Origin of the sequence: Thauera sp., from assembly GCF_047601425.1 — a bacterium.
In the GTDB taxonomy this organism is placed as follows: domain Bacteria; phylum Pseudomonadota; class Gammaproteobacteria; order Burkholderiales; family Rhodocyclaceae; genus Thauera.
Window position 1 is genome coordinate 2,998,527 of record NZ_JASGJL010000001.1, and the last position, 57,671, is coordinate 3,056,197.

At 64.9% G+C, this 57,671-nt stretch carries 48 protein-coding genes, 2 tRNA genes and 3 rRNA genes (1 of these 53 only partly in view); 13 read left to right on the forward strand and 40 right to left on the reverse strand.

Annotated features, from left to right (window positions below; all coding sequences use genetic code 11):
- Positions 1–360: the final stretch of a patatin-like phospholipase family protein gene (locus QM748_RS14585; protein WP_415247636.1), read on the forward strand. It extends 690 nt beyond the left edge of the window; 360 of the gene's 1,050 nt are visible here — the last part of the coding sequence; its start codon lies beyond the left edge, outside the window; it ends in the stop codon at positions 358–360.
- A 52-nt stretch (positions 361–412) separates the two neighbouring features.
- Here QM748_RS14585 and QM748_RS14590 read toward each other — a convergent pair whose 3' ends face one another.
- Entirely contained in the window at positions 413–1,738 is a 1,326-nt protein-coding gene (locus tag QM748_RS14590; protein WP_415247637.1) for a DEAD/DEAH box helicase, read from the reverse strand.
- 578 nt (positions 1,739–2,316) lie between these two features.
- Positions 2,317–2,700, reverse strand: coding sequence for an HU family DNA-binding protein (locus QM748_RS14595; RefSeq protein ID WP_415247638.1), 384 nt, complete (start codon positions 2,698–2,700; stop codon positions 2,317–2,319).
- Between the two features lie 100 nt (positions 2,701–2,800).
- Here QM748_RS14595 and QM748_RS14600 point away from each other — a divergent pair, with 100 nt between their 5' ends.
- Complete coding sequence (locus QM748_RS14600; RefSeq protein WP_415247639.1) at positions 2,801–3,991, forward strand: hypothetical protein; 1,191 nt, start codon at positions 2,801–2,803, stop codon at positions 3,989–3,991.
- Here the strand turns inward: QM748_RS14600 and QM748_RS14605 are convergent.
- Complete coding sequence (locus QM748_RS14605; RefSeq protein WP_415247640.1) at positions 3,970–4,479, reverse strand: flavin reductase family protein; 510 nt, start codon at positions 4,477–4,479, stop codon at positions 3,970–3,972. The genes QM748_RS14600 and QM748_RS14605 overlap by 22 nt on opposite strands.
- 130 nt (positions 4,480–4,609) lie before the next feature.
- Between QM748_RS14605 and mutY the strand changes: the two genes are divergently transcribed.
- Entirely contained in the window at positions 4,610–5,686 is a 1,077-nt protein-coding gene (mutY, locus tag QM748_RS14610) for an A/G-specific adenine glycosylase (protein WP_415247641.1), read from the forward strand.
- Between the two features lie 35 nt (positions 5,687–5,721).
- On the opposite strand, the gene QM748_RS14615 is transcribed toward mutY, so the two are convergent.
- From QM748_RS14615 to QM748_RS14655, 9 genes are all read right to left on the reverse strand, one after another.
- On the reverse strand, positions 5,722–6,330 hold the full coding sequence (locus QM748_RS14615) for an LON peptidase substrate-binding domain-containing protein (RefSeq protein WP_415247642.1): 609 nt from the start codon (positions 6,328–6,330) through the stop codon (positions 5,722–5,724).
- Positions 6,327–6,986: a flavin prenyltransferase UbiX gene (locus tag QM748_RS14620; RefSeq protein ID WP_415247643.1), complete on the reverse strand. Its 660-nt coding sequence runs from the start codon at positions 6,984–6,986 to the stop codon at positions 6,327–6,329. The genes QM748_RS14615 and QM748_RS14620 overlap by 4 nt, the downstream gene beginning before the upstream one ends.
- A gap of 39 nt (positions 6,987–7,025) precedes the next feature.
- The gene (locus QM748_RS14625; RefSeq protein ID WP_415247644.1) at positions 7,026–8,189 is read right to left on the reverse strand and encodes an ABC transporter substrate-binding protein; all 1,164 of its coding nucleotides are present in this window, start codon (positions 8,187–8,189) and stop codon (positions 7,026–7,028) included.
- 277 nt (positions 8,190–8,466) lie between these two features.
- Positions 8,467–9,768 (reverse strand): PD-(D/E)XK nuclease family protein, encoded by a 1,302-nt coding sequence (locus tag QM748_RS14630; RefSeq protein WP_415247645.1) that lies wholly within the window; start codon positions 9,766–9,768, stop codon positions 8,467–8,469.
- Positions 9,765–10,748 (reverse strand): helix-turn-helix transcriptional regulator, encoded by a 984-nt coding sequence (locus QM748_RS14635; protein ID WP_415247646.1) that lies wholly within the window; start codon positions 10,746–10,748, stop codon positions 9,765–9,767. The genes QM748_RS14630 and QM748_RS14635 overlap by 4 nt, the downstream gene beginning before the upstream one ends.
- Positions 10,749–10,759: 11 nt before the next feature.
- A complete protein-coding gene (locus QM748_RS14640) occupies positions 10,760–12,853 on the reverse strand; it encodes an AAA family ATPase (RefSeq protein WP_415247647.1) in 2,094 nt (697 codons plus the stop codon).
- Positions 12,854–12,925: 72 nt separating this feature from the next.
- On the reverse strand, positions 12,926–13,864 hold the full coding sequence (locus tag QM748_RS14645; RefSeq protein ID WP_415247648.1) for a branched-chain amino acid ABC transporter permease: 939 nt from the start codon (positions 13,862–13,864) through the stop codon (positions 12,926–12,928).
- Positions 13,861–14,736, reverse strand: a complete 876-nt coding sequence (locus QM748_RS14650; RefSeq protein ID WP_415247649.1) for a branched-chain amino acid ABC transporter permease — start codon at positions 14,734–14,736, stop codon at positions 13,861–13,863. Before QM748_RS14650 ends, QM748_RS14645 begins: the two co-directional genes overlap by 4 nt.
- 37 nt (positions 14,737–14,773) lie before the next feature.
- A complete protein-coding gene (locus QM748_RS14655) occupies positions 14,774–15,748 on the reverse strand; it encodes an NAD(P)H-dependent flavin oxidoreductase (RefSeq protein ID WP_415247650.1) in 975 nt (324 codons plus the stop codon).
- A gap of 180 nt (positions 15,749–15,928) precedes the next feature.
- Between QM748_RS14655 and QM748_RS14660 the strand changes: the two genes are divergently transcribed.
- Positions 15,929–16,549 carry a trimeric intracellular cation channel family protein gene (locus QM748_RS14660; RefSeq protein WP_415247651.1) on the forward strand — a complete coding sequence of 207 codons (621 nt, stop codon included), beginning with the start codon at positions 15,929–15,931 and terminating at the stop codon, positions 16,547–16,549.
- A gap of 117 nt (positions 16,550–16,666) precedes the next feature.
- Here the strand turns inward: QM748_RS14660 and QM748_RS14665 are convergent, their stop codons facing one another.
- The 4 genes from QM748_RS14665 to QM748_RS14680 all read right to left on the reverse strand — a co-directional run bounded on the left by QM748_RS14665 (position 16,667) and on the right by QM748_RS14680 (position 21,969).
- Positions 16,667–18,913: a hypothetical protein gene (locus tag QM748_RS14665; protein WP_415247652.1), complete on the reverse strand. Its 2,247-nt coding sequence runs from the start codon at positions 18,911–18,913 to the stop codon at positions 16,667–16,669.
- Positions 18,914–19,034: 121 nt separating this feature from the next.
- A complete protein-coding gene (locus tag QM748_RS14670) occupies positions 19,035–19,676 on the reverse strand; it encodes an MBL fold metallo-hydrolase (protein WP_415247653.1) in 642 nt (213 codons plus the stop codon).
- Positions 19,677–19,828: 152 nt separating this feature from the next.
- Positions 19,829–21,172 carry an NADP-specific glutamate dehydrogenase gene (gdhA, locus tag QM748_RS14675; protein ID WP_415247654.1) on the reverse strand — a complete coding sequence of 448 codons (1,344 nt, stop codon included), beginning with the start codon at positions 21,170–21,172 and terminating at the stop codon, positions 19,829–19,831.
- A gap of 311 nt (positions 21,173–21,483) precedes the next feature.
- Positions 21,484–21,969 (reverse strand): OmpA family protein, encoded by a 486-nt coding sequence (locus QM748_RS14680; protein WP_415247655.1) that lies wholly within the window; start codon positions 21,967–21,969, stop codon positions 21,484–21,486.
- 199 nt (positions 21,970–22,168) lie between these two features.
- On the opposite strand from QM748_RS14680, the gene lysM reads away from it, so the two are divergent.
- From lysM to QM748_RS14710, 6 genes are all read left to right on the forward strand, one after another.
- Complete coding sequence (gene lysM / locus QM748_RS14685; protein ID WP_415247656.1) at positions 22,169–22,651, forward strand: peptidoglycan-binding protein LysM; 483 nt, start codon at positions 22,169–22,171, stop codon at positions 22,649–22,651.
- Between the two features lie 99 nt (positions 22,652–22,750).
- Positions 22,751–23,176, forward strand: coding sequence for an acyl-CoA thioesterase (locus QM748_RS14690; protein WP_415247657.1), 426 nt, complete (start codon positions 22,751–22,753; stop codon positions 23,174–23,176).
- A gap of 34 nt (positions 23,177–23,210) precedes the next feature.
- Positions 23,211–24,524, forward strand: a complete 1,314-nt coding sequence (locus QM748_RS14695) for a TIGR03862 family flavoprotein (RefSeq protein ID WP_415247658.1) — start codon at positions 23,211–23,213, stop codon at positions 24,522–24,524.
- Between the two features lie 95 nt (positions 24,525–24,619).
- A complete protein-coding gene (gene yegQ / locus QM748_RS14700) occupies positions 24,620–26,029 on the forward strand; it encodes a tRNA 5-hydroxyuridine modification protein YegQ (RefSeq protein WP_415247659.1) in 1,410 nt (469 codons plus the stop codon).
- Positions 26,030–26,073: 44 nt separating this feature from the next.
- The gene (locus QM748_RS14705) at positions 26,074–26,742 is read left to right on the forward strand and encodes a DsbA family oxidoreductase (protein ID WP_415247660.1); all 669 of its coding nucleotides are present in this window, start codon (positions 26,074–26,076) and stop codon (positions 26,740–26,742) included.
- 82 nt (positions 26,743–26,824) lie between these two features.
- Positions 26,825–27,625, forward strand: coding sequence for an EcsC family protein (locus QM748_RS14710; RefSeq protein ID WP_415247661.1), 801 nt, complete (start codon positions 26,825–26,827; stop codon positions 27,623–27,625).
- A gap of 10 nt (positions 27,626–27,635) precedes the next feature.
- Here the strand turns inward: QM748_RS14710 and QM748_RS14715 are convergent, their stop codons facing one another.
- Positions 27,636–30,269, reverse strand: coding sequence for an EAL domain-containing protein (locus QM748_RS14715; protein WP_415247662.1), 2,634 nt, complete (start codon positions 30,267–30,269; stop codon positions 27,636–27,638).
- A 176-nt stretch (positions 30,270–30,445) separates the two neighbouring features.
- Between QM748_RS14715 and QM748_RS14720 the strand changes: the two genes are divergently transcribed.
- Positions 30,446–30,649, forward strand: coding sequence for a heavy-metal-associated domain-containing protein (locus QM748_RS14720; RefSeq protein WP_415247663.1), 204 nt, complete (start codon positions 30,446–30,448; stop codon positions 30,647–30,649).
- 200 nt (positions 30,650–30,849) lie between these two features.
- On the opposite strand, the gene rrf is transcribed toward QM748_RS14720, so the two are convergent.
- The 8 genes from rrf to QM748_RS14760 form a co-directional block, all read right to left on the reverse strand.
- Positions 30,850–30,963 (reverse strand): 5S ribosomal RNA (gene rrf / locus QM748_RS14725).
- A 111-nt stretch (positions 30,964–31,074) separates the two neighbouring features.
- Positions 31,075–33,959 (reverse strand): 23S ribosomal RNA (locus tag QM748_RS14730).
- Between the two features lie 247 nt (positions 33,960–34,206).
- Positions 34,207–34,282, reverse strand: a tRNA-Ala gene (locus tag QM748_RS14735).
- A gap of 40 nt (positions 34,283–34,322) precedes the next feature.
- Positions 34,323–34,399 (reverse strand) — tRNA-Ile (locus tag QM748_RS14740).
- A 78-nt stretch (positions 34,400–34,477) separates the two neighbouring features.
- A 16S ribosomal RNA gene (locus QM748_RS14745) occupies positions 34,478–36,013 on the reverse strand.
- Together the 16S, 23S and 5S rRNA genes with 2 tRNA genes alongside form the textbook arrangement of a ribosomal RNA operon.
- Before the next feature lie 443 nt (positions 36,014–36,456).
- Positions 36,457–39,522: an efflux RND transporter permease subunit gene (locus tag QM748_RS14750; protein WP_415247664.1), complete on the reverse strand. Its 3,066-nt coding sequence runs from the start codon at positions 39,520–39,522 to the stop codon at positions 36,457–36,459.
- Positions 39,519–40,451: an efflux RND transporter periplasmic adaptor subunit gene (locus tag QM748_RS14755; RefSeq protein ID WP_415247665.1), complete on the reverse strand. Its 933-nt coding sequence runs from the start codon at positions 40,449–40,451 to the stop codon at positions 39,519–39,521. Before QM748_RS14755 ends, QM748_RS14750 begins: the two co-directional genes overlap by 4 nt.
- A gap of 235 nt (positions 40,452–40,686) precedes the next feature.
- Positions 40,687–41,154, reverse strand: a complete 468-nt coding sequence (locus tag QM748_RS14760; protein ID WP_415247666.1) for a winged helix-turn-helix transcriptional regulator — start codon at positions 41,152–41,154, stop codon at positions 40,687–40,689.
- A gap of 132 nt (positions 41,155–41,286) precedes the next feature.
- Here QM748_RS14760 and QM748_RS14765 point away from each other — a divergent pair, with 132 nt between their 5' ends.
- Both QM748_RS14765 and alr read left to right on the forward strand, forming a co-directional pair.
- Positions 41,287–42,597, forward strand: a complete 1,311-nt coding sequence (locus tag QM748_RS14765; RefSeq protein ID WP_415247667.1) for a D-amino acid dehydrogenase — start codon at positions 41,287–41,289, stop codon at positions 42,595–42,597.
- Between the two features lie 88 nt (positions 42,598–42,685).
- Positions 42,686–43,747 (forward strand): alanine racemase, encoded by a 1,062-nt coding sequence (alr, locus tag QM748_RS14770; protein WP_415247668.1) that lies wholly within the window; start codon positions 42,686–42,688, stop codon positions 43,745–43,747.
- Positions 43,748–43,789: 42 nt separating this feature from the next.
- Here the strand turns inward: alr and ccmI are convergent, their stop codons facing one another.
- From ccmI to QM748_RS14845, 15 genes are all read right to left on the reverse strand, one after another.
- Positions 43,790–45,022 (reverse strand): c-type cytochrome biogenesis protein CcmI, encoded by a 1,233-nt coding sequence (gene ccmI / locus QM748_RS14775; protein ID WP_415247669.1) that lies wholly within the window; start codon positions 45,020–45,022, stop codon positions 43,790–43,792.
- The gene (locus QM748_RS14780; RefSeq protein ID WP_415247670.1) at positions 45,019–45,561 is read right to left on the reverse strand and encodes a cytochrome c-type biogenesis protein; all 543 of its coding nucleotides are present in this window, start codon (positions 45,559–45,561) and stop codon (positions 45,019–45,021) included. Before QM748_RS14780 ends, ccmI begins: the two co-directional genes overlap by 4 nt.
- Positions 45,551–46,144 (reverse strand): DsbE family thiol:disulfide interchange protein, encoded by a 594-nt coding sequence (locus QM748_RS14785; protein ID WP_415247671.1) that lies wholly within the window; start codon positions 46,142–46,144, stop codon positions 45,551–45,553. The genes QM748_RS14780 and QM748_RS14785 overlap by 11 nt, the downstream gene beginning before the upstream one ends.
- Before the next feature lie 19 nt (positions 46,145–46,163).
- On the reverse strand, positions 46,164–48,137 hold the full coding sequence (locus QM748_RS14790; protein ID WP_415247672.1) for a heme lyase CcmF/NrfE family subunit: 1,974 nt from the start codon (positions 48,135–48,137) through the stop codon (positions 46,164–46,166).
- Between the two features lies 1 nt (position 48,138).
- Positions 48,139–48,585: a cytochrome c maturation protein CcmE gene (gene ccmE / locus QM748_RS14795; protein WP_415247673.1), complete on the reverse strand. Its 447-nt coding sequence runs from the start codon at positions 48,583–48,585 to the stop codon at positions 48,139–48,141.
- Positions 48,582–48,821 (reverse strand): heme exporter protein CcmD, encoded by a 240-nt coding sequence (gene ccmD / locus QM748_RS14800; protein ID WP_415247674.1) that lies wholly within the window; start codon positions 48,819–48,821, stop codon positions 48,582–48,584. Before ccmD ends, ccmE begins: the two co-directional genes overlap by 4 nt.
- A complete protein-coding gene (gene ccmC / locus QM748_RS14805) occupies positions 48,821–49,591 on the reverse strand; it encodes a heme ABC transporter permease CcmC (RefSeq protein ID WP_415247675.1) in 771 nt (256 codons plus the stop codon). Before ccmC ends, ccmD begins: the two co-directional genes overlap by 1 nt.
- 63 nt (positions 49,592–49,654) lie before the next feature.
- Positions 49,655–50,323, reverse strand: coding sequence for a heme exporter protein CcmB (ccmB, locus tag QM748_RS14810; protein WP_415247676.1), 669 nt, complete (start codon positions 50,321–50,323; stop codon positions 49,655–49,657).
- Complete coding sequence (ccmA, locus tag QM748_RS14815; protein WP_415247677.1) at positions 50,317–50,943, reverse strand: cytochrome c biogenesis heme-transporting ATPase CcmA; 627 nt, start codon at positions 50,941–50,943, stop codon at positions 50,317–50,319. The genes ccmB and ccmA overlap by 7 nt, the downstream gene beginning before the upstream one ends.
- An 89-nt stretch (positions 50,944–51,032) precedes the next feature.
- Positions 51,033–51,737: a c-type cytochrome gene (locus QM748_RS14820; RefSeq protein ID WP_415247678.1), complete on the reverse strand. Its 705-nt coding sequence runs from the start codon at positions 51,735–51,737 to the stop codon at positions 51,033–51,035.
- Positions 51,734–52,360, reverse strand: coding sequence for a c-type cytochrome (locus QM748_RS14825; protein ID WP_415247679.1), 627 nt, complete (start codon positions 52,358–52,360; stop codon positions 51,734–51,736). Before QM748_RS14825 ends, QM748_RS14820 begins: the two co-directional genes overlap by 4 nt.
- Positions 52,361–52,424: 64 nt before the next feature.
- Positions 52,425–55,130, reverse strand: coding sequence for an MtrB/PioB family outer membrane beta-barrel protein (locus QM748_RS14830; RefSeq protein ID WP_415247680.1), 2,706 nt, complete (start codon positions 55,128–55,130; stop codon positions 52,425–52,427).
- Between the two features lie 15 nt (positions 55,131–55,145).
- The gene (locus QM748_RS14835; RefSeq protein WP_415247681.1) at positions 55,146–55,760 is read right to left on the reverse strand and encodes a DmsE family decaheme c-type cytochrome; all 615 of its coding nucleotides are present in this window, start codon (positions 55,758–55,760) and stop codon (positions 55,146–55,148) included.
- Positions 55,693–56,145, reverse strand: coding sequence for a hypothetical protein (locus tag QM748_RS14840; protein ID WP_415247682.1), 453 nt, complete (start codon positions 56,143–56,145; stop codon positions 55,693–55,695). Before QM748_RS14840 ends, QM748_RS14835 begins: the two co-directional genes overlap by 68 nt.
- Positions 56,146–56,356: 211 nt before the next feature.
- Complete coding sequence (locus QM748_RS14845; protein WP_415247683.1) at positions 56,357–57,409, reverse strand: AraC family transcriptional regulator; 1,053 nt, start codon at positions 57,407–57,409, stop codon at positions 56,357–56,359.
- Positions 57,410–57,671: the final 262 nt, after the last annotated feature.

A 57,671-nucleotide genomic window follows, 5' to 3' on the forward strand; every position in this document is an offset into this window, starting at 1 on the left:
GTGCGTGACGCCGCACCGCGCAGTGCGAAGGACATCGGCGCGCGCAGCATGGAGCTGGGTTTCTCGACGACCTTCCTGCGCGAAATGCGGATGATCGCGCACGCTCGCAGCTATGTCGGCGAAACGAGCAGCTGGCTGCCGCAGGGACGGCTGGAGCGCAAGCTGACGCGCCTGCGCTTCCACCTGATCGACGCCAGGGAGCTGGGCGACATCAGCGGCGACAGCAAGCTCAACGCCTCGACCCGCTTCCTGCTGCATCTGCGCGAGCTTGGCCGCGCGCGGACCGATGAGTGGCTGCGCCGCCACCGGCGGGACGTCGGCCGGCGCGAATCCGTGGATCTGGAAGCGCTGTTCGCCTGAAGCGCCGCGCCGGTTCGGCTCACCGGCGCTTCAAGCCAGCTCAAGCGCAGGTTCAGCCGCGCGAACCGCGGTCGAAGCGGCCGCCACCGCCGTGGCTGCGCTCGTTGCGCGAGGCATGGCCGTCGCGGCCATAGCCGCCCGCACTGCGGCGGCTGTCGCCACCCGGACGGCCCTGACCGCCGCCATTGCCGAAACGGCGGCCGCCGTTGCCGCCCGGGCGCGGGCTGGACGGACGGCGCGGGGACGGCTCCATGCCGGGGATGGTGTGAACTTCCAGGCGGCCGCCGGTGAAGCGCTCGATGGCACGGATCAGGCCGGTTTCGCGCGGACCCGACAGCGTGATCGCGACACCGTCGCGGCCGGCACGGCCGGTGCGGCCGATGCGGTGCACATAGTCTTCGGCCTGGCGCGGCGGATCGAAGTTGATGACGTGGCTGATGCCGGCAACGTCGATGCCGCGCGCGGCAACGTCGGTCGCGACCAGCACGCCGATGCGGCCCTGGCGCAGGCGGTCCAGCGTGCGGTTGCGCTGGGTCTGGTGCATGTCGCCGTGCAGCGCGGCGGCGGCGATGCCCTTTTCCTGCAGCGACAGCGACAGTTCGTCGGCGCTCTTCTTGGTGGCGGTGAACACCACCGCCTGCTGCAGGCTGTCGTCACCGAGCAGGGCTTCGAGCAGGCGGCTCTTGTGGCCGATGTCGTCGGCGAACATCAGGCGCTGCTCGATCTGGCCGCGATCTTCCTTGGCGACTTCGATCTCGATGCGCTGCGGATCGCGCGTCATGCGCGCGGCCATGTTGCCGACGACGCCGTCGAGCGTGGCCGAGAACAGCAGGGTCTGGCGCTTGGCCGGGGTGGCGGCGACGATGGCATCGATGTCTTCGGCGAAGCCCATGTCGAGCATGCGGTCGGCTTCGTCGAGGATCAGCACTTCGACGTCGGAGAGCTTGAGCTTGCGGCGGTTCAGGTGATCGAGCAGGCGGCCCGGGGTGGCGACGACGACGTCGCACTGGCGCTGCAGCTGCTTGACCTGGGCGAACATCGGCGCGCCGCCGACGAGGCAGGCGGTCCGCAGCCAGCGCAGCGCCTTGCCGTAGGTCTGCACGGCCTTCTCGACCTGCAGCGCGAGTTCGCGGGTGGGCGTCAGCACCAGCACGCGCGGGCCGCTGCCCTGGGCGGGACGGCGGTCGATGATGCGGTGCAGGGCCGGCAGCGTGAAGGCGGCGGTCTTGCCGCTGCCGGTGTGGCTGGAAACCAGCAGGTCGCGGCCGGCGATGGCCGCCGGGATGGCCTGCATCTGCACCGGGGTCGGGGTGGTGTAACCAGTCTGCTCGACGGCCTGGAGGAGTTCTGCGGCAAGGCCGAGGTCGTGGAAGTTCATGTTCTTGTCCTGTGTCTGGCGTGCCGGCTTCGATCTGACGAAGACCGCACGGATTCTGGCTCCCCGGCAGGGAAGCTCATGGCATCGCGCCGCACCGTGCCAGCCTGGCTGGAACGGGAGCGGAATCGCAAGGGCTACGAACGCGCGATGGGCGTGGCTGGTCCGGACGGCCGAAGGCCGCAAGGACCGCGCATCGGCACCAACCGGTTGTCACGATGCCAGACGATCGGAAGAACGAATGGGGATTCGGCGGGAGGTCGGGGGCGATGGGGCTGTGGTTACAGTCCCTCGGGCCAGGTCGGCGGGCACCCTCGTCCGCACCGAAAAGCTCCATGGCCCTGCTGCTGCATTGCACAACGCGGCGGAGTATAACGCCTTTCTTCACTGCTGTCGCCAAAAAGCAGCAAAAAGACTTGACAGGCAGGCTCTCTCCTCCGTGGCAGCCTGGCTGGACACACCTCGGCAAGGAGCCTCCCCGGCGCTGGATCGGCGTCGCGAAAAAAAACGGGCCTGGCGCGCGGCGCTCAGACCCGTCTCCTGGCGGAGAGTCGCCCCTCCGCAGGGTACGACCCGGTTTCTTACTTGTTGACCGCAGCCTTCAGCGTGGCGCCAGCGGTGAACTTGGGCACGCTGGATGCGGCGATCTCGATCGTCGCGCCGGTCTGCGGGTTGCGGCCGGTACGGGCTGCGCGTTCGGAGACTTCGAACGAGCCAAAGCCGGTGAACGCGACTTTCTCACCCTTGCCGAGCTGCTCGGCGATGATGTCGAGCACGGCGGACAACGCACGATCGGCTTGCGCGCGGGAGACATCCAGACGGTCGGCCAGCGCTTCGACGAATTCACCTTTGTTCATGCTTTTCCTCGATTGGTGTGTGTGTGGAGTTTGGGAAGTCCTATCTACGCGGCGGATTCTAGCACCGTCGCGGCTTGTGGAGCATTTCCCGGCGAACATGCGTGACATGTTCCATAAGCCTTACGCATGCAGCGGCACTTGCACGACTCGGAATGGGGACTTCCGCGCTATCCTTGCGCCTCGAAGGAACACGCGCCCCGAGAGCCTCATGCCGTACGACCCGTTCATCCGCATCATCGCTCACCGCCACGGCGGATGCGTCGTGTCGGCCACGATCACCATGCCGGAACAGACTCCGCTGCACACGCTGGCCATCGGCCTTGCGCCGGAAGCGGCCGTCCAGGCCCTTGCCCAGCATCTCACTCACGGCAAGCGCGCCCATGCCCATGCCATCGGCGCGGCCGCGGCCGCTGCGGCCGGCTCGCCTCCCGCGGATATCGACAGCCTGTTCGCGAGCGAACGCGAGCTTGCCGCCGAAGCGGCCGACGACCACCTGCAGAAGCTGCTGATCGACTGGCCGCTATGCCTGGACATGGATGCCCGGCCAAGCCGGCACGCCGAATTCCATCGCCGGCTGAGCACCCGGACCGACGCTGCGTCCTGCTTCGAACTCGGCGGCGACATACTCGATCTGGTTGCGCGCGAAATGCTGGGCGGCTTCTTCACCAGCATCCGGCTGCCGCACAGTCTGGCCGAATTCGCCGAACGCGCCGGCCGGGGCGGAACCCTCGGCGCCGCGCTGCGCGAGATGATCAATCTCGGCCCGTCCCAGCCCCGGCAGGGCCGCGCGGCCCCGATCCTGGGCAAATTGAGCGCCGCGGCCTGGGTTTCCGCCATCGGCAACTGGCCCGGCGCCGAATTCATCGCCCGTCCGACTTTCGCCGGCGAGCCGGCCGAAACCGGCCCGCTGGCGCGCCACACCGTGTCGCCCCTGGTACGGCTGCTGCTCGACCGTGGCCACCGCGTCTCGGCGCGGCTGTTCGCCAAGGCGATCGACCTGGCCGACTGCGCCAGCCGGCTGCGCTATCCCTTCACCGACGACGTACCGCCGATGCTCGATGCGGCCCAGGTCGCGCCGGGCATCGGCCTGGCGCGCGTGAGTACCGCACGCGGCGTATTGCTGTGCTGGGTGCGCATGAAAGAAGGATTGATCGCCGACTGCGCGATCGTCCCGGCCGAGGCCTGGAACTTTCACCCGCAAGGCGCGTTCTGCCGCGAGGCCTGCATCGAGCTGGAAGAAACGCCCGAGGCCTCGCACCACCGCCTGTCGCTGCTCGCGCTGGCACTCGATCCCGCGGCGCCCTGCCGCATCGAACTGGCGGAAGAAGCGCCGAAAAAGCATGGCCGCAGCGCAAACGCGCCGCGCACCAAAGCTGCTCAGGGCACCAGGCGCCGGTAGTTGCCGCCGAAATACACCAACGGCAGACGCTCGTTGCGATCGAAACCGATCACCTCGCTGATGAAGACGACGTGATCGCCGCCTGCATGGCGCACAGTATTGCGGCAGATGAAACGGGCGCAGCAGTCCTTGAGCAGCGGTACTCCGTCCGGCCCCTCATCGACCTCCAGCCCGGCGAATTTCTCGCCCATGCGGCCGGCGAAGCGCTGCGACAGTTCGGCCTGATCCTCGGCCAGCACATTGATGGCGTAGTATTCGCACCCTTCGAACAGCGCGCGGCTCGGCAGGCTGTTCGACAGGCTCCAGACGACCAGGGGCGGCTCGAGCGACACCGAATTGAAGGAATTCACCGTAAGGCCGATCGGCTCTCCCGCCGCTGTGCGGGTGGTCACCACCGTGATCCCGGTGGCGAACATGCCGAGGGCGTTGCGGAAACGGCGGAAGAAATCCTCGCCGGAATCCGGCTGCGGGACGGTCTGCTGGGTCATGGACGAAACGTCGCGGTGCGATCCGCGCCTGTTGGAATGCTGGCGAAGCCGCGGATTATGGCCGCATGCGGCCGGCGCGTCGAGGGCGGACGCCATGATGCATGACAAGAAACACAGGAAAAACCGTGACATGAACGATTTTGCCGAGCGCCTCATCTCGTGGCAGCGCGAGCACGGCCGCCACGACCTGCCCTGGCAGGGCGGGCACGATCCGTACCGGATCTGGCTGTCCGAAATCATGCTGCAGCAGACCCAGGTCGATACCGTGATTCCCTACTACGCCCGCTTCCTGGCACGTTTTCCCGACGTCGCCAGCCTGGCGGCGGCACCAGTGGAAGAGGTCATGGCGCTGTGGAGCGGCCTGGGCTACTACGCCCGCGCGCGCAACCTGCACCGTGCCGCACAGGCCATCGTCGACGAACACGGCGGCGCGTTCCCACCCAGCGCGGCGGAAATCGCCGAGCTGCCGGGCATCGGCCGTTCAACCGCCGCAGCCATCGCCGCCTTCGCCTACGGCGAACGCGCGGCGATCCTCGACGGCAACGTCAAGCGCGTGCTGTGCCGCATCTTCGGCGTCGAGGGCTTTCCAGGCGACAAGGCGGTGGAGAACCGGCTGTGGGCGCTGGCGGAATCGCTGTTGCCGACGCATGGGATCGGCCGCTACATCCAGGCCCAGATGGACTTGGGCGCCACGCTCTGTACCCGCGGCAAGCCGGCCTGCGAGCGCTGTCCGTTCGCCGGCGACTGCGTCGCGCGGCGCGAGAACCGGGTCGGCGAACTGCCAACGCCACGGCCGAAGAAAACGGTGCCGCGGCGCAGCGCCCGCTATGCGGTGATCCTGCACCAGGACGCCGTGCTGCTGGAGCGCCGCCCGCCGGCGGGGATCTGGGGCGGACTGCTGAGCCTGCCGGAGATTCCTGCCGAAATTCCTGCCAGGCTGGCCGATACCAGCGCCTGGGCACGTTCGCATTTCGGCTTCGATGCCGTCGAGGCCCATGCGCTCGGCGCCTTGACCCACACTTTCACCCACTTCGTGCTGGACATGCAGCCGGTACTGCTGCGGCCCGGCACCGGCACACGTTCCTGTGCCCGGGATGGCGACGCACTGCAGTGGGTGCCACTGTCGGCGCTGGACGAGGCCGCCCTGCCGACGCCGGTACGCAGGATCCTCGATGCGCTGGCGGCTCCGAATCTATTCACGGGCTGAGTCCAGCCGCCGAGCCTGTCCGGCGCCGCCCTCGCTCAGGCCATGCCCGGCAGCAGGCCGCGGTCCAGCAGGAACTGCTGCACGATCTCCAGCCTGCTGATCACATCATCCAGTTCGAGCAGGCGCTGCCTCGCCTGCAGCGGAATCGGCAGCAATTCGGCATAGCGTGCGCCGACCCATGCCGCATCGTCGAAGCGGTGCGGCGGCGGCAGGCGCTCGCCCAGTTCGGCGACGATGCTCTGCAGCAACGGGAGCAGATTCTGCAATTCGGCAGGCACGGGCTCCGAAGCCGGTTCGGGCAGCCATCTCACTTCGGCAACGAGCAGGCCGTCGCTTTCGACTTCATGGTCGAGCACGCGGAAACGCCGCCCGCCACGCACCAGCAGCGTGAGCAGGCCCGCCTGCTCCATGTCCCATCGCTCGATCAACGCTTCGGTACCGGTCGGATGCGGTACCGCGGCTTCGCCCACTTCCTCGCCGGCAGCGATCAGGCATACGCCGAAAGCCGTGCCCTCGCGCATGCAGCGCGTCACCATGTCCATGTAGCGCGGCTCGAACACCCGCAGCGGCAACACTCCCGCCGGGAACAGCACGGTCTTGAGCGGAAACAGCGGCAAGCGCTGCGTGCCGGCCGGGGAACTCATGCGCCAGCCCCTCCCGAGCGCTCAGCCTCCTCGCCCCAGCGCGCCATCAATTGATGGTCCACGCCCAACTGATCGAGAATGCGCGCGACAACGAAGTCCACCAGGTCCTGCACGTTTTGCGGATGGTGGTAGAAGCCAGGATTCGGCGGCAGGATGCACACGCCGAGGCGCGCGAGCTTGAGCATGTTCTCGAGATGGATGGCGGAATACGGCGTCTCGCGCGGCACCAGCACCAGCTTGCGCGCTTCCTTGATGACGACGTCGGCTGCGCGCTCGATCAGGTTCTGGCTCAGACCGCCGGCGATCGCCGCCAGCGTCGCCATGGTGCAGGGGCACACCACCATCGCATCCGGCGGGTTGGAGCCCGAGGCCGGCGGAGCGAACCACTCCTCGCGGCCGAACACGCGCAGCTGGCCGGGTACGGCGCCGAAGCGAGCAGCCAGCTCCGTTTCGACCTCGGCCGGACGCGTGGGCAGATTCCAGTCCATTTCCTGGCGGGCGACGATCTGCGCCACCTGCGAATAAAGCAGCCAGACCCGTTGGCCTGCCCCCAGCAGGCATTCGACCAGGCGCAGGCCGTAAGGCAGGCCGGACGCGCCGGTGAAGGCGACGGTGATCGTGCGGGGCTTGGCGGCAGGGGAAACAGCAGGGCCCATCGGCGCTCCTGAGTGAATGCAGACCAGGCTAAAGGCGAATCAGCGCAGATAGTCCGAGATCAATTCCCAGCGCCCGTTGCGGATCTGCGCCAGGCGGCCGTGACGGTTGCCCAGATGGTCGGCGGCGCTGAAACGATAGACCGGGCTGCCGAAATCGTCACTGGCGAATTCGATGCGTTCGAGGGTGCGCGCGAACGCTTCGGGCGTCAAGTCGCGCCCGGTGGCCTCGGCGGTGCGGACGAACATGTCGGCCAGGGTGTAGCCCATCACGCTCCAGACGTTGGGCGCGGCGCCGAAGCGCGCGCGATAGCGCTCAATCCAGCCGGCAAGCCAGGGATTGGCGCCTTCGGCATAGGGGTGCGGCAGCACGCTGACGCCATACAGGCCTTCGACTGCCGCGCCGCCCAGCTCGTGGGTCTGGGCCGAATAACCCGATGCCGTCACCAGCATGTCGACCTGCCAGCCGATGCGGCGCGCCTCGGCCATCGCCGCGACCGTCTCGCGCACCACCGTCGCCAGCACGACCAGGTCGCACTCGGCCGCGCGCAGGCGCGCAATCTGGCTCGACAGGTCGGTGGCGCCACGCTTGTAGCCGGTACGCTCGACCAGCGGCCGCCCCAGCTTGCCCAGCCCGGCCTCGACACCGCGCATCACCTCCTGGCCATAGTCGTCGTCCTGGTACAACAGGCAGGTACGGCGGTAGTCGCCGCGCTCGACCATGTGGCGCGTCGCCGCTTCCATGTAGTCCTGGTAGGGGGCGAAATTCTGGAACTTGAGCGGATGCAGCGGCGTATGGGTGGCCTCGTGCGGCGAGAACGGGAACAGATGCAGGCGGCCGGCATCGAGCACCACCGGCATCGTCGCCATCACCACGGGCGTGCCCATGGTGGCGAGGAAAGCAAAAGCCTTGTCGCGCTGCACCAGCTTCCGCGCCGCCAGCACGCCACGCTTGGGGTCGTAGCCCGCGTCCTCCACCGCCAGCCGCAGCAGGCGGCCATGCACGCCGCCCGCAGCATTGGCCTCGTCGAAGCGCATCAGCATGCCGTCGCGCACCGGCGTGCCCAGCATCGCGATCGGCCCGGACAGATCGGAAATGTGGCCGACGACGATCTCGCGTTCACTGACGCCGGCCGGGTCGGCCGCATGGGCAGGTGCCACCAGCAGGGCAAGCAGGGCAAAGGCGAAGCGATGGAGGAGTTTCATTGCAAGGCACATCCCGGGCTCGACGAAAGGAGGTTGGATTCTCCGGGGATCGGGCACGGCGGACAAGGGATTGGTCGGGCCGCCCCCGGCAGTCATGACGCGCTTCCGCGCAGCGGCACGATAGGCCACAACGAACGCCCAAGCTGTCCGTACCGTCAAACCGCAGGGAAATGCACCATGCAAGGTGCACATTTATGACACTCGCACCCGCTCGCTCAGGCGCATGCTGTAAGGAGGCAGCACGGCGGAGGGAGCACGCCACACCACGCTTCATTCCTTACATTTGCGACACTGGCGAGGAGAAATCCTCAAGCGCCTCCACCTCTTTGAAGTAATCGTGACCCTTGCCCTCGTCTCTGAAATACGACCAGATCAGCTTTGCCAGACTCTTGGCGAGAGGGTGAGAAGCATCCTGGTTATCAGCATGGACTGCACATATATTCTCAGACCCCCACTCCCCCAGTACCGCAACATCGGGGAAATCATTGATATACCGCCAATTCACCCACCATCCTTCGGCCTTTCCGCCTTTAGCATCACGCAGCGTTCTCTCAATCTCTGTTTCCCTTTCCCTCCAACGATCAATCCACTTCGGCCTGCGCCAGCCGACATAGTTTTTCCAAGCAGAGAATCTCATCTCCGCGACGCAACAATAACCAGGATAGCTCTCTCGCGCTGACGCCGGAAACAGGCCAACCAACGCACCATCCTGTTCAGATATACCTGCCTCCCATTTCCCTGCCGCCTCAGAAGCCTCCAATATTTCACTAAGAGCAACAGCAACATACCTCCTGAAATCCTGCTTAATGCTTTCGATCACCACCTCGTCCAAATGTCTTCTAATCTCCAGAGCCGCCTCCAAATTCGTTGGATCCAGTAACAAATCGGAAACCTTGTCACTCAAGCATGTCATTCCGCTCCCTCCCTTCCGAATTTTTCTGCACAAATCCACGTACTGGCCAACCGTCTCTCTCAACGAATCAGCCTCATCTGAAAGCCCCTCCAGACCTTTTTCAAGCATATCAGCCATATCACCATAAGACATGAGCATCGTCACAATGCGACATCCAGCACCATCACTCATTGCCTTCCGACCGTCCGGCGTCAGAAACACCAGCCTCCTCTTGCTCTCATCGGTCGCCTGGGATTCAAGCCATTGCCCGTAACGCTCAAGCTGCCTTTCCCCTTCCCCTGCACCCACCTTGTTCTCGATGGCAATGACGACGCCGTCATCCAGCGTGATGACAATATCGATGCGCCCATATTCCCCTGCATCCTGCTCAACCACAACCCGAGCATTTTTCCACGACCCAGGTAATTCAAGGCGAATGAGAAACTGCTTCAGAAACATGTCACCCTGGAAATGACTTTCACGAGGATTCAATAAATAACCGATGAAGCGTGAGTGATAAATCTCCCGGCCAGCCACGCCCAGCGCTTCAAAAACATTGAACTGCCCAGCCTCTTCCTTATTCCGGCACTTGCGTCGTTCTACATCCTCCTCGACTGCTGACAGCAGCTTCCTCACCCGCTCCACCCTCGGATCGTTCCACTCACCCAAAGCTTCGGCTTCGCTCACGCCTGCACCTCCTTTTCAGCATCCTGTGCATTCTTGACCACATCCTTCACCGCATCCCCGAACCCGCGCAGCCACCAGTCGAGCATCGCGCTGTTGACCACCGTGGCGGTGATGCGGAACGTACCGTCATCGAACTCCTCGACCTGCTGATCGGCAGAGAGGCGCGATTCGAGCAAGTGCAGGCCGTGATCCTTGTCAACATGGAAGGACAGTTTCACGCGTTCGCCCTCGCCGAAGCCAAAACGGCCGTTATTGTCGTATTGCCGCAGATCGAAATCCTGCGGACGCTCGAAGCCGAGGGTGGAGACAGCCGCCGACGACATGCGGTGCAGCGCCAGGCTGCGCTCGTTGTCGTAGCCGCGGTAGCGGCACACGAGATAGAGGCGCGGCCCTTGCTGGGCAAGGCCGAGGGGCATGACTTCGATGCGGCTGAGGCGGCCGCTGGCATTGCGGTAGTCGAGATGCAACCAGCGGTTGTCGTACAGGGCTTCGCTGACGGCCTCGAACACACCGGATTCGATCACCGGCGGCAACAAAGGCTGGCTGGTGGCGACCACGCGCACCTTGCTGATCCATTCGTTCTCCCGCCGGGCCGTTCCGTCGTCCGCGAGATTGCGTCTGGCCTGATCGAAGAAGCCTTCCATCGCATCCGCCACGCGGGTGGGCAGCAGGTTTTTCAGGTGCTCGTAGGAGAGTTGCAGCAGCAGGGATTCCTGCGTACCCAGGCCTGGCAGTGCAAACCCCCTGGAGTCCTTCAGCCAGCGGTAGCCGTAGGGCTTGCTGCGTTCATCGCGTTCGATGTCGAAATGCCGGCTGAGCATCTCGAGCTGCCGCTGGATGGTGCGCAGCTCGCGCTCGATGCCGGCAGCCTTGAGCTGGGCGTGCAGTTCCGCCGCCGTGACCTTGCGGGTGCGGGGAATGCGCCGCAGCAGCTCGATGGCGAGCAGCGCGGTTTCGGTGGTGTCGGAGCGTTTCGCCATACCGATGTTCCTTACAGGAAGCCGATGCAGCTCCGGCCCCCTTCCTTGATCGCGCATTCGGCCTCCAGCGCTTCGAGCAGCATGACAGCGGACTTGAAGGGACGGAAGCGATGCTGACGCGCCACCGTGGCAAAGTCACCGGGCGTGAGCGTTTTCAGTTGCCGGATGCGCGGCTGCAGCGCCGCCGCCGGCTCGTCCAGCTGCAATTGCCGGCAATGAGCTTGCAGCAAGGGCCAGATCTGATCGACGGCAAGGAAGTCGAATTTCACCTTGAGGTCGAAGCGGCGCAACGCGGCCTGATCCAGCCCCTCCATCAGGTTGGTCGAGGCGATGAAGATGCCGGGAAAGGATTCCATCTGGGTCAGCATTTCATTGACCAGGCTGACTTCCCAGCCACGCTGAGCGCCACGCCGATCCTGCAGGAAACTGTCGACCTCGTCGATCATCAGCACGGCATTCTCCTGGACCGCATCGCGGAAGGCTCGGGCGACATTTCTTTCGTTCTCGCCCACCCACATCGACATCAGATCGGAAGCGCGCCGGATCAGCAGCGGCTTGCCCAATCTTTCCGCCAGCCAGTTGCCGTAAGCAGTCTTGCCCGTACCGGGCGGGCCGTACAGACAAAGACGTCCCGAACCGGCCTGCTCCAGTCCCTCGCCCACTTTTGCCAGATCGGCATCGGCGCGAATGAATGCGGGGTCGTACACTTCGGGCAGGCGGTTCGGGTCGTACTGGCGGGCCGGCGGGTGGCCCTGGGCTTCGAGCGTATTGTTGATCAGGTCCATGAAAGCCCTGGCGCTGCCCTGCGCACCCAGTTCATCACGGATGGAGCGCACCACCGACGAGGCCTTTGCAATCACCGCCGGCGCCAGATGCTCGGCGCGGGCGACGACCGCGACGGCGGCATCGTCGAGCAGATCGCCGCAGCTTTCGCGCAAAATCCGCTCGCGCTGGCAGCGGGGCGGCACCGGCAGTTCGAACACCATGTCGAAGCGGCGCATGAAGGCGGGATCCAGCCCTGAAATGGAGTTCGACAGCCACAGCGCCGGCACGGGATTCTCTTCGAGCGTGCGGTTCATCCACGCCTTGCGGGTCTGAGCCGTGCTCTTGTTGCCCCAGAAGCTGTCGCCGTCGTTGAACACGTCCTCCACTTCATCGAACAGGATCATGGCGCGGCGGCTGGTGAAAAAGCTCTGGGCTGCGCGAAAGGCGCGCAGCCGGCGCTCGCCCATGATCGGATCGCCATCGCTGTCCTCGCTGGCGACTTCGAACAGCTCGCACTCCAGCTCCTTGCCCAGCGCCCTGGCCAACTGGCTTTTACCGGTGCCCGGATCGCCGTGGATGAAGATGTTCACGCCTCTGCGCCCGCTGGCCATCGCCTTCTTCAAATAAGGCACCAGGGTGGCCAGCGTCGCCGCGAGGTGCGGATAGTCGTCCAGCCCGAGCTGGGCGGATGCGCTGGGCAGGACAGTATCCCGCAGCAGGCTGAGCGGATCGGCTTCGGACGACAGGATATGGTCGCCAAACTCGTTGGACAGCAGGTCGAACTTGTGGCGCAGCTCCCTGCTGCAAGTACGATCCAGCGTGACCAGCCCCGAGCGCGCAAGCACGCCTTGCGCACTGAACGCACGCCTCACCTCGGCTGCGGGAACGTCGAGCAGCACTGAAAGCACGTCGAATACCTTGCTGGTCGGCAGAGCCCCCAGCATGTCCGCGGCACTGTCGAGCAAACTGTCGTGGTGAATCAGCACGGCGAATTCGAGAATGCGGCAGTCAACCGGCGTCAGCCCGACCAACGCGGCCAGCCGCTCGACGTTGGCGCCAAGAAAAACCGGCGCCTTGCCGTCGGCCAATTCACGTTCGGCTCTTTGCCAGGCTCGCCGCAGTTCCGCCCGAATGGCTTTGACATCGAAGTCCTTCCTCTCCAGGTCGATCCACCCGCCAAGGCCGACGGCTTCGGCCAAAGCGTCATCGGAAAAGCCGTGCTCGGTGATGAAATCGTGCTGTCCGCCGAGCGGCGCGAGCAAACGCAGCAGCCAGAGCTGAACGAGCGGAGAAAGCGGCTGCTTGCCGAAGGCAGCGGAATGACGCGAGCGCTTGCGCATGTCAACCTCCGTGGAACATGGCCCGCATTGTCCGCCGCAGCTACGACACGATGCGTCGCAGAGCGGCCGCACTCAGTTCCGGCCGCCGCCCGCCAGCCCCTGCGGCCGCAGCAGCACCACGCCGACCACCACGGCGCCGAACAGCATCAGCTCCAGTCCGGCCGAGCGTGCCCAGTCGCCGGGCAGAGCGTCGCGCAGCACCGCGATCAGTTGCGGAATGGCCACGACCACCAGCGCGCCCCATGCCGCTCCTGCCAGATGGCGGGCGCCGCCGATGAACGCCAGCATCAGCAGTTCGAACGAGAACACCAGGCCGAACTGCTCGGGGCTGATGAAACCTATCCAATGGGCATACAAACCGCCCGCCAGCCCCGACAGTGCACCGCCGATGGCGAAGGCACGCAGCTTGGCTGAACCCGGGGCGATGCCGCATGCGGCCGCGGCGCTTTCATCCTCCCGCACGGCACGCCATGCCCGGCCCAGCCGCGAAGCGAGCAGGCGTGCACACACGGCCAGTACCGCCAGCAGCATGGCAAGGCTGACCGCCGCCTGCGCCAACGGCGTGTCGGCCGTCCAGCCGGAAAGACCGAACGCCGGCACCATCAGACCTGCCGGGCCGCGAGTCAGCGATTCCCAGCGCACCAGCAGCTCTTCGACGATCAACGCAAAAGCCAGCGTGCTCATGCCGAAGTACAGGCCGCCGAGCCGTCCTGCCGGCAGGCTCGCCAGCACGCCGCCCATCGCCCCGGCCAGCGCGGCGCAGGGCAAAGCCGCCAGCGGCGCCAGGCCGGCCTGCACCAGCAGCGCCTGAGCGTAAGCACCGAGCGCGACGAAGGCCCCCTGGCCGAGCACGATCTGTCCGGCCTGGCCGACGATGATGACCACGCCGAGGCCGGCGATCGCATAAGTCGCCACCAGCGTCGCCTGGCCAAAGGCGAAATCCGCGCCCAGCCAGACCACTGCGCACGCCAGCAGCAGCACCCAGGCCAGGTGCGGGCGCAACAGCTTCATCGCCCGTCTCCGCCGCCGCGGCCGCCGGCAAGGCCCTGCGGAAACAGCAGCAGCGCCGCCATCAGCAGCACATAGGGCACGACATCCTTGGCCCCCTCGGGCAGCACCAGGCCTGCCAGCGCCTCGGCCACGCCGAGGAACACACCGCCGGCCAGCGCGCCCGGCAGGCTGGTGAGGCCGCCCAGCACCGCGGCAGGAAAGGCCTTCAGCGCGATGAAACCCATGTTCAGATGCACGAAGGTGACCGGTGCCAGCAGCAGCCCGGCCACCGCTGCCAGACCGGCACCCAGCGCCCAGGCCAGCGTGTGCATCTGCGCCACCGGCACACCCATCAGCGCAGCGCTGCGCGCATCCTCGGCGCAGGCACGCAAGGCGAGCCCGGCGCGGGTGTGACGGAAGAAGGCGGCAAGCAGCAGCGCCAGCACCACGGTGGCGCCGATCACCCAGACATGGCTGGCGGCCAGCACCAGCGGCCCGAGGGTGACACTATCGGCTGCGAACGGCAGGCGGTACATGTCCTGCGCAGCCGCCGGCACCGAGGCGACGCCGCCGCGCATCATCATGCCGAGGCCGAAGGTGAGCAGTACCGCGACGAGGTGCGGCTGGCCGATGGTCCGGCGCAGCACGGCGCGTTCGAGCCCGGCCCCGAGCAGCCCCACCGCGATCACCGCGGCAAACGCCGACAGCGCCAGAGGCCAGCCAGCCGCCAGATGCAGCGCCAGACCGGCAAAACCGCCCAGCATCAGCAGGTCGCCCTGCATGAAGCTGACCGTCTGCGTCGCCTTGAAGATCAGCACGAAGGACAGCGCCACCAGGCCATATACACAGCCGATGGCGATGCCGCTGGACAGGACCTGGAGAAAGGCAAGCATGGGGGCGAAGCATAGCCGATCCGCCCCGCGGCCGTGCTCAGCCCGGAGTCAGCGCAACGCTCGGCGGCAGTGCGCAGGCGGCACGGTACTCGGCGGCAAGCCGCGCCACCAGTTCGCCGGCCGAGGGTACGTCGTCGATGGTGGCAACGCCGTGGCCCGCACTCCAGACGTCGCGCCAAGCCTTGGCCTCTTCGGACAGATCGTGCAGCTTGCCCTTGCCGAAGCCCATCGCCAGTTCCTCGCGGCGGTAGCCGGCACGTTCCAGGCTGGGCCACATGAAGTTGGCGTTGGCGCCGGAAATGGCATCGGTGTAGACGATGTCGCCCGGCTTGGATTCGACCACCATCTGCTTGTATTCCGGCTGCGCCATGGACTCCCGGGTGGCGATGAAGCGTGTCCCCATGTAGGCCAGGTCGGCGCCCAGCACCTCGACGGCGCGGATCGCCGCGCCATCCGAAATCGATCCGGCCGCCACCAGCAGGCCGTCCCAGAACTCGCGGATCTCGCGCACCAGGCTGATCGTGCTCTGTACCCCGGCATGCCCGCCGGCCCCGCCCGCTACCGCGATGATGCCGTCCACACCGGCCGCGATCGCCTTGCGTGCATGGTAGGCATGCACCACGTCCGCCAGCACCAGACCGCCATAACCATGCACGACTTCAGCCACTGCGGCGGGGTTGCCCAGGCTGGTGATGACGATCGGCACGCGATGGCGCACCAGGGTGGCCAGATCCTCCTGCAGCCGCGCGTTCGAGGCATGCAGGATCAGATTGACGCCGTGCGGTGCGCAGGGCGCAGCGGGATTGGCGGCGCGGAAGGCGGCGAGTTCGGTATCGATGCGGGTGAGCCATTCGTCGAGCTGCGCCGCAGGGCGTGCGTTCAGCGCCGGGAAGGTGCCGGCGACACCGGCTTTGCAGGTTTCGATGACCAGCTCGGGGCCGGACACCAGGAACATCGGCGCGGCGATCGCCGGCACGCTGAAACGGCCGTGAAGACTGGCGGGAAGGCTCATCTGCGGTTCTCCTGTGCGTGTCTCGCATGGGGTGCAAGGATTGGAGGGCCGACTGTAGCATCACAGCGGCCGGATTAAAACGACCGTTTGAATAATCGCTGCGCTTCCTGAACGGATGCCCGTCCCGCCGCAGACCTGCGCCGCTGTCCAGCGCTGCGGCCGATGCTATGCTCTTGCCGCATGCAAGGCATCGAATCCATCCTCTACGGCATCGGCATTGCCGGCGTCGCCGCCCAGGCGGCTGCCGGTGTGCTCGACGCCGGGCGCAAGCCCTTCGACATGTTCGGCATCGTCGTCGTGGCGCTGGCGGCATCGCTGGGCGGAGGTTCGCTGCGCGACGTGCTGCTGGACCGCACGGTGTTCTGGATCGCCGACCAGAGCTACCTGATCGCGGCGATGATCGCCGGGCTCGCGACTTTCGTGCTGGTACGCCGCGTTCGGCTTCCGGCGCGCCTCTTCCTGCTGCCCGATGCGATCGGCCTGGCGCTGTTCACCGTGTCCGGCACCCAGGCCGCGCTGGCGATGGGCGCGCCGTGGCTGGTGGCAAGCCTGATGGGGGTGATCACCGGCGTGTTCGGCGGCATCGTGCGCGACGTGCTGTGCAACGAAGTGCCGCTGGTGTTTTCCGGCGAACTGTATGCGACCGCTTCCTGGGCGGGTGCCTTGCTGCTGCTGGGACTGGCTGCCCAGGGCGTCGGCCCCGGCTGGGCGGCACTGGCCGGCGGGTCGGCCACGCTGCTGCTGCGACTTTGCGCAATACGCTTCCGCTGGCGTCTGCCGATGTTCCGCGCGCGGGTTTGATGAAACCCGGCCGATGACGATCGACAGGACAGCGCCTCAGGCGAAACCCACCACGTCAGGCGCCACGATCGATGGGTATCGCCTTGCGGCTCTACCCATCCATGGCCCACTACCTTTTTATTCTCCTGCGGCCGGCGGCGCGGCGGGCGCGTCCGGGGCCGGCTCGGCTGCGCTTTCCTCCGCCACCGGCGCCTCGGCGTCAGGCTGGGTGAAGAAGCTGTCGTACACACCTTGGCGCCACAGCACCAGCGCCGTGATCACCACGGCCAGCAGGAATAGCCAGGTGCCCCAGGGCGTCTCCTTTTCAGCATAGGGATCGGCAGCCACCGCGCGCGAGGCGCCGGCCGGCAGCTTCGCCACACCTGTCAGCGCGCCCCCGAACGGGATGTTGATGCGCGCACGGGTGTTGACCGCCCAGCCATTGGCGTCGAGCAGCGGGCCGAGGTTGCGCTGGCGCAGCTTGAGCCAGGCCATCAGCATCGATGGCCCGGAAATCAGCAGCATGATGCCGACGATGACGAGCGGCATCTGCCAGACCGGCAGCGACAGGAAACCGGTGACCACCGCCGCCAGCGCCGTACCCAGAGCGCCGAGTGCGAGCCCGATGGCGGCAAAGATGCCGGCAAACTTGGCGATGTCGAAGGCCGGCGTGGCGGCAGGCGCGGGCGCCTCGGCCTTCGCGCCGGCATCGGCGACACGCGCGGCGGCCTTGTCCTCGACCGCCTTGTCGCGCGACGAGGCGAATTTCTGGATCTGCTCGCCGATCATGCGGGCGACACGCTTGTAGGGCGACCAGAAGGCCTGGCGCACGCTGATCGGTGCCTCGACCACCTGCACCACGCTGGCATGCCAGTCGCGGCCCTGGCGATCGTAGAACACGCCATTGCGGCCGGGCACCATCATCTCGTCGGCCTCGCCGCCGGTCATCGCCGCGACGATGGTCATCGGCGCCTCGCCCTGGCGCACGCATTGGCAATACACGAGATAGGTGCCGGACAGGGGCGCCAGCGCGGCGTGGCGTGCCATGTCCGGCACGCGCAGGCAGAGCTCGCAGCTGCGCTGGTCCAGATACAGCGTACCGGCCTGGAAGATGGCCTTTTCACCCGCTCCGTAGAAGTCGCTGAGGGTGACGAAGTTGCGCAGCAGGGTGACGAAATCGCGCTTGTAGCGCACCAGGCGCTCCAGTGCGTCGACCTGGGCGGCGGCGGTTTCGGCAGCCAGATCACGTTCGATCAGCGCCGTCAGTTCGGCTTGCGCGGTGCCGGCTAGCAGTTCGCGCAGCTGTCCGGCGGCGAGCGCGGCGACCGGAGTCTCGGGCCGGGCGGCGAGCCAGGCACGGTAGGCATCGAAGCGCGCCGCGATGTCCTGCCATTCGGCGAAGGACAGCTCGCTGCGTTCGCCCAGGATGGGTTTCACGACCGCAGCACGCAACGTTGCGATGCGCGCCTGCCAGGCGGGGTTGAGCCCATTCTCCAGCGGCAGCGCACGGCCGGCACGAACCTGGGCCAGCGGCAGTGCGGCAACACCCTCGGTATCGGTGGCCAGCGCCTGCAATGTCAATGCAGCATAGGCTTCGTCGGCGGGGTTCAGCGCATCGGCAGCGCGGCCGTCGAAAGCGGCAAGGCGGCAACGAGTGAAGAAATCCTCGATCTTTTCGCGCACCGCATCGAATACCGCGGCGGCATCGGCCGTCCCCTCGCCCAGCGTCAGCACCGTGTCCGCACTGGCGGCGGCCTGGTCGTGCCAGGCGACGGCATCCTGCACCGCAGCGAAGAAGGCCGACACCTTGTCCAGATCGACGCCCGGCTGGCCGCTGCGGTCGTCGGCCGCGCCGAAATGCTCGATGATGAGGCTGATCAGGGCGGCCTGCGCGTCGTTCAAGGCGAATTCGACGGGCACGATGCCGTCGCCATTGGCATGCCCCGGCTCGAAGATGCGTGACGGCTCGGCGAAATCGGCCACTTCGATCGCATCGGCTTCCGGCTTGCCCATGTAGGCGAGCACTTTCCGGGCAGTTGCCAGCAGTTTCGCGCCCTCGGGATGTTCGCCGTCGATTGCGTCCAGCGGTAGACCGTCGCCGGTGCGGAACAGCACTTCCGGCGTCTTGAGCACGGCGCAAAGCCAGTCGGCTGCGGCGATCACTTCCGGTGCGCGGATACTGCCGTCGCCATCACTGTCGAGCAATTGCAGGGTACGGGAGTCGAACTCCAGGCCGGACGTCGGGCAGGCCAGAACCGACCACAGCTTCTGGTCGAGTTCACCGAGGTGGCGCAGATCATCCACGTTCTCGATCAGAACCTGGTCGAACCCGCCCGAGCGGAAGAAACGCCATTGATGGCTCTTGCTGTTTTCCTGCTTGCTCATCTGACACCTCTGTTAGTGGTTCCGAATCCGCATCCTGCTCACGGCACCCGGCCGCGAAATACTGCGCTGGATCAGTGGGGCGGGCAAGGGTTCTGCTGCCCGAGACGGCCGCACTCAGCCCTCAGCCATAAGCGCCGACGAAGGGATTGCTCTCGCGCTCCTCGCCAAAAGTGGAGGTAGGGCCGTGGCCCGGGATGAAGGTGATGTCGTCACCGAGCGGAAACAGCTTGTCGCGGATCGATCGGATCAGGGTCTGGTGATCGCCACGCGGGAAATCGGTGCGGCCGATGGAACCGGCGAACAGCACGTCGCCGACGATGGCCAGGCGCGCTTCCGGATGCACAAACACCACGTGGCCGGGCGTGTGGCCAGGCGTGTGGATGACGTCGAAGCGCTCATCACCGACGCTGACGGTGTCGCCATCGTGCAGCCAGCGATCGGGCTCGAAGGTCTCGACGTCCGGAAAACCGAACATCCTGCTCTGCTGCGCCATGCCTTCGATCCAGAAGCGGTCTTCCTCCTGCGGGCCTTCGATCGGCACGGCGAGTTCGCGTGCCAGCTTCGCCGCGCCGCCTGCATGGTCGATGTGGCCATGGGTGATCAGGATCTTCTCGACCGTCACGCCCAGTGTTTGTATCGCAGCGAGAATGCGCTCGATGTCGCCGCCAGGGTCCACGACGGCGGCCTTCTTCGTGCGCTCGCACCACAGGATGCTGCAGTTCTGCTGGAAGGGCGTGACCGGAACGATGCTGGCCTGAACCATGGGTGAAACTCCTGAAAGCCTTGAATCGGCGGCAGTGTAACCGATCGGCCCGGGCGGGCCGGTGAACGGAAAAACCCGCTTACCGGCACCAGGCGCGGCAAGCGGGTTTCAGGATGCTGCGGGCGCCAGCGACGCCCGCGCGGATCAGATGGTCAGACCACGCCCTGGGCCAGCATTGCCTCGGCCACCTTGACGAAACCAGCGACGTTGGCGCCATCGGCGTAGCTGACGCTGCCGTCCTCGCGCTTGCCGTACTTGAGGCAGGCGGCGTGGATGCCGAGCATGATCTCCTTCAGGCGGGCGTCGACTTCCTCGCGGGTCCACGAGATGCGCATCGCGTTCTGGCTCATTTCCAGACCGGACGTCGCCACGCCGCCGGCGTTCGAGGCCTTGCCCGGCGCATACAGCACGCCGTTGTGCTCGAAGATCTTCACGGCTTCGGCGGTACTCGGCATGTTGGCACCTTCGGCGACGGCGATCACGCCATTCTTGACCAGCGTGGCGGCGTCGTTGGCGTCGAGTTCGTTCTGGGTCGCGCAGGGCAGCGCGACGTTGACCGGCACGTGCCACGGGCGCACATTGGGCTCGAAGCGGGCGCCGACGCGCTCGGCGTAGTCGGACACACGGCCGTAGAGGTGATTCTTGACCTCCATCAGCACGGCGAGCTTCTCGGCAGTGAAGCCTTCCTCATCGATCACGGTACCGCTCGAATCCGAGCAGGTGATCGGCTTGGCACCGAGTTCGAGCAGCTTCTCGATGGCGTACTGGGCAACGTTGCCCGAACCGGACACCGCGACGCGCATGCCCTTGATGTCGCGGCCAGCGTGCTCGAGCATCGCGTTGGCGAAATAGACGGTGCCGTAACCGGTCGATTCCGGACGGATCAGCGAACCGCCGAAGGTCAGACCCTTGCCGGTGAACACGCAGGCAGCGTTGTTCGACAGCTTCTTCATCATGCCGGCCATGTAGCCGACTTCGCGGCCGCCGACGCCGATGTCACCGGCCGGCACATCGGTATCCGGCCCCACGTGGCGGTACAGCTCGCTCATGAAGGCCTGGCAGAAACGCATGACTTCGCCCGGGCTGCGGCCCTTCGGATCGAAATCGGAGCCGCCCTTGCCACCGCCCATCGGCAGCGTGGTCAAGGCATTCTTGAAAGTCTGCTCGAAGGCCAGGAACTTCAGGATCGACAGGTTCACCGAGGGATGGAAGCGCAGGCCGCCCTTGTAGGGGCCGATCGCCGAGCTGTGCTGGATGCGGTAGCCGCGATTGACCTGGACTTCACCCTTGTCGTCCACCCAGGACACACGGAACATGATCACGCGTTCGGGTTCGATCAGACGGTCGAGGAGGGAATGCTCGGCATAACGCTTGTTGGCGGAAATGAAGGGCCAGAGGCTCTCCATGACTTCGCTGACCGCCTGAAGGTATTCAGGTTGGCCAGGGTTACGCTGCTCAACGTATGCCAGGAACTCCTCGAGAGACTGATATTTCATGATGATGCTTCGCCTGTTAATGGATGGACACGCGCACGCGACTGCCTCGGTTTTACCCGAGGCAGTCGCGTGTATTCCCCAATATTGTGCATCAAGACTCGCCAAAATGGTGCGCTTTTTTGCACCAATGTAAGGAACTCAGGCGGAACACACCGGCAATGCACATCATCAGTGCATGTGCGCACCAAATACGGGCATAACAATCCTTCGATGGCGATCCTCGATCCGGTACACCCCCGCAGAAAGCAGAAAGCCGGGCATCTGCCCGGCTTCCGCTGCAACTGCCGATCGTGCCGCTTGCGGCGCCTCGCTTACTGCACGCGCGCCTCGACCCGGCGCGCTTCGGCGGCATCGCTGCCGCCCAGGGTCACTGCCGGGCGGCGCATCAGCACGCGGGCCTCGGGGACGCCTGCCGCGACCAGCGCATCACGCACCGACAGCGCACGCTGCCTGGCGACTTCGGCATTGACCGCCGCACCACCGGTCTCGTCGTGGAAACCCGACAGCAGCACGTTCGCTTCGGGCGCAGCCTCCAGCGCCGCCAGCACAGCGGCAACCTGCTCGGGTGCAGTTGCCGGCAGCGCGGTCTGGCCCAGATCGAAATAGATCTTCACCAGCGGTTCGCCGACTTCGGCCACGTCGACAAAAATATCCTCGACAACCGCAACCGGCGCAGCCGCCCGCACGGAACGCTGCTGGTACACACCGAGGCCGATGACGAAGGCGATGACCAGCGCGATGATGCCGAACACCACGCCCATGACGACGCCCAGGTCGCTGTCTTCCTGATCGAACATGTGCTGCACTCTCCTGACAAGAAAATGAAAAGACGGACTTAACCGCGCGATTCTACCTGAACGCCATCGCACTCTCTGCAACAGTCTGCATTGATTCGCTTGGCGCGCAGCGCACTACCTGAGAGTTTCGTCATGGACCAGCGGCAAAAGAATCGTCTATGCTGGGCACTTCACGTAACAGCCAACCAGAGGGGGTCACATGGGATTCTTCGATTTCGTCAAGGAAGCCGGCGAAAAGCTCTTCGGCAGCGGTGAAGCCAAGGCTGCCGAAACGGCACCGAATGCCGCGGACACCAATGCCAAGGCAGCTGCGGCAATCCACGGCTACATCACCGCCCTCCAGATCGCACCGGCCGACCTCGCCATCGAGTTCGACGGCGCCAACTCGGTCGTCACCGTCTCGGGCACCGCACCCAACCAGGCCACGCGCGAAAAGATCCTGCTCGCCGCCGGCAACGTCGCCGGCGTGGTCAAGGTGGACGACCGCATGACCGTGACCGTCAGTGAGCCGGAGGCGCAGTTCCACACCGTGGCCCGCGGCGACACGCTGTCGGCGATCGCCAAGAAGTACTACGGCAACGCCAACAAGTACCAGGCCATCTTCGAGGCCAACAAGCCGATGCTGTCGCACCCGGACAAGATCTATCCGGGCCAGGTGCTGCGCATTCCGCCGCAGGCCTGACATGGCAGCGGCCGACAAAGGCCGCACACAAGCGCACGGCCCGGACGGCAACGTCCGGGCCGTCTCCCGTTCACATCCCGACATCCGGAACCGCCCCGCATGGCCCGCATCCTCATCGAACTGCCCGACGCCTTCCCTTTCCGCACTGAAATCCCGCTGCTGATCACGCACATCAACCACGGCCAGCATCTCGACAACGCGCGGCTGTTCGGCCTGGTGTCCGAGGCCAGGGTGCGGTTCCTTCAGTCGATGGGCTACACCGAGCTGGACGTCAACGGCTTGGGCATCATCGTTGCCGACGTCGCCGCACGCTACCGCTCGGAAGGCTTCTACGGCGAGACGATGGTCGTCGAGATGGCCGCACACGATTTCCACGGCTTCGGCTGCGACCTCGTCTGGCGCATGAGCGACAAGGCAAGCGGTCGCGAGATTGCTCACGGCAAGACCGGCATCGTCTTCTTCGACTACGGCCAGCGCAGCAAGGCGCCCGTGCCGGACGGCTTCCGCCGCCGCTTCCCGGCGTGAAACGGCCACGGCATCGCCCACTGCAGCCTCATCCATGACGACGTATTCCGCCCCCGCCGTCCATCCACACCAGACGGGCCGCCACGTCGCCGTCGTCGGTGGCGGCCCGGCCGGCTTGATGGCAGCAGAAACACTCGCAGCAGCCGGCCTGGCGGTCACCGTCTTCGACGCGATGCCTTCGGTCGGCCGCAAGTTTCTACTCGCCGGACGTGGCGGCCTCAACCTGACCCACGGCGAAGCGCTCGATCTCTTCCTGTCGCGCTACGGCGCCCGGCGCGGCGTGCTCGAACCGATGATCCGCGCCTTCGGGCCGCAGACCTTGCGCGACTGGGCGCGCGGTCTGGGCGTGGAGACCTTCGTCGGCAGTTCGGGCCGCGTGTTCCCGCAGGAAATGAAAGCCGCGCCGCTGCTGCGAGCCTGGCTGGCACGGCTGCGCTACGCCGGCATCCGCTTCGAAGTCCGGCACCGCTGGCTGGGCTGGGCTCATGAGTCCGCCGGCATCGGACAGTTGCTGCGCTTTGCCACGCCGGAAGGAGAGCGGTACGTCGCAGCCGACGCCGTGCTGCTCGCCCTGGGCGGCGGCAGCTGGGCGAAGTTCGGCTCGGACGGTACCTGGGTCCCCGGTCTGCGCGCGCTTGGCGTCGATGTCGCGGAACTACGGCCGGCCAACTGCGGCTTCGATGTCGTTCGCGATGCAGCCACTGGCTGGAGCGCGCATTTCCTCACCCGCTTCAAGGGCCAGCCGCTCAAGAACATGGCCGCCCATTTCATTGCAACCGATGGCCAGCGCCATGAACGTGCCGGCGAATGCCTGATCTCGTCAACCGGCATCGAAGGCGGGCTGATCTACGCACTGTCCGCCGCGCTGCGCGACACGATCTCGGCGCAGGGCCAAGCCACGCTGGAACTCGATCTGGCGCCCGAACGCAGCCAGCAGAGGCTGGCCGCCGAGCTCGCCCGCCCCCGCGGCAGCCGCTCGATGGCCAGCCACCTGCAGGGCCAGGCCGGCATCAAGGGGATCAAGGCAGCGCTGTTGCGCGAATGCCTGCCGCAGGACGCCTTCGACAGCCCTGCCCTGCTCGCGGCCGGCATCAAGGCGTTGCCCTTGACGCTGATGGCAGCGCGGCCGCTCGACGAGGCCATCAGCAGCGCCGGCGGCGTCCGCTTCGAAGCCGTGGACGGCAGGCTGATGCTGAAAACCAGGCCAGGCGTGTTCGTCGCCGGCGAGATGCTGGATTGGGAAGCCCCCACCGGCGGTTATCTGCTGACCGCCTGCTTCGCCACCGGGCTGGCAGCGGCGCAGGGACTGGCCGACTGGATCGCGCAAGTGCCCGCCGGCACCACTTGAACCCATTTGTCTGCAGCAGCACACCCGGCCCCGGCGCTGCCTGGCATTAGGGTTTACAATCCCGCCCTCAGCGAACCTTCATAAAATTCAAATACATGCTTCACACCCCACGCCGCCCGGAACTGCTTGCCCCTGCCGGTACGCTCGACATGATGCGCACCGCCTTCGCTTATGGCGCCGACGCCGTCTATGCCGGCCAGCCACGCTATTCGCTGCGCGTGCGCAACAACAGCTTCGGCCAGCTCGACACCCTGGCCGCCGGCATGGCCGAGGCACGCACGGCAGGCAAGCTGTTCTACCTCGTCGCCAACATCTACCCGCACAACGCCAAGATCCGCAGCTTCGAGGAAGACATGGCGCCAGTGATGGAATTGAAGCCCGACGCGCTGATCATGGCCGATCCCGGACTGATGATGATGGTGCGCGAGCGCTGGCCCGAGACCGACATCCACCTGTCGGTGCAGGCCAACACCACCAATTTCGCCTCGGTGCGCTTCTGGCAGTCAGTTGGCGTCAAGCGCATCATCCTGTCGCGCGAGCTGTCGCTGGACGAAGTCGCCGAGATCCGCGATGCCTGTCCGGACATGGAACTGGAAGTCTTCGTCCACGGTGCGCTGTGCATCGCCTATTCGGGCCGCTGCCTGCTGTCGGGCTATTTCAACCACCGCGACCCCAACCAGGGCACCTGTACCAACTCCTGCCGCTGGGACTACAAGCTGCACGCGGCGGACGAAAACGCCGCGGGCGACGTTCAAGCCATCGGCGACAGGCCGATCGGCAATCCGAAGGATTCCGGCGCAGTCGGCACCGCCACCCGCAGCCGGCTCGATACCGTGCAAGGCCTCGCGCTCGGCGGCGGACCGCGCCACATCGGCGGCAGCAAAGTCTGGCTGCTCGAGGAAGGGACCCGCCCGGGCGAGCTGATGCCGATCGAAGAGGACGAGCACGGCACTTACATCCTGAACTCCAGGGATCTGCGCGCGATCGAGCACGTGCAGCGGCTGGTGGAGATCGGCGTCGATTCGCTGAAGATCGAGGGCCGTACCAAGAGCCCCTACTACGTCGCCCGCGCCAGCCAGGGCTATCGCCGCGCCATCGACGATGCGGTGGCCGGCCAGCCCTTCGACCCCCGCCTGCTCGGCGAGCTCGAGGGCCTCGCCAGCCGGGGTTATACCGACGGCTTCTACCAGCGCCATCACACACCCGAGCACCAGAACTACCTGCGAGGTCACTCCGAGTCCGGCCGCAGCCTGCTGGTCGGCGAGATGGTCGGCTACGATGCCGAGCGCGGGCTGGCGGAAATCGAGGTCAAGAACGGCTTCGGCGTCGGCGACAGGCTGGAATTCGTGCAGCCGGGCGGCAACCACAAACTGCAACTCGATCGCATGCTGGCCACCGATGGCGGCAACGTGGAGCGCATCCCCGGCAGTGGCCGGCGCATATGGCTGCCGCTGCCGGCCGGAGCCGACCCGGCGCAGCCCTGTTTCATCGCCCGCTTCCTCTGAGCCGGCGCTGCCCGTCTCATTCCCGTCTTTCCTGCCCCATGACCATGATCCTGAACATAGACCTCGTCTCCGATTTCGTCTGCCCCTGGTGCTTTCTCGGCAAGGTGCGGCTCGACCGTGCGATCGAGGAGCTGAAGGCCAGCCGCCCCGATCTCGACGTCCGCATCAACTGGCTGCCCTTCTTCCTGAACCCCGACACGCCGGAGGCTGGCGAACCGTATCGTGAATTCCTCGAAGCGAAGTTCGGCGGCCCGCTCAAGGCCGATGCCGTGCTCGCCAAGGTCAGCGACGCAGCTGCCGAAGATGGCCTGCACTACGCCTTCGAGCGCATTCGCACCCGCCCCAACACATTGCAGGCACATCGCCTGATGTACCGTGCTCAAGCCATCGGCCAGACACCGGCACGCGTCCAGGCGCTGGCCAGCGCACTGTTCGCCGCCCATTTCCAGGAAGGCCGCGACATCGGCGAAAAAGACACGCTGGCCGACATCGCGGCCGCCAACGGCGAGCGGCGCGACACCGTGCGCGAGTGGCTCGACGGCCGCGAGGACATCGACAAGGTCAGACGCATGGCCGACGGCGTGCGCAAGCAGGGTGTCGAGGGCGTGCCCTTCTTCATCCTCAATCGCAAGCTGGCGGTATCAGGAGCACAGTCGGCAGCCGTGCTGGGCGCAGCAATCCTGCAGTCGCTGGAGGCTGGCAAGCCTTCATGAGCCCACTGCCGGGCCCTGCCGCGGAACGCCTGCTGCGGCAGGGCGTCTGACGCAGCAGAAACATCTTCATGGCCCGAGCCGCATGAATACACCTCTGCTTTCTCCTGCCGATCTCGACGCGCTTGCCCGAGCGCGCGTCCTGCTCGGCCGGCCCAGCCTCGCGGCCCGCTTGAGCAATCTCGTTGGCAGTCCGCTGGAAAAGGGCATGGCACGTCTCCCTGCCAGCTGGCGCGGCCGTGTCGGCGCGCTTGCGCACGATGCCTTGCTGAAAGCACTGGAAACGGCCGCCAGGACACTGAAACCGGAAGTGCGCGATGCTTCGCCCCGGCTGCACAAGCTGCTGGGCTCGGTCAGCGGAGGAGCGGGCGGCGCCTTCGGCCTGGCGGGACTGGCAGTGGAGATTCCGGTATCCACGGTTCTGATCATGCGTGCCATCCTCGACATCGCCCGTGCCGAAGGCGAAAGCATCGACAGCGCCGCAGCGCGGCTGGCCGCACTGGAAGTGTTCGCCCTTGGCGGCACCAGCCCGGGCGACGACGCCGCGGAATCCGGCTACTACGCCGTGCGCGCGGCGCTGGCGACCACGGTGGGCGAAGCGGCGCGTCATCTGGCCGAAAAAGGTTTGACCAGCGAAGGTGCGCCGGCGCTGGTACGGCTGATCACCATGGTCGCCGCACGCTACAAGGTACAGCTTACGCAGAAGGCGGCCGGCATGCTGGTGCCGGGCATCGGCGCGGCAGCTGGCGCCGGCATCAACCTAATGTTCATGAACCACTTCCAGGACGTCAGCCGTGGCCACTTCACCGTACGCCGGCTGGAGCGGACTTACGGCCAGGAAGCGGTGCAGGCTGCCTGGCAGGCGCTCGGCACACGCTCGAACTGAGCCCAGCTCTTCATCCGTACACAGCCACGAAGGAATCCCACGGCAGAGGCTTGCTGAAGTGGAAGCCCTGCGCCAGATCGCAGCCGTGCCGCTGCAGAACGTCGAGATGGGCGCGGGTTTCGACACCCTCGGCAACCACCCGCAAACCCAGACTGTGGCCCAGTGAAATGATCGCCGACGCCAGCGCGGCATCGCGCGCATTGCGGTCGATGCCGCGAACGAAAAGCCGGTCGATCTTCAGTTCGTCGATCGGGAAATCCTTCAGGTAAGCCAGCGACGAATAGCCCGTACCGAAGTCGTCCAGCGCCAGACTGACCCCGAGTCCGCGCAGCTTCTGCATCCGCACGACCGACGCGGCGGTATCGTCCATCAGCATGCTCTCGGTCAATTCGAGCGTCAGCAGCGATGGTTCCATTTCAGTTTCGTACAGTACGCGACGGACCATATCGACGAAACCTTCCTCGCGGAACTGGCGTGCCGAGATATTCACCATCATGCGCAGCGGCGCCCGCTTATCCTTGCGCCACTTGCCATGGCAGATACAGGCGTGGCGCAGCACCCACTCACCAATCGGCACGATCAGGCCGGTTTCCTCGGCCAGGGAGATGAAATCGGCCGGCGACACCAGCCCCAGTTCGGGATGCTGCCAGCGCAGCAAGGCCTCTGCCGCAACCAGTTCAGCGGTATCGGCCTGGACCAGGGGCTGAAAATGCAGCAGCAGCTGGTCACGCTTCAAGGCGCCGTGCAGTGCGGTTTCGAGCGCCAGGTGCTCCAGGCTGCGTGCGTTCATTGCCGGCTGGTAGAGCTGGAAGCTGTTGCGCCCCTCTTCCTTCGCTCTGTACATGGCGACGTCGGCATTCTTGATCAAGGTGGCGGAGTCGGCTGAATCATCCGGATAGATGCTGATGCCGACGCTGGTCGTCACCACCAGTTCCCGGCCATCGATGGCGATCGGCCTGCGCAGGGCCGCAACGATGCGGCGCGCCGTTGCTGCGGCGGCGTCGGGCTGGGAGAGATTGCCGAGAACGACGATGAACTCGTCCCCACCCATACGTGCCACCGTATCGTCATCCCTCAGGCAGAGGCGAATGCGATTGGCGATTTCCACCAGCACACGATCGCCGACTTCATGCCCAAGGCTGTCATTGATGCGCTTGAAGCGATCGAGGTCGACGAACATCACCGCCAGCCGGCCGCTCATCCGCGCTGCATGCGAAAGTTCGACCTGCAGACGGTCTTCCAGCAAACGCCGGTTCGGCAACCCGGTCAATGGGTCGTAATAGGCAAGGTCGCGAATGCGGGCCTCGGTTTCCTTCAGCAGGCTGATGTCGGTGAATACGGCCGCATAGTGGGTCACTTGGCCCTTCTCGTCCTTGATCGCCGTGATGTGCAGCAGCTCCGGGTAGATTTCGCCCGATTTGCGCCTGTTCCAGATTTCTCCCTGCCACTTCCCTTCTGCCTGCAGGCGAAACCACATCCGGGCATAGAAAGCCGAACTCTGCCTGCCTGACGACAGGAGCGAAGGGCGGCGGCCGACGACTTCTTCTTCCGTATAACCGGTGAGCCGGCTGAATGCAGGGTTGACCGAGATGATCATGCCTTCGGCATCGGTCACCATGATGCCCTCGAGCGAGCTCTCGATGACCCGCTCTGCCAGATACAGATTGCGCCGGGAATGGTTCAGCGCACGGTCCGATTCATGCAGTGCCTGCTGCAGCTCATCGACATAGGCAAGCTCCATGCTGCCCAGGATGTCGCGGAAGCTGATCACGTCGGCCAGGGAACCATCGCTGCGCAGCACGCCGATGTGGCGGATGCGGCGTTCGGTCATCATTGCCCGTGCCCGGTACAGGCTGTAGTGCTCATCGACCGTCAGCAGCGGGCGGCTGGCAAGTACGCCGACAGCAAGGCCGAGCCCCTTCCTTGCCACCAGGCGCATGACATCACGCTCGGTCACGATCCCGTAGCGCCCTTGGGCCTCCGCCGCGAGGTCGGCGCCAAAGTCCACCACCACCGCATCGAGCGCAGCCTCGCGCATCAGTTTGACGGCCTCGGCCATCGAAGTGTCTGCGGGCAGCACGCGCAGCCCGCCCTTGATCAGGGAGTCAACCTTTCTCAGCTTGAGATAGTGCTCGACCCCCTGGTTGAGCACGATATCGGACAAGGACACGATACCGCAGCGCCGCCCGTCCTCCTCATCCACCACCAGATAGTGGCGCATCTGCTCTTCACGAAAGCGCTGGGTGAGCTCATGCAGGTTCATGGCGGCTGGTACGGTACGTACCGGAGAGCTCATGACGGCAGAAATCGGCCGAAAGAAGACTTCCGAGTCAGTAAAGTTGATCGCCAGGGCATCCCGTTCAGTCCAGATGCCAAGAACCTCCCCTTGCTCGACGACGAGAATCGAACTGACGCGGCGTTCACTCATCAGGCGTGCCGCTTCGTACAGTGGCACCTCGGGGGCACATTCGAGCAGGTCACCATGTGCGATCGCCCCCGCCCTCAAGGCATCGGCAGAAGGCAGGCGAAGCTCCTTTTCGAGCGAGTCGCCAAAAGAATCATCAGAGAACGTCATTGCTAAACAGTGGGATTGGGGAAGGAGGTGTTTGAATCCTGCGTACAGTGCCGATTCTCGTGCCGGCATCTGCTGCTGACTCCATGCTCTCAGAATAAGCGCACTCTGCACAAGTCGGCATCATCTCTGCCTCACGCTGCATGGGCGTCCTTTTTGCCGACGACACCACCTCCGGTATCATCAGAGTTTGCGGTCGGCGAACAGCACACGACCGCCCATCAGATCACCCGAGCGGAGCATTTTCCATGCAGACGACCACCCTGATCATCAGCGGCATGCAGGACGAACAGTGTCTGCGTCTGGTCACCAACGCCATCCAGGACCTTCCAGGCATCGGCTATCTGGAAATCATGCTTGAAACCGGCGAGGCAACGATCGAGCACGGCAATTTTGTTTCATCTGCAGACATTTACCAGGCGATCGAAGACGCCGGCTTCAGTGCCCGCTGAGAGCGGGAGGCCAGATTTGCCGAAACCCATGGCGGCAGGATACAAAAACTGCGATAGCTCTTATCACGCCCCTTGCCAAAGCTGACAAACCAATAGCCGCACTGCGGCCTTGGGTGGTCTGGAGGTTGTTCTGTCCTGGTGCTGTAGACGCAAAAACGCCCGAACGTTGTACATGTTCGGGCGTTTTTTTGTGTGAGTTAGTCTGACGATGACCTACTTTCACGAGGGCGGACCTCACTATCATCGGCGCGTTTGTGTTTCACGGTCCTGTTCGGGATGGGAAGGGGTGGTACCACAAAGCTATGGTCGTCAGACTGTGACTTGTTCCCTGCGTGGGTTGCAGGGCAAAGGAGGAAGAAGTGTGTGTTGTGTGATTGGTGCGCGCGCTGCGCACGTTACGAGTTCTAGTGTGCATTCAAGGTTATAGGATCAAGCCACACGGGCAATTAGTATCGGTTAGCTCAACGTGTTGCCACGCTTCCACACCCGACCTATCAACGTTGTGGTCTTCAACGACCCTTCAGGGGGCTCGAGGCCCCGGGGAAGTCTCATCTTGAGGCGAGTTTCCCGCTTAGATGCTTTCAGCGGTTATCTCTTCCGCACATAGCTACCCGGCGATGCGACTGGCGTCACAACCGGTACACCAGGGGTGCGTCCACTCCGGTCCTCTCGTACTAGGAGCAGGCCCTCTCAAACTTCCAGCGCCCACGGCAGATAGGGACCAAACTGTCTCACGACGTTTTAAACCCAGCTCACGTACCACTTTAAATGGCGAACAGCCATACCCTTGGGACCGACTACAGCCCCAGGATGTGATGAGCCGACATCGAGGTGCCAAACTCCGCCGTCGATGTGAACTCTTGGGCGGAATCAGCCTGTTATCCCCAGAGTACCTTTTATCCGTTGAGCGATGGCCCTTCCATACAGAACCACCGGATCACTATGACCTGCTTTCGCACCTGCTCGACTTGTGGGTCTCGCAGTCAAGCCACCTTTTGCCATTGCACTATCAGTACGATGTCCGACCGTACCTAGGTGACCTTCGTACTCCTCCGTTACCTTTTGGGAGGAGACCGCCCCAGTCAAACTGCCCACCATGCACGGTCCCCGACCTGGATTCACAGGCCTGGGTTAGAACCTCGACGACACCAGGGTGGTATTTCAAGGATGGCTCCACCGGAACTGGCGTCCCGGTTTCATAGCCTCCCACCTATCCTACACAAGTCCCGTCAAAGTCCAATGCAAAGCTACAGTAAAGGTTCATGGGGTCTTTCCGTCTAGCCGCGGGGAGATTGCATCTTCACAAACATTTCAACTTCGCTGAGTCTCAGGAGGAGACAGTGTGGCCATCGTTACGCCATTCGTGCAGGTCGGAACTTACCCGACAAGGAATTTCGCTACCTTAGGACCGTTATAGTTACGGCCGCCGTTTACCGGGGCTTCGATCAAGAGCTTGCACCCCATCACTTAACCTTCCGGCACCGGGCAGGCGTCACACCGTATACGTTCACTTTCGTGTTTGCACAGTGCTGTGTTTTTAATAAACAGTCGCAGCCACCGATTCTCTGCGGCCCCTTCGCCCTTCGGATGTTCTCCTACAAGCTAACGGGGCATACCTTCTCCCGAAGTTACGGTATCAATTTGCCGAGTTCCTTCTCCTGAGTTCTCTCAAGCGCCTGGGTATTCTCTACCAGCCCACCTGTGTCGGTTTGCGGTACGGTCAGTTCTAGACTGAAGCTTAGAGGCTTTTCCTGGAAGCTGGGTATCAGTTGCTTCAGACCCGAAGGTCCTCGTTATCACGCCTCAGCTCAGCCCGGCGGATTTGCCTACCGGGCACGCCTACACGCTTGAACCACCTATTCCAACAGATGGCCAACCTAACCTTCTCCGTCCCCCCATCGCATCTAAAACCGGTACAGGAATATTGACCTGTTTCCCATCGACTACGCATTTCTGCCTCGCCTTAGGGGCCGACTCACCCTGCGCCGATGAACGTTGCGCAGGAAACCTTGGGCTTACGGCGAGGGTGCTTTTCACACCCTTTATCGCTACTCATGTCAGCATTCGCACTTCCGATACCTCCAGCATCCCTTACGAGACACCTTCGCAGGCCTACGGAACGCTCCCCTACCACGTGTCAAAGACACATCCGCAGCTTCGGTTCATGGCTTGAGCCCCGTTACATCTTCCGCGCAGGACGACTCGACTAGTGAGCTATTACGCTTTCTTTAAAGGGTGGCTGCTTCTAAGCCAACCTCCTAGCTGTCTGTGCCTTCCCACCTCGTTTGCCACTTAGCCATGCATTTGGGACCTTAGCTGGCGGTCTGGGTTGTTTCCCTCTTGACACCGGACGTTAGCACCCGATGTCTGTCTGCCGTATATCACTTTGCGGTATTCGGAGTTTGCTATCGCGGGGTAGATCGCAGTGACCCCCCCAACGATTACAGTGCTCTACCCCCGCAAGTGTCCGTACGACGCACTACCTAAATAGTTTTCGGGGAGAACCAGCTATTTCCGGATTTGTTTAGCCTTTCACCCCTATCCACAGCTCATCCCCTAACTTTTCAACGTTAGTGGGTTCGGACCTCCAGTACCTGTTACGGCACCTTCATCCTGGCCATGGATAGATCATCCGGTTTCGGGTCTACGCCCAGCAACTACGACGCCCTTATCAGACTCGCTTTCGCTACGCCTCCCCTATTCGGTTAAGCTCGCTACTGAACGTAAGTCGCTGACCCATTATACAAAAGGTACGCAGTCACCCCTTTCGAGGCTCCCACTGTTTGTATGCATGCGGTTTCAGGATCTATTTCACTCCCCTCCCGGGGTTCTTTTCGCCTTTCCCTCACGGTACTGGTTAACTATCGGTCGATCACGAGTATTTAGCCTTGGAGGATGGTCCCCCCATCTTCAGACAGGATTACACGTGTCCCGCCCTACTTGTCGCACGCTCAGACCCGCCACCGGCTTTTCGCATACGGGACTATCACCCTGTATCGTCGGACTTTCCAGACCGTTTTGCTAAGCTGATGGTTTAGTCGTGCAGGCTACTCCGCGTTCGCTCGCCACTACTTGCGGAATCTCGGTTGATTTCTGTTCCTGCGGCTACTTAGATGTTTCAGTTCGCCGCGTTCGCCTCCTCTGGCCTATGTATTGAGCCAGGGATGACCCTTGCGGGCCGGGTTTCCCCATTCGGACATCGTGGGATCAAAGCTCTATTGCCAGCTCCCCCACGCTTTTCGCAGGCTTACACGTCCTTCATCGCCTGTGATCGCCAAGGCATCCACCACATGCACTTAGTCGCTTGATCCTATAACCTTGGTGCCTCAATGAAGCACCCCTGTCACAGGTCGAACTCGTTTGTGCGGCCCAAACTGTGCTGACAACGCAGTCTGAGCCAATGCAATCACACAACTGCAGTACGCACCGGCTCGATGCGTACTACACTTCTTCCACTTTGTTAAAGAGCAAACCTCAAACCGGCTTCTCGCCGATCAAGAAGTCAGAGATGGTGTCTATCCAAACACCATCTCTGACTTCCCGAAACACACATGACCTGGTGGAGCTGGTCGGGATCGAACCGACGACCTACGGCTTGCAAAGCCGCCGCTCTCCCAGCTGAGCTACAGCCCCCTTGTCTCAAGCAAACTTGATTCGGAGCAACCTAAAACTCTGGTGGGTCTGGTTGGGTTCGAACCAACGACCCCCGCCTTATCAAGACGGTGCTCTAACCAGCTGAGCTACAGACCCTCTCATGCACTTCGAGGCTCTTCGCCTGAACAACCGATAAGTTGTGGATACTTGGCAACCATGACCTCTTTTCTCTTGAAAGGAGGTGATCCAGCCGCACCTTCCGATACGGCTACCTTGTTACGACTTCACCCCAGTCATGAATCTCACCGTGGTAAGCGCCCCCCCGAAGGTTAAGCTACCTACTTCTGGTGAAACCCACTCCCATGGTGTGACGGGCGGTGTGTACAAGACCCGGGAACGTATTCACCGCAGCATGCTGATCTGCGATTACTAGCGATTCCGACTTCACGTAGTCGAGTTGCAGACTACGATCCGGACTACGATCGGCTTTAAGGGATTGGCTCCACCTCGCGGCTTGGCAACCCTCTGTACCGACCATTGTATGACGTGTGAAGCCCTACCCATAAGGGCCATGAGGACTTGACGTCATCCCCACCTTCCTCCGGTTTGTCACCGGCAGTCTCACTAGAGTGCCCAACCAAATGATGGCAACTAGTGACAAGGGTTGCGCTCGTTGCGGGACTTAACCCAACATCTCACGACACGAGCTGACGACAGCCATGCAGCACCTGTGTTCTGGCTCCCGAAGGCACTCTCGCCTCTCAGCAAGATTCCAGACATGTCAAGGGTAGGTAAGGTTTTTCGCGTTGCATCGAATTAATCCACATCATCCACCGCTTGTGCGGGTCCCCGTCAATTCCTTTGAGTTTTAACCTTGCGGCCGTACTCCCCAGGCGGTCAACTTCACGCGTTAGCTGCGTCACTCAGTGCATTGCTGCTCCGAACGACTAGTCGACATCGTTTAGGGCGTGGACTACCAGGGTATCTAATCCTGTTTGCTCCCCACGCTTTCGTGCATGAGCGTCAGTACAGGCCCAGGGGGCTGCCTTCGCCATCGGTGTTCCTCCACATCTCTACGCATTTCACTGCTACACGTGGAATTCCACCCCCCTCTGCCGTACTCTAGCCTGCCAGTCACAAGCGCAGTTCCCAGGTTAAGCCCGGGGATTTCACGCCTGTCTTGGCAAACCGCCTGCGCACGCTTTACGCCCAGTAATTCCGATTAACGCTCGCACCCTACGTATTACCGCGGCTGCTGGCACGTAGTTAGCCGGTGCTTCTTAGTCCGGTACCGTCATCCACACCCTCTATTAAAAGATGCGATTTCTTCCCGGCCGAAAGAGCTTTACAACCCGAAGGCCTTCTTCACTCACGCGGCATGGCTGGATCAGGGTTGCCCCCATTGTCCAAAATTCCCCACTGCTGCCTCCCGTAGGAGTCTGGGCCGTGTCTCAGTCCCAGTGTGGCGGATCATCCTCTCAGACCCGCTACAGATCGTCGCCTAGGTGGGCCTTTACCCCACCTACTAGCTAATCTGACATCGGCCGCTCCAATCGCGCGAGGCCCGAAGGTCCCCCGCTTTCTCCCTCAGGACGTATGCGGTATTAGCACATCTTTCGATGTGTTATCCCCCACGACTGGGTACGTTCCGATGCATTACTCACCCGTTCGCCACTCGCCGCCAGGCCGAAGCCCGCGCTGCCGTTCGACTTGCATGTGTAAAGCATGCCGCCAGCGTTCAATCTGAGCCAGGATCAAACTCTTAAGTTCAATCCTACAAAGTACTCAAAATACTGACTTGCAGTATGAGCACCTAATCATTGTGAAACCGTGGCCGAAGCCACCGAGACCACAACCACCAAGCACCCACACTTATCGGTTGTTCAAGTTTTTAAAGATCCGTGCCGGTCAGCACAGAAGCGAGATTATGATCAACATCCAACAACCTGTCAACCACCCGGGAAACTTTCTTCAACACAACAAAAAAGAAAACCCAAAAAAAACCGCTTCCAAAACCAACCGCAACCCCCGCAACACCCACCAAAATCACCCGGGCGCCGCGAGAAAGATCGGCATTATAGACACCAACACAAAACCGTCAAGAACTACACGCAACAGAAATATTGATCCGCTCATGAGCCCAGGGCAACTACCCATACGGGCCGACCAGGCAGACACTCACTGCCCTTGCACACGGGCCTGTCACACCACCATTACGCCTCGGCCGGCGCATCCAGCCTGAACCACAGCGCGTAAAGCGCCGGCACGAACAACAGGGTAATGGCGGTTCCGACCGCCACACCGCCAATCAGCACATAGGCCAGCGGCCCCCAGAAGGTATCCAGCGTCAGCGGAATGAAGGCGAAGGCTGCCGCCAGCGCGGTGAGGATGACCGGCCGGGCCCGCTGCACCGCGGCCTCGACGACGCTGTCGAAGGCCTCCATGCCTGATTCCAGGTTGTCAGCAACCTGCTGAGTGAGGATCAGGGTATTGCGCATCAGGATGCCGGCCAGCCCGGTCAGGCCAAGCAGGGCGACGAAGCCGAAGGGCTGGTTGAACAGCAGCAGTGCCAGCACCGCGCCGATCAAGCCCAGCGGGGCAGTGGCAAGGACGATGAAAGTGCCGGAGAAGGATCTCATCTGCAGCATGATGAAGATCAGCATGAAGGCCACCATCACCGGCTGCAGCTTCTGGATGGACGCATTCGCCTTGCCCGACTGCTCGACCGCGCCGGAGATGTCCAGGCGATAGCCCTGCGGCAGCTCGGCGCGCAGCGGCGCCAGCGATTTCCACAGCGCCTCGGTGACGTCGTTCGGCTGCGCGCCCTCGATCTCGGCCTGCACCGTCAGCTCGAATTCGCGGTTGTAGCGCTTGATCACCGGCTCCTCGAACCTGACTTCGATGCTGCCCAGCTGTCCGGCAGGCAATTTTCGCCCATCGGGCGTGAGGACCTCGAGTGCCGACAGACTACTGGCATCGAGCCGCTGCCCGCCGCTGGCGCCGCGCGCAATGACGTCCACCGTGCGAATGTCCTGGCGGACCTGGGTCACGCGCAGGCCGTCGAGCTGGAACTGCAGCTGCTGCGAGACGTCCTGCGGCGTCAGGCCCAGCAGTCTCAACCTCGCGTGGTCCATGGCCAGATGCAGCACCGGAACTCTTTCATCCCACTCGAGGTGCGGATCGACCACGTGCGGGCTGGACGCCATGACTTCGCGCACCTGATGGGCGATGCGGCGCAACTCCTGCGCCTCCGGCCCGACCACGCGGAACGCCACCGGCCAGACCACCGGCGGGCCGAACAACAGGCGGGACACCCGCACCCGTGCCTCGGGGAATTCGCCGTCATCGATACGCTGCTTCAGTTCATCCATCACCCGGGTCCGCGCCTCGACCCCTTGCGTCACCGCGATGATCTTGGCAAAAGCCGAATCCTGAGGCTCGGGGTTGGCAGACAGGAAGAAGCGCGGCGCGCCACCACCCGTATAGCTCGACAGCGTCCGCACCTCCGGCATCGGCGCCAGAATCGCTTCCAGCTTGCGCACCGCCGCATCGGTGCTGCCGATGCTGCTGCCTTGCGGCAAATAGACGCTCACCAGCACCTCGGGCCGATCCGAACTGGGGAAGAACTGCTTCTGCACGAGCGTGACCATGCCAACGATCGCCGCCGCCAGCAACAGAACGGTCGTAAAAACCACTGTCCGACGCCAGCTGACGCACCCGGCAATGAGCCGGCGCAAGCGCTTGAACATCGGTGTCCGGTAAACGTCCGCATCCCCATGCGCGTGCTGATGCGCCACCTCGGGCAGCATCTTCACGCCGAGATAGGGCGCGAACACCACCGCCACCAGCCAGGACACCAGCAGGGAGACCGCCAGCACCCAGAAGATGTTGCCGGCGTATTCACCCACCGATGAGCGCGCGAAGCCGATCGGCAGAAAGCCCGCCACGGTGACCAGAGTGCCGAACAGCATCGGCGCCGCCGTCACGTTCCAGGCATGGGCGGCCGCATGCACGCGGCTCCAGCCCTGCTCCATCTTCACCAGCATCATCTCGACGGCGATGATCGCATCGTCCACGAGCAGGCCCAGGCCGATGATCAAGGCACCGAGCGAAACCCGGTCCAGGTTGATGCCCATCAACTTCATGATCAGGAAGGTGATGCCCAGCGTCACCGGCACCGCGATCCCGACCACCAGCCCGGCACGCCAGCCGATGGCCAGCATGCTGACGGCCACCACCACGGCCACCGCCACCAGGAACTTGAGCTGGAAGAGATTGACCGCACTGGCAATGGCTTCCGACTGGTTGGTCAGCACCTCCAGCGACAGGCCCAGAGGCAGGCGCACGCGCTCTGCCTCGATGAATTCGGCGAGATGCTCGCCCAGCGACAGGCCGTTCTCACCCTTGTTCATGACCACGCCAAGCAGCAGCGCGTCCTCGCCCCGCGAACGCACCAGATAGCTCGGTGGATCCTCGTAGCCGCGATGCACGCTGGCGATGTCGCCGAGCCGCAACACCCGATCGCCCACCCGCAGCGGCACGGCGGCAAGCTGCGCCGGATCGGACAAATCCGCATCGAGCCGAAGATTCAGGCGCGGCCCCGCTGTTTCCATACTGCCGGCCGGCAGCAGGCGATTGTGGGTCGAGATGGCGTCGAATACAGCCTGTGGCGACAGGCCCAGATTGACCAGCGTGGCGTTGTCGAAATCGAGGTACACACGCTCGGCACGCTCGCCCAGCACCAGGGCCTTGTGCACCCCGGGCACGTGCTGCAGCCGGTCACGGATCGCCTCGGCCTCCCGTGTCAGTTCGCGCATCGGCATGCCAGGCGCGGTCAGCGCGATCAGGCTGAAATAGGTGTCGGCAAAGTCCTCATTGACGATCGGCCCGATCGCCCCTGCAGGCAATCGGCCCGCCTCCTCCTGCATGCGCTTGCGCACCTGGTACTTGAGATCGGGCACCTGCGCGGCCGGCGTGTAGTCGTGGAACTCGATCTGCAGGTTGGCCATGCCCGGGCGTACCGTGGTGATGATGCGATAGATGTTCTCGACCTCCTGGATGCGCTTTTCCAACCGGTTGACCACCTGTTCCTGCATCTCCTGCGGCGTGGCGCCGGGCCAGACCGCATTGACCACCAGCACCCGCATGGTGAACGCCGGATCCTCGGCGCGCCCCAGCGACAGGAAGGCATAGACTCCCGCCAGCACTGCGAGGACGAGAAAGAACAGCGTGACCGAGCGCTCGCGCACGGCGAGCGCGGACAGGTTGGGGAAGCTCATCGCGCCAGCTCCCGCACCTTCATGCCTTCGGTCAACAAATGGGTGCCCAGCGCCACCACGGAATCGCCTGCTGCCAGCGCGCCACGCACCTGCGCCACCTCGCCGTCGATGCCGCGCACCTCGACCGGCACGGCTTCGACGGCGCCCTCGCGCACGCGCCAGACACGAGGCCCTTCGCCGCGCTCGTTGAGCGCCGCGAGCGGCACGACCAGGCTGCCGTCGGCCTCCTGTTCGACATGGAAGCGCGCGCGCAGCACGGCGCCCAGCATCAAGCCATGCCGCACGCCCTGCACCGTGTAACGCGCCCGCAGCGTGCGGCCCTGGGGCTCGACCGCGCCGGCTGTCTCACGCAGGACCAACGGCAAGCTCATGTCCCCATCCAGCAGGGCAAGGCCTTCAGCCGGCGGCACCACGCCTGCCGGGAAATTCACTTCGAGCTCCCGTTCGCCCGCCTGCGCCAGCTGCGCCACCCGCTGGCCCACACCGACGACCTGGCCAGGTTCGCCAACGACATCGACCAGCACGCCCGCCGCCGGCGCCTGCAGCCGGGCATAACCCAGCGCGTTGCGTGCCTGCACCAGCCGCGCTGCCGCGGCTTCCCGCCGTGTCTGCGCTTCACGCCGGGCCAGCTCGAAGCGCTCGGCGGCCTGTGCGCTGGTGTAATTGCGCTCATGCAACTGCCGTGCCCGCCTCAGATCGGCATCCGCCGTGCTCAGCGCCGTCTCGGCCGCCGCCAGATCGGCCTGGGCCGCACGCACGCCTTGTTCGAGATCGTGGGTATCTAGCTGGAACAGCAACTGGCCGGCCGCAACCTGCTCTCCTGCATCGACCGCACGGCGGACGATACGCCCGCCGACCTGGAAGGCCAGCGGCGACTCCACCCGTGCCCGCACCGTGCCGGACAGACCGAGATCAGCCGCGGCCGCCATCCCCACCTGTGCAGTCCTGACGAAAGGCGGCGCCTTCTCTGCCTCTGGCGAAGGCGCCCTGCCGCAGGCAGCGAGCACCAACACAGCAAGGGAAAACAAAAGCATCGAGCAGCGCATGGCAGTTCCGTATCCGGGGCGAATCGTTCTATTGCATCGTTCCAGGAACAGCCTGTCCCTGGCAAAGGGAAATATTATCCTTCTCTGATACGGGTATCGATACCGCCTGCTACCCCGCTCACGGCTCGGGCGGCAGATAAAGGCTTTCCTTCACCTCTTCCATCACCACGTAGCTGCGCGACTCGGTGGCCGAAGGCAGCTTGAGCAGGATGTTGCCGAGCAGGCGGCGATAGTCGCTCATTTCGGCGATGCGCGCCTTGATCAGGTAGTCGAAATCTCCCGACACCAGATGGCACTCCATCACTTCCGGCACATAGGCAAGCTGCTTCTTCACCCGGTCGAAAGTGTCGTTCGACTTCGCCGACAGCTTGAGTTCGACGAACACCAGCAGAGGCCTGCCGAGGGCACGCGGATCGACGCGCGCGTGATAGCCAGTGATGACGCCCTCGCGCTCCAGGCGCCGCACGCGCTCGGTACATGGCGTCGCCGACAGGCCGACACGCTGGGCCAGCTCGGTCATCGACAAGCGCCCTTCCTTCTGCAGCAGGTCGATGATCTTCCGGTCCACACGATCGAGTTCGCGCATTTCACTACCCCTGTCGAAAAACAGCTGGATGAACTGACTGTTTCACTGTTCAGCATCATTTTTTAAGTGAAAAACGCTGCTTGAGCTTGCCTAGACTGCATACATCCAACGGCAATCGGGCAGGAGCCAGCCATGCATGTGATCGTACTCGGAAGCGGCGTCATCGGCACCACCACGGCGTGGTATCTCGCCCAGCGCGGCGCACGCGTGACCGTGCTGGAACGCCAGCCCGGCGCCGCACTCGAAACCAGCTTCGCCAACGCCGGCCAGGTCTCGCCCGGCTACTCGACGCCCTGGGCGGCGCCCGGCATTCCGCTGAAGGCGCTCAAATGGCTGTTCCAGCGCCACGCCCCACTCGCCATCCGCGCCGACGGCAGCCTCTTCCAGCTGCGCTGGATGCTGCAGATGCTGGCCAACTGCAGCGCGGACCGCTATGCGCTCAACAAGGAGCGCATGATGAGGCTGTCCGAGTACGCTCGCGACTGCCTGCGCACCCTGCGCAGCGAAACCGGCCTCCGCTACGAGGAACGCAGCCTCGGCACCCTGCAGCTGTTCCGCAGCCAGGCCCAACTGGACGCCGCCCGGCGCGACATTGCCGTACTGCAGGAATGCGGCGTGCCTTTCGAACTGCTGAGCCCAGCGGAACTCACCGATGCCGAACCCGCACTCGCCCGCAGCCGCAGCCCGCTGGCCGGGGGCTTGCGGCTGCCGAACGACGAGACCGGCGACTGCCACCTGTTCACCACCCGGCTCGCCGAGATGGCACAGCAGGCCGGCGTGGAGTTCCGCTACGGCGTCGATGTCGGCGAAATCCTGACCGGCGGCGGAGGCGTGATCGGCGTCCGCATCGGCACGGGCAAGCACAGCCAGGTGCTGGCCGCCGACCGCTACGTGCTCGCGCTGGGCAGCTATTCGCGCCAGATGGCAGCCGGCCTGGGCCTGGATCTGCCGGTCTATCCGGTCAAGGGCTACTCCCTGACCGTGCCGCTGACCGATCCCGACGCCGCCCCACGCTCGACCGTGCTGGATGAAACCTACAAGGTCGCGGTGACGCGCTTCGACCAGCGCATCCGCGTCGGCGGCATGGCCGAACTGGGCGGCTTCGACCTGCGCCTGAATCCCCGCCGCCGCGAAACGCTCGAGAAGGTGGTGGCCGACCTGTTCCCGCACGGCGGCGACATCGCCGGCGCGCAGTTCTGGACCGGCCTGCGGCCGATGACGCCGGACTCGACCCCGATCATCGGCGCCACGCCCTACCCCGAGCTGTTCATCAACACCGGCCACGGCACCCTGGGGTGGACCATGTCCTGCGGTGCGGGCGAACTCGTCGCTGATCTGGTCACCGGCCGCCAGCCCGCCATCCGCCACGACGACCTCGGCCTGCGCCGCTATGGCGACGGAACCGTGCGGCATGCACAGGGCCTGAGCCTGTCACCGGCCTGAAACCTGACGCAGGCCTTGCAGACCATCCGCATTGCAGCGCGCGGCTCTTGGGCGCACCATGTGCGCCCCGCTTTACTGGATTGAAACGATGCGCCCCGCCCGCGCCCTGATCGATCTCGCCGCCCTGCGCCACAACTACCGGCTCGCGCGCGCCCGCCATGGCAGCTCGGCACTCGCCGTGGTCAAGGCCAATGCCTACGGCCACGGCGCGGTGCGCTGCGCCCGCGCCCTGGCAGAAGAAGCCGACGGCTTCGCCGTGGCCTTCCTCGACGAGGCGCTGGAACTGCGCGCGGCCGGCATCACCGCGCCGATCCTGCTGCTCGAAGGCGTGTTCGATGCCCTCGAGCTGGCGGATGCCGTCCGCCACGAACTATGGGTGGTGGTCCACCACGAAGCCCAGCTGCGCATGATCGAGACCACGCCGCTGGCGATGCCGCTGCACATCTGGCTGAAGGCCAACAGCGGCATGAACCGCGCCGGCTTCGTCGGCCCCGCCGTCGCCAATGCCTGGCAGCGACTGCAGGCGAGCGGCAAGGTCAGGGAGATCACGCTGATGACGCATTTCGCCCGCGCCGACGAACCGCAGATTCTCTCCACTGCCGAGCAGCTCGACCGCTTCGAGGCCGCCACCCGGGGTCTGGCAGGGACCCGCAGCCTGGCGAATTCCGCCGCCATCCTCGGCTGGCCTCGGGCACATCGTGACTGGGCGCGTCCCGGCATCCTGCTCTACGGCGCCGATCCGATGCCCGGCGAAGGCAACGGCCTGCAGCCGGTGATGACGCTGGAAAGCGCGGTGATGGCGGTGCGCGAGCTCGAAGCCGGCGATGCGCTCGGCTACGGCGGCCGCTTCGTCGCCGGACGGCACACCCGGGTGGGGCTGGTGGCGATGGGCTATGCCGACGGCTATCCGCGCGTGGTGCCCGACGGCACGCCGGTCGCCATCGACGGCCAGCCGGGCCGCCTGATCGGCCGCGTGTCGATGGACATGCTGACGGTGGATCTCACCGACCTGCCATCAGCCGGCATCGGCAGCCGGGTGGAACTGTGGGGCCGGCAGGTGCCGGTCAACCGCATCGCCGAGGCAGCGGGCACCATCGCCTACGAACTGCTGTGCAACGTAAAACGGGTGCGCTTCAGCTATCAGGACTGAGGCGATCCGGCAGGCAGCGCAAAGCCGCCTGCCGGACGGCAATCACGGCCGCACGCGGTCGATCTTGACGATGATTCCGCTGGCGTCGGCAGCCACGGGCAGGGTCGAGCTTTCGAGATCGCCGCTGTTCGCGGTGGCATTGCCACTCTTCGACACGCGGGCGCCGATGACGACGCGCTCGGGCAGCGGTCCATCGCCGCCCATCATCAGCGTCGCACCGTCGAACGAGAAGTCGCGCGGCAGCTCGCCGGCCTTGAAACGCAGCGCCGCCAGCGGCGGCCCGCCGCCTTCGTTGCGGGCAAACACGAACACCACGTCGTCCGGCGACAGCCGGTCGAGCAGCGCCGCATCCGCTTCGAGGCGGCCGGACAGCGTCAGACCCTTGGCAGTCGCCGCCTGCGGCGCAGGCGCAGCCTCGGCCAGCGGCGGCATGCCTGCCTTGACGCGCGCCTCATTGACGCTGGCGCGGACACCGCGAGCGACGTCCTCGCCCGGCGGAATCTGCGCCAGAATCTTCTCCCAATGCTCGGCGGCAGCGGTGTAATCCCCTTTCTGGTAGGCGGCCGTACCCAGCAGCGCCAGCGCCTTGGGATGCCCCGGCGAAATCTCGAGCGCCTTCGCCGCCAGGGTCTCGGGCTCACCAACCACCGTGCCCCTCGTCGCGGCAACCACGTCGGCCCAGTCGGCGAACACGTCCGGCTCGTTCGGCACCAGCTTCGACAGCCTCTCGTAGGCAGCAGCGGCCTTGGGGAAGTCCTGCAGCACCGTGTAGGTACGCGCCAGCATCATCCAGCCTTCGGCATTGTCCGGCTCCTGCTGCAGGCGGGCCTCCAGCTTGCCCACCATGTCGGCGATCTCCTCCTTGGAGAAGCCCTGCTGCGCGGCCGTCACATTGGCAGGATCCAGTCCTTCCGGCTCGCCGAAGACGAGATAACCGGCCACCGCCAGCACCGGCACGCTCAGCGCCAGGCCCACGGCCCAGCTGCGCTCGGCGCGGGTGTCGGCAGACTGCGCACGCTCGGCCGCCGCCTGGCCCTCCTCCAGCGCCCGGCGCTCGACCTCCTCCCGGCTCTTCACGTGGGTGGCCGCATCGATCCGGCCTGCAGCAAGATCGGCATCCAGTTCGGCGAGCTGTTCGCGCAGCACGGCCAGCACCAGCTGACTCTGCTCAGCCTGCTCGCGCTGTGCGCGGCCGCCGGCGCGGAACAGCGGCGGCAGGATCCAGAGCAAGGCGCCGGCCACCAGCAGGCCGGCAAGAAGAATGAAGACGGTCACGAACGGGACTCCGGAGATTCAGATGGGGACTGCTTCGCATCACCGGCGAGCAGTTCACGGGCACGGCGGCGCTCGGCTTCGCTCAGGCCCTGCACGGCGGCGAGTTCGCCCTGCCGCCGGCGCAGCCGCCAGCCCAGCCAGCCCGCGCCGCCCACCAGCAGCAGCACCGGCCCGCCCCACAGCAGCAGCGTCGTGGCCTTGAAGGGCGGGTCGTAGAGCACGAAATCGCCATAGCGGGCCACCAGATAATCGATCACGTCGTCCTTGCTGCGGCCGGCGGCGAGCTGCTCGCGCACCTGGTCGCGCAGATCGAGCGCCAGCGGCGCATTGGATTCGGCGATCGACTGGTTCTGGCACACCAGGCAGCGCAGCTTGTGCGACAGCTCCATCACATCGGCTTCGAGCTGCGGGTCCGCCGCCACCGTGGGCGCCGCACCAGGCACGGCCGCAGGCTGCTGCGCAGCGGCCGGCATGCCGGCCACCAGCAGTGCCGCAAGCGCCAGCGCACGCAAAGGATTCACGAACACGTCAGCCCGCACGGCGAACCTCCTCGATCTTCGGCAGGATCACCTGCTGCAGGCTCTCCGGCGTGATCGGGCCGATGTGCTTGTAGCGGATGCGGCCTTGGCCATCGATCAGGAAAGTCTCGGGCACACCGTAAACCCCGAAGTCGATGCCGACGCGGCCGTCGATGTCGAGCACAGACAGCACGTAGGGATCACCATGGTCAGTCAGCCAGCGCCGCGCCCGCTCGATCGCCATCGCGGTCTCGGCTTCCAGCGCCATGCCGCGCGCATTGATCGCGCCATCACCGCGCACTTCCTTGTAATTGAGGCCGACGACCGGGACGAGCTTCTGCTGCGCCATGCGCACCAGCAAGGGGTGCTCCTGCCGGCAGGCCACGCACCACGACGCCCACACGTTCAGCAGCCACACCTGGCCCTTCATTTCCTCCAGCGCGAAGGGCCGCTCGGGATCGTCCAGCCTGGCCAGGCTGAACTGCGGCGCAGGCTTGTCGATCAGTGGCGAGGGTACTTCGCGCGGGTTCAGGGTGAGGCCGAAGGCGAGGAAGCCCGCCAGGGCGAAGAACAGGATCAGGGGAACGAGGAATTTTGCTTTCATCGGGAAACTTCCGTGCCGCTCAGGCGACACGCTGGTTGGCCGCCACCGTCGCCTCGCGCGCGGCGAGACGTCGATAACGGCGGTCGGAGGCGGCGCACACGCCACCCAGGGCCATCATGATGCAGCCCAGCCAGATCCAGCTGATGAAGGGCTTGTAATACAGGCTGACGATCCAGGTGCCATCGTCGATCTGCTCGCCGAGCGACACATACACGTCGCGGAAGGGCCCGATGTCGATCGAGGCCTCGGTCATCGGCATGCCCTGCGCCAGGTACAGACGCTTTTCCGGCGTCAGCGTGGCGATCGCACGGCCGCCGCGGATGACGTCGATGGTCGCGCGCGCGGCATCGTAGTTGGGGCCGTCGGCATCGCGCACGCCGCGGAAGGTGAAGGTGTAGCCGGCCAGTTCGGCGTGCTGGCCGTTCTGCATCTTGACGTCGAGATGGTCGTTCAGGCTGCCGACCAGGGTCACGCCGATGATGAACACGCCGACGCCCAGGTGCGCCAGCCACATGCCCCACCAGGCGGAGGGAATCGAGCGCAGCCGCGCGCCCATCGCCGCACCGGCGCGTTCGGTGATGCGCCCGACCAGCAACTGGATGCTGGCCAGCACCACCCAGGCCGCCAGCGACAGGCCAAGCACGGTGCGCCAGGTGACGTGGTCGACGGCATAGGCCGTGCCGACACCGATCAGCACGCTGGCGACGAAGGCCGGACCAACCTTGCGTACAGCCTTGCCCAGATCGTCGTCCTTCCAGCGCAGGAAGGGGCCGAACATCATCAATACCACCACCGGCGTCATCAGCGGAATGAACACCGACTCGAAGTACGGCGGCCCCACCGAAATCTTGCCCATGCCCAGGGCGTCGAGGAACAGCGGATACATCGTGCCCAGCAGCACCGAGGCCGAAGCCACCGACAGCAGCACGTTGTTGCCCAGCAGCGAAGTCTCGCGCGACACCAGGCTGAAGCTGCCGCCGCCGCCGAGCTTCGGCGCCCGCCAGGCGTACAGCAGCAGCGACACGCCGATGACGATGACCAGCAGCGCCAGGATGAACAGGCCGCGCTTGGGATCGGTGGCAAAGGCATGCACGCTGGTGATGACGCCCGAGCGCACGATGAAGGTGCCGAGCAGCGACAGCGAGAACGCGCTGATCGCCAGCAGCACCGTCCAGCTGCGGAAGGCGCCGCGCTTCTCGGTGACCGCCAGCGAGTGCATCAGCGCGGTGCCGAGCAGCCAGGGCATGAAGGAGGCGTTCTCGACCGGATCCCAGAACCACCAGCCGCCCCAGCCCAGCTCGTAGTAGGCCCAGCCCGAGCCGATCGCGATGCCGGCGGTCAGGAACACCCAGGCTACCGTCGTCCACGGCCGCGACCAGCGCGCCCAGGCGGCATCGAGCCGGCCACTCAGCAGCGCGGCGATGGCGAAGGCGAAGGCCACCGAGAAGCCCACGTAGCCCATGTAGAGCAGCGGCGGGTGGATGATCATGCCCGGGTCCTGCAGCAGCGGATTCAGGTCGCGGCCGTCGGGCACCGCCGGCAGCAGGCGCTCGAAGGGATTCGAGGTCACCAGCAGGAAGGACAGGAAACCGGTGCTGACCCAGCCCAGCACGCCCAGCACGCGGGCGACGAAGGCATCGGGCAGGTTGCGCGAGAACACCGTGACCGCGACCGTCCACAAGGACAAGGACATCGCCCACAGCAGCAGCGAACCTTCGTGGTTGCCCCATACCCCGGTGATCTTGTACATCAGCGGCGTGGCGCTGTGCGAGTTCGCCGCCGCCAGCTGCACCGAAAAATCGCTCTGGATGAAGGACCAGGTCAGACAGGCGTAGCTGAACAGGATGAAGAAGAACTGCCCCTGCGCCGCCGGCCTGCCCACCGCCATCAGCGCCAGGCGGTTGCGGCTGGCGCCGACCATCGGCACCACGGCCTGCACCAGGGCGAGAACGAGCGCGAGAACGAGCGCGAAATGTCCGAGTTCGGGAATCATGTCACTGGCTCACTGTTTCCGCGGCCTTGGCGGCCTGCTCCACCGCATGCGCCGCTTCCGGCGGCATGTAGTTCTCGTCGTGCTTGGCCAGCACTTCGGTGGCGCGGAAAGTGCCGTCGGCCTCCAGCCTGCCCTGCACCACCGCGCCCTTGCCTTCCTTGAACAGGTCCGGCAGCGTGCCGCGGTAGCTCACCGGAATCACCCTGGCGGTGTCGGTGATGGCAAAGCTGACCGTCAGGCCGTCGGCCTCGCGCTTGATCGAGCCTTCTTCGACCATGCCGCCGACGCGGAAGGTCTTGCCGACGGGCGCCTTGCCCTCGGCCACTTCGCTGGGCGTATGGAAGAACACCAGGTTCTGCTGGAAGGCGCTCAGCACCAGGGCGACGGCAGCGACCAGCAAGGCCACCCCGCCACCGACCAGCATCAGACGTTTGCTACGGGCTTTCATGATTCCGACTCCATGGCGGGCACTGACGCGCCGCCCTCTTTTGCTGAACCTCTTGCTGAACCCTTGCCGACGGCGCGCCGCCAGCGCAGCAGCCGCGTGATGGTGTCCTTCCGACGCCGCAGCACCAGCACGAGTTCCAGTGCCATCAATGCAAAGGTGACGCCATAGCTGCCCCAGACGAAAAAGGCCGCGCCACCCATGTCCCAGAACGCCGACCAGCTTTCCCATTGCTCCATCAGGCACGCCCTCCCTGCGCTTCGCGCTCGAGCACCGCGCCGACCCATTCGGTATGGCGTTCGCGCTCGAGGATCATCGAGCGGGCGCGCCACAACACCACCGCGAGGGTGTACATCCAGGCGGCGATCGCCATCACCAGCATGCCGAGCAGCATCGTCGTCGCCATCGACGGCGCCTTGGTCACACTGACCGAAGCACCCTGGTGCAGCGTGTTCCACCACTGCACCGAGAAGTAGATGATCGGCACATTCACCGCACCGACGAGGGCGATGATGGCGCCGGCGCGGTCGGCGCGGCGCGGATCCTCGATCGCCCGCGTCAGCGCGATGAAGCCGAAGTAGAGGAACAGCAGCAGCAGCTGCGAAGTCAGGCGCGCGTCCCACACCCAGTAGGCGCCCCAGGTCGGCTTGCCCCACAGCGCACCGGTCCACAGCGCGACGAAACAGAACATCGCCCCGGTCGGCGCCAGCGCCTGACTCATGATGAAGGACAGGCGGGTGTTCATGACCAGGCCGACGGCGGACCAGAAGGCCATCACCAGATAGACGAACATCGACATCCAGGCCGCCGGCACGTGGATGAAGATCACGCGGTAGACCTCGCCCTGGGTGGCGTCGGTGGGTGCGACGAAGAAGCCGAGCCACAACCCGACCACGCCCAGCACCAGCGCGGCCGCGGCGAAACAGGGCGCGAGACGGCCGGCCAGCGGATAGAAGTTATGCGGCGCCGCGAAGCGGAAGATGCTGCGGCTGCGCTCTGGTGAATTCATGCGTCGACTACTCGTTGTCGGTACGTTCCACCGGCCGCTCTGCCGCCGGTGCGGGGTTCATCGTCAATCCGTCGAAATCCTCAGTGCCGCCGCGCAGGCCCACGGCGCCAGCGCCAACGCACCCGCCAGGCCGCCGCCTAGCAGCAGCAGGTGGGCCGTGGCGCCGGTGCCCGAGGCCTCCGCCTCGACCGCGCCGGCACCGAAGATCAGCACCGGCACGAACAGCGGCAGCACTAGCAGCGCCAGCAGCATGCCACCGCCACGCAGGCCGAGCGTCAGCGCGGCACCGACGGCGCCGAGCAGACCAAGGATCGGCGTCCCCAGGGCCAAACTTAAGACCAGTACCGGCAAGGCGCCTTGCTCAAGGTCAAGCAGCAGCGCCAGGCCGGGCGCCACCGCCACCACCGGCAGGCCGGTGCTGAGCCAGAAGGCCAGCACCTTGGCCGCAACCCACAGCGCGGCAGGCTCGCTAGACAGGAGAAGCTGCTCAAGGGTTCCGTCGGCATGGTCCTGCGCGAACAGGCGATGCAGCGACAGCAGGCAGGCAAGCAGCGCGGCAACCCACAGCACGCCGGGCGCGATCGCCCTCAGCTGGTTCGGCTCGGCGCCGACACCGAAGGGAAACAGGCAGACGACGATGACGAAGAACGCCAGCGTGACCAGCACGTCAGCGCGGCCGCGCCAGGCCAGCAGCAGGTCGCGCCGCAGCACGGCGAGGAAGGTGCTCAGCATGCGTAGGCTCCGACGTCGAGTACGCGCGGCGCCACCGCGAACGGCGCATCCTGGTGCGTGGTCAGCATCACCATGCCGCCGCCGGCACAGTGGTCGGACAGGGCCTGGGCCAGATCGGCCACCGCCTTGACGTCGAGCGCGGTGAAAGGCTCGTCGAGCACCCACAGCCTGCGGCGCGCCGACAGGAACAGCCGGGCAAGGCCGACACGGCGGCGCTGGCCCTGCGACAGCACCCGGGCGGGCAGATCGAGCTGGTTCGTCAGGCCGATGCGCACCAGCGCCTGGGTACAGGCCTCCTCGTCGATGACGTCGCCCGCGGCCGCACAGGCGAAGCGCAGGTTCTCGAGCGGGCTCAGCAGATCGTTGATCGCGGGGGCGTGGCCGAGATAGAGCAGTTCGCGGTGGAAAGCTTCGCGGTCGCGGCGGATCGGCGTGCCCTGCCAGCGGATTTCGCCGGCCTCGGCCAGCGCCAGCCCGGTGACCAGCCGCAGCAGGCTGGTCTTGCCGACGCCGTTGGGGCCGGCGACGCGCAGCAACTCGCCCGCCTGCAGGCGAAAAGCGAGCTCGCGGAACAACAGGCGATCGCCTTTCAGGCAGGCGAGATCTTCGACTTCGAGCATGGAGCAGGATTGAACCACAACAAGCGGCGCCACGGAACGCGCGGCACCGCCTGAAGCGCAAATCCTTTCGCGGCAAACCTCCGAAAAAGCTAGCGCGTCGCCGCGGCCGGCAGTGCGAGCCGCGACATGTAGTCGCTGACCGCCTTCAGATCCTCGTTGCTGTAGTCGCGGATGACGGCAACCATCTTGGGATTGGCGTTGCGGCGCTCACCGTCGCGGATCATCACCGCCTCCTTGTACAGGTAGGCATAGTGCTGATGCGCCACCAGCGGATAGAACTCATCCGCCCTGCCCTCGCCGTTGTCGCCGTGGCAACTGGCACAGTCGTTGTCGTAGAGCTCGCGGCCGCGCGCCAGGCGGTTGCCGCTGCCCTTGCCATTGTCGAGCGAGATCGGCAGCTGGTTGAGATAGGCGGCGATGTTCGCCACGTCCTCGACCGACACCACCCATTCACCGACGAAGGGGTGCATCTTCGGGTTGTCGCGGCGGCCCGCGCGCACGTCCATCATCTGCTTGATCAGCACCGAGGCATGCTGGCCGGCGAGGCTGGGATAGATGGCGTCGGCACGCCCGGCAGCGTCGGGTTGATGGCAGCCCTGGCAGACCTCATAGGCGATCTTGCCCTTGTCGATGTCGGGACGGTGCGCGAGCGCGGCATCCTTGTCGGGGTCGGGCTGGTTCCACACGTAGCCGCTGGATTCGATCCCCGGCGCGCGCGGCGCGCTGCCGGTCTGCGCGACGGTCGAGCCACAGGCCACGAGCAGCAGGCTCATGGCGGACAATGCGTATTTCATTTGCTGCCCTCCAGGCTGGCGATGTACTCGGCGACGGCGCGGGTTTCGGTCTCGCCGAGGCGGCTGGCAATGGTCTGCATCAGGCGCTTGTCGTTGCTGCGGCGGCCATCGGCGAACTGCGCCATCTGGTCGAGCACGTAGGCCGGATACTGGCCTGCAAGCCGCGGATAACGCGCATTGCCGATGCCGTTCGCACCGTGGCAGCCGGCACAGGCCGGAACACCCTGGTCCGGATTGCCTTCGTTGAATATCCGGCGCCCGCTATCGAGCATCGACGGATCATCCACCTGGCCGGGCAAGGGCTGCTGAGCGGCGAAGAACACCGCCACGTCGGCCATGTCGCGGGTGCTCAGGCCCTCCACGATCGGCTTCATGATGTCGCTGTGGCGCCGCGCACTGGCAAACTCCTGCAGCTGCTTCAGCGCATAGTCGGCGTGCTGGCCGGCAAGCTTGGGGAACATCGGCACCGGGCTGTTGCCGTCCGCACCATGGCAGGCAACGCAGATCTCGGCGGCCAGCGTCTTGCCGCGCTCGATGTCGCCGATCACCTCGGCGGACGCGGTGGCAGCGGTGAGCAGCAAGCCTGCACAGGCCGACGCCAGAATCATTCTCGAATGTTTCATTCTCACTTTGCCTCCTGTACCGCGCCGTCGTGGCGATCTGGATCGGCTGGAAAGATGTGCCGGCTCACAGCCTGACCTGCAGCAGCAGGCCGATCAGGCTGGCCCGGTAGTTCTGCGGACCGGCGTCCAGGATGACCGCGGTCGGCGCGCCGGTGCCGGGCGCATTGACCGCCACCGGGTCAGACTGCAGGCCGCTGTAGTGCCAGTCGCGGTACTTGCCATACTCGTGGCGCAGCAGCAGGCGGGCAGTCACCGTCTTGTTCACCGGCATCAGCAGATTGGCTTCGAAGATGTTCTGGCTGGTGGTCAGGTCGGGGAAACCGCTGCCTGCTGCAGCCACGGCCCCAGGCGCCAGGTTGGCCGGCACCGAGTACTTCATCTCGGTCTTGCTCTTGGCGTAGGTGTAGCTGAAATCGACCTTGAACTTGCCGAAGTCGTGGCGCAGGCCCAGGCCCAGGGTGTCGCTGCGGTCCTTGTGGTCCAGTTCCCAGAAATTGGCCGCGACGAACACCGCGCCGGAATTCGGGCTCTGGCAGATGTCTTCCGCATTCTCCGGCGTGATCACGCCCATGTTGGTGTTGCTGCCGATGATGCAGCCCGAACCGCCGCCGCTCGGCACCGAACTCTGGCCCAGGGTGCCGCGCTGGAAGGAATAGAAGGCGTAGAAATTGCTGACCGGGCTGTACTGCCAGTTGACATCGACGTTGAACCAGTTCTGCCGCTGCTTGCCGTCGCGGCCGTAGTCCGAGCTCGGATAGCGGATTTCCTTCAGCTGCGCCGACAGGCCGATGTCCAGATCCTCGCGCGGCATGTAGTTGAGGCGAGCGTTGAGCGTGTTCTGGGTGCGGTCGGCAAGGTCATATTTCCGCAAGCCGTTGTTCATGTGCAGCACCCAGGACTGCACGTTGCCCGTTTCCGGCATCGGCAGGATGTAGCCGCTCAGGAAGTTCGCGTACGGATGGTGCGTGTGGTAGCTGCTGCCGCGGCGGCGATCGTGAGCGAAGGACAACCGGATCGTCGTGTCCTCGATGCTGCGATTGACATAACCGAGCTTGAACTTGTCTTCCCAGGTCTTGTCGCGTTCGCGGTGGTCGCGCGAGTAGGTTTCACGCTCATAGCCGGCATTGATGCTGCCGCTGTCCAGACGCCAGTCGGCGGTCAGGCCGGTGTTCAGCTTGCGATAGTCGTAGGGCACGCTGCGGATCGGGATGTTGCCGGCCGGCGCGGCCGGATTCACCATCGAAACCGCGCTGCCGTCGTTGATCATGCGCCCCCACACGCCGGTGCAGCCGAAGGCGCTGAGCCCTCCCGGCGTACCATCGCCGCTATCGTTGTATTCGGCATTGGGGTTGCACGCCAGGTAGTCGGTGTGGTTGCGGGTTTCGTAGTAGCGCGCCTTGGCCTTGAGGTTCAGGCGGCTGGTCGGGTTCAGCGACAGCCCGAGATCGATCAGCCGGGTGTCGATGCGGGCATCGGCCGACTGGCGGCTGAGCGCATCCCTGCTGTCCCAGTTGTTCGCCGACGAGATGGTCGGCCGCAGGCCCGCATAGGTCGTGTAGGGAATCAGCTTGTCGTCCTGGCGCGACGACCCCATCGACACCACGGCAGTGAAGCGTCCGTTCATCAGGTCCGGCAGCTTGCGCGCGTACTCGGCCTTGACGTTGTAGGCTTCGTTGTCCGGGTAGAGGTCAAAACGGCCGGTGGTGAACATGCCGGGCGTCGCCCCCGTGACACCCGCCGCGCCGATCCGGAACGGCGTCTCGAAATCCAGCGTGTTGATCTTGTTGCGGAACAGCGAGGCCGAGGCCTGCAGGTTGAAGCTGTTCAGCGCATCGTTGTAGTACAGGCCGCCGACGAAATCGTGCGTTTCGTAGTCGATCGGCTCGATGATCTCCATCTGCGACGCGCCGCCGCCGCCGCCCCACACCGAGCCGAAGGGCCGCGTCCCTTCGCGCTTCTCCAGCGAATAGCCGGCAAACAGCTTCAGATTGTCGGTGAGCGTCATGTCGAGACGCAGGCCGCCTTTCTTTCGCACCAGGCCGAGTTCGGTATTCGCGTTGGCCTGCGCTGCCGCGGTGATGGCGCGGTTGTCCGCCGCCTGGTTGCCGCTGCCGCCGGGCGTCAAACCCGAATCGGGCTTCAGCGTCAGCTTCCTGCCGCCGGCACCGTCCCACAGCGAGCGGAACGAGGTCGTGAACACATGCGGCGTTTCGTTGTAGAACGCCTTGACGCGCCAGTCGTTGTAGCGGCCGAAAGTGGCACCGTAGAACTGATCGTCGCGGCCGACCCCGCCACCGACCACTTCGAAATAATGGGCGGAATCCGCCTTCTCGGCGGAAACGCCGAAGGCGCTCAGGTAGCCGCCGTTGCCGACGTCCTTGTAGCGCTTGAAGCCCTGCTCGCGGTGATCACCCGAGACATGGGTGATGCCGAGCTCGACGAAGCCGAGGTACTGCCAGCCGCCATCCATCTCGTGGATGCGATCGGTCGGCACCCGGGGCCGGTTGTAGAGCTGGCCGGTCGGCGTGCGCGCCGCATGGGGGTCGCCGTTGAGGCCGTCGAGGTCATAGCCGCCGGTGTGCGTCACCGGGTTGATCGGCGCAAGGTTGAGCGCATTGCCCAGCGTGGTGTCGGCACCGACTGCCGAATCCGCCCACACGCGCTCAGCCGCCATCAGCGCCAGCGCGCCGCCCACCAGCACGCTCAGCATCCGCACCCGTGGCTGCATGAAGGGACGCACGGCCACGCGATTCGCATTGACGTTGTTCATGTCGTAACCCTCCAATCAGCGCTGGAAGCGGGCGCCCGCCGGGTGATTGCTGCCATGGATCTGCGTATGGCAGTTCTGGCATGCACGACCCATGACGCGGGAATTGAGGCCCGTTTCGTTGTTGGCCATCTGTCCGGCGTTGTAGAACGCGGACGGATGGTTGGTGTTGGCATGGCACTGCTGACACAGCGCCGGACGGGCGACCTGCAGCAGCTTGTCGTGGTTGCTGCCGTGCGGCGTATGGCAGTTGGTGCAGGCTTCGCGCACCGGCGCATGCTCCCAGATGAAGGGGCCGCGCTTCTCGGCATGGCAGCTGTAGCAGAGGTCGTTGACCGAGTCGGCCTTGAGCAGCGGCGCGGTGGCCGTACCGTGCGGATTGTGGCAATCGACGCAGCTCATCTTGCCTTCGGGCACCGGCATGTGCGAGCGCTTGCGGAACTCGGCGCGCTGCTGCGAATGGCAGCTCTCGCAGACCTGGGTGATGCTCTGCTTCTTCAGCAGGCTGTTGCCGGAGAAACGCGCCATCGGGTTGTGGCAGTCGCTGCAGGCCAGCTCGTTCAGTTCATGCACCGAGCCCGGCCAGTGCATGCGCTGGCCGCCTTCGTGACAACTCAGGCACTGGCCGTTCATCTTCTCGATCGGCGTGCCCCAGGATTTGGTGAAACCGATGATCAACGACTTGTTCAACGATCTTGTCCCACGCCTCCTGGCCTTGCGCGACCGGATCGGCCGACTCGACGGCCATGTTCTCGGCGTGCAGCGAACCGGGGCCATGACAGGCTTCGCAGACCTGGCGCTCGACATCGTTCCTAGGGTTCTGGCGGAAGATCTTGGCGTGCAGGGTATGGCCGAAGTGGGACTCCTCGACCTGGTGACAGGAAACGCAGACCTGTTCGCCGACATAAGTGGCGTGGCGGGCGGGCGGTTCATCCGCGGCGCCAGCCGCGCTCGCCGCAAGCAGCGAAACTGCCGTCAGCATCGCCCGCAGGGCAGGAAATACACCGGGAACTTTCATATCTTCGTCTCCTCGCCTGCAATGCCGGCGCATCACGGCAGCCGCCCGCGAAACGGCGGCACCCATCGGGTGAAAACAGAGGGAGAACACCACCCCGTGCGAACATGGCTCCGCCTTGGCGGCAAGCACGCGCGGGACACCCTCCTTTGGCTTCTGCCTCGGGTACGGCCGCCTGACTGTCCGCGGCCGACTCCGGGCTGTAACGCAATCGTTACAAATTTGGTACGAGTCTAATTCCCTTGCGGGCACGTGCCTTGTCGGAAAGTGAACCGATGTTTGCGCAATCGGTCCCCGCGCTCTGGGTGCACTGCGCGGCACCGCTGCAACAGGGCGCCAGACCGCCCCTGACGTCACTCGGGCTGACGCCGAAGCGGGCACGGAAGGCGCGGCTGAAGTGGGCCTGGTTGGCGAAGCCCCATTCCTGCGCAATCAGATAGACCGGACGCTTGAGCTTGCCTGGCGCGGACAGCTCGCGATGGCAGGCATCGAGCCGCTCTGCGGTGATCCACTGCATCAGCGTCATCGTGCAGCGCGCGAAGAGACGGTGGATGTAGCTCGGCGACAGGCCTACCTCGGCCGCGATCAGCTTCACGTCCAGCTCGGGGTCGGCCAGGTGGGCGCGCGCGAAGGCCTTGACCCGCTCCAGATGCCAGGCCTCGACCGACGAAGCTTCGTCGCCGACCTGGCGGGCGAAGCTGGCCAGCATGCCGCCCAGCAAGCCGAGCAAGGCATCGGCACAGGTCTTGAAATCGGATGGCGCCAGGGTTTCGCGCTGGCTGAAGATACCGCGCAAGGTGCCGGCGAACACCGCCGCCGAGCCGCAACAGGACGCCATACAGGACACGGTCAGCGGCCGCCAGTCGCGCATCACCCCTTCCAGCGCGGGCCGGGGCACGCGCAACACCAGATGGTGGAAATCCTCGGGCAGCTGGAGCGCGAAGGAAGCGCCATCATCGAGCAGGTGCAGAGATCCGGGCTGAAGCCGGGCTTCGCGCAGCCCCTGCCGCAGCGAGCCGGTGCCAGCCACGTTCAGCAGCACGGCAGCGCCGTCGTTGACACCCTGCACCTGCATCACATGCGCGGAACCGCGCACTTCGAACAATTCCAGTATGCCGAGCCGGAAATGCTTCAGATGCATGTCGAACGGTGCCGCCGCATCCGCTTCGATGTGGTGATCCGACTGCAGCAGGGCGCCCATCTCGGTGCGGCAATGGGCGATGCGTTCGTGTTCGAACCTCGCTTCGGCAGCGATTATCTCGATCATCACGAGCCTCCTCCGGGCCTGTACGCGCAGGCTTTTTGTTTTGTAACCGTCTATGACAGTCTTTTTTGAGCTTTTACTACGAAAGTGGGAGGTACTGGCTGTAATGAGGCGCTTCGAATCTGTTTTTGATGCCGAAAATGTCGTTTATACGCAACATTTTCGCGGAATATGAATCAATTTATGCGAAATGAAACCCGCCAGGGCGCCGGTGCCCATGGGCAGGATTTCAAGCCATCGGCATCCTCCGCGGCTCCGTGCCAGC

Excerpts from the sequence above, each read along its gene's own strand:
- QM748_RS14785 (WP_415247671.1), bottom strand. The coding sequence starts at position 46,144 with ATGAAAGCAAAATTCCTCGTTCCCCTGATCCTGTTCTTCGCCCTGGCG.
- QM748_RS14690 (WP_415247657.1), top strand. The coding sequence starts at position 22,751 with ATGGCCCGCATCCTCATCGAACTGCCCGACGCCTTCCCTTTCCGCACT.
- QM748_RS14655 (WP_415247650.1), bottom strand. The coding sequence starts at position 15,748 with ATGAGCCTTCCCGCCAGTCTTCACGGCCGTTTCAGCGTGCCGGCGATC.
- QM748_RS14840 (WP_415247682.1), bottom strand. The coding sequence starts at position 56,145 with ATGAAAGTTCCCGGTGTATTTCCTGCCCTGCGGGCGATGCTGACGGCA.
- ccmB (WP_415247676.1), bottom strand. The coding sequence starts at position 50,323 with ATGCTGAGCACCTTCCTCGCCGTGCTGCGGCGCGACCTGCTGCTGGCC.
- QM748_RS14765 (WP_415247667.1), top strand. The coding sequence starts at position 41,287 with ATGCATGTGATCGTACTCGGAAGCGGCGTCATCGGCACCACCACGGCG.
- QM748_RS14660 (WP_415247651.1), top strand. The coding sequence starts at position 15,929 with ATGCAAGGCATCGAATCCATCCTCTACGGCATCGGCATTGCCGGCGTC.
- QM748_RS14695 (WP_415247658.1), top strand. The coding sequence starts at position 23,211 with ATGACGACGTATTCCGCCCCCGCCGTCCATCCACACCAGACGGGCCGC.
- QM748_RS14605 (WP_415247640.1), bottom strand. The coding sequence starts at position 4,479 with ATGACCCAGCAGACCGTCCCGCAGCCGGATTCCGGCGAGGATTTCTTC.
- QM748_RS14625 (WP_415247644.1), bottom strand. The coding sequence starts at position 8,189 with ATGAAACTCCTCCATCGCTTCGCCTTTGCCCTGCTTGCCCTGCTGGTG.
- QM748_RS14615 (WP_415247642.1), bottom strand. The coding sequence starts at position 6,330 with ATGAGTTCCCCGGCCGGCACGCAGCGCTTGCCGCTGTTTCCGCTCAAG.
- QM748_RS14705 (WP_415247660.1), top strand. The coding sequence starts at position 26,074 with ATGATCCTGAACATAGACCTCGTCTCCGATTTCGTCTGCCCCTGGTGC.
- QM748_RS14665 (WP_415247652.1), bottom strand. The coding sequence starts at position 18,913 with ATGAGCAAGCAGGAAAACAGCAAGAGCCATCAATGGCGTTTCTTCCGC.
- QM748_RS14790 (WP_415247672.1), bottom strand. The coding sequence starts at position 48,137 with ATGATTCCCGAACTCGGACATTTCGCGCTCGTTCTCGCGCTCGTTCTC.
- QM748_RS14835 (WP_415247681.1), bottom strand. The coding sequence starts at position 55,760 with ATGAACGGCCAGTGCCTGAGTTGTCACGAAGGCGGCCAGCGCATGCAC.
- QM748_RS14830 (WP_415247680.1), bottom strand. The coding sequence starts at position 55,130 with ATGAACAACGTCAATGCGAATCGCGTGGCCGTGCGTCCCTTCATGCAG.
- alr (WP_415247668.1), top strand. The coding sequence starts at position 42,686 with ATGCGCCCCGCCCGCGCCCTGATCGATCTCGCCGCCCTGCGCCACAAC.
- ccmC (WP_415247675.1), bottom strand. The coding sequence starts at position 49,591 with ATGAATTCACCAGAGCGCAGCCGCAGCATCTTCCGCTTCGCGGCGCCG.
- QM748_RS14845 (WP_415247683.1), bottom strand. The coding sequence starts at position 57,409 with ATGATCGAGATAATCGCTGCCGAAGCGAGGTTCGAACACGAACGCATC.
- ccmD (WP_415247674.1), bottom strand. The coding sequence starts at position 48,821 with ATGGAGCAATGGGAAAGCTGGTCGGCGTTCTGGGACATGGGTGGCGCG.
- QM748_RS14645 (WP_415247648.1), bottom strand. The coding sequence starts at position 13,864 with ATGAAGCTGTTGCGCCCGCACCTGGCCTGGGTGCTGCTGCTGGCGTGC.
- QM748_RS14595 (WP_415247638.1), bottom strand. The coding sequence starts at position 2,700 with ATGTCACGCATGTTCGCCGGGAAATGCTCCACAAGCCGCGACGGTGCT.
- QM748_RS14680 (WP_415247655.1), bottom strand. The coding sequence starts at position 21,969 with ATGTTCGATCAGGAAGACAGCGACCTGGGCGTCGTCATGGGCGTGGTG.
- ccmA (WP_415247677.1), bottom strand. The coding sequence starts at position 50,943 with ATGCTCGAAGTCGAAGATCTCGCCTGCCTGAAAGGCGATCGCCTGTTG.
- QM748_RS14825 (WP_415247679.1), bottom strand. The coding sequence starts at position 52,360 with ATGAAACATTCGAGAATGATTCTGGCGTCGGCCTGTGCAGGCTTGCTG.
- QM748_RS14620 (WP_415247643.1), bottom strand. The coding sequence starts at position 6,986 with ATGGGCCCTGCTGTTTCCCCTGCCGCCAAGCCCCGCACGATCACCGTC.
- QM748_RS14760 (WP_415247666.1), bottom strand. The coding sequence starts at position 41,154 with ATGCGCGAACTCGATCGTGTGGACCGGAAGATCATCGACCTGCTGCAG.
- QM748_RS14650 (WP_415247649.1), bottom strand. The coding sequence starts at position 14,736 with ATGCTTGCCTTTCTCCAGGTCCTGTCCAGCGGCATCGCCATCGGCTGT.
- QM748_RS14720 (WP_415247663.1), top strand. The coding sequence starts at position 30,446 with ATGCAGACGACCACCCTGATCATCAGCGGCATGCAGGACGAACAGTGT.
- QM748_RS14590 (WP_415247637.1), bottom strand. The coding sequence starts at position 1,738 with ATGAACTTCCACGACCTCGGCCTTGCCGCAGAACTCCTCCAGGCCGTC.
- QM748_RS14715 (WP_415247662.1), bottom strand. The coding sequence starts at position 30,269 with ATGCCGGCACGAGAATCGGCACTGTACGCAGGATTCAAACACCTCCTT.
- QM748_RS14670 (WP_415247653.1), bottom strand. The coding sequence starts at position 19,676 with ATGGTTCAGGCCAGCATCGTTCCGGTCACGCCCTTCCAGCAGAACTGC.
- QM748_RS14820 (WP_415247678.1), bottom strand. The coding sequence starts at position 51,737 with ATGAAATACGCATTGTCCGCCATGAGCCTGCTGCTCGTGGCCTGTGGC.
- QM748_RS14755 (WP_415247665.1), bottom strand. The coding sequence starts at position 40,451 with ATGGCGGCCGCGGCTGATCTCGGTCTGTCCGGCACGGTGCGGGCACGG.
- QM748_RS14750 (WP_415247664.1), bottom strand. The coding sequence starts at position 39,522 with ATGAGCTTCCCCAACCTGTCCGCGCTCGCCGTGCGCGAGCGCTCGGTC.
- QM748_RS14710 (WP_415247661.1), top strand. The coding sequence starts at position 26,825 with ATGAATACACCTCTGCTTTCTCCTGCCGATCTCGACGCGCTTGCCCGA.
- gdhA (WP_415247654.1), bottom strand. The coding sequence starts at position 21,172 with ATGAAATATCAGTCTCTCGAGGAGTTCCTGGCATACGTTGAGCAGCGT.
- ccmE (WP_415247673.1), bottom strand. The coding sequence starts at position 48,585 with ATGAAAGCCCGTAGCAAACGTCTGATGCTGGTCGGTGGCGGGGTGGCC.
- QM748_RS14640 (WP_415247647.1), bottom strand. The coding sequence starts at position 12,853 with ATGCGCAAGCGCTCGCGTCATTCCGCTGCCTTCGGCAAGCAGCCGCTT.
- mutY (WP_415247641.1), top strand. The coding sequence starts at position 4,610 with ATGAACGATTTTGCCGAGCGCCTCATCTCGTGGCAGCGCGAGCACGGC.
- lysM (WP_415247656.1), top strand. The coding sequence starts at position 22,169 with ATGGGATTCTTCGATTTCGTCAAGGAAGCCGGCGAAAAGCTCTTCGGC.
- yegQ (WP_415247659.1), top strand. The coding sequence starts at position 24,620 with ATGCTTCACACCCCACGCCGCCCGGAACTGCTTGCCCCTGCCGGTACG.
- QM748_RS14600 (WP_415247639.1), top strand. The coding sequence starts at position 2,801 with ATGCCGTACGACCCGTTCATCCGCATCATCGCTCACCGCCACGGCGGA.
- QM748_RS14635 (WP_415247646.1), bottom strand. The coding sequence starts at position 10,748 with ATGGCGAAACGCTCCGACACCACCGAAACCGCGCTGCTCGCCATCGAG.